The following is a 56,433-nucleotide window of genomic DNA, read 5'->3' as shown; positions in this document are numbered from 1 at the left end:
CAATAGGGAAAAGGCGGCGCGCCATGGGCGCGCGCGCCGCTGCGTCAGGTCTCGATGAACTCGCGCACGAAGGGCGTCGCCGGACGGGCACGGATGTCCTGCGGGCGGCCGACCTGCTCGATCCGGCCCATGGACATCACCACCACCAGATCGGCCAGTTCCATCGCCTCGTCCTGGTCGTGGGTGACGAAGACCGTGGTCAGGCCGGTGCTGTCGTGGATCTCGCGCAGGCCCTGGCGCAATTCCTTGCGCACGCGGGCATCCAGCGCGCCGAAGGGCTCATCGAGCAGCAGCATGCGCGGCTCGATGGCCAGCGCACGGGCCAGGGCGACGCGCTGGCGCTGCCCCCCCGAAAGCTGGCTGGGAAAGCGCTTTGCGATCTGCGGCAACTGGATCAGCTCCAGCAGCCTGGTCACGCGCCGCTCGATCTCGGCCTGGGGCGGACGGGTGCGGCGCGGACGGGCGCGCAGGCCATAGGCGATGTTCTCGAACACGGTCATGTGCCGGAATAGCGCATAGCTCTGGAAGACGAAGCCGGCGCGGCGTTCCTGCACGGAAAGCCCGGTCGCGTCCTGACCGTCAAAAAGCACCCGGCCAGAGGTGGGGAACTCCAGCCCGCCCAGGATGCGCAAGAGCGTGGTCTTGCCCGAGCCGGACGGCCCCAGCAAAGCCACCAGCGCCCCCGAGGGGATGGCCAGGCTGACCGGGTGCAGCGCGGTGGTCGAACCGAAGCTTTTGGCGATTTCGTCGATTTCGATATGCATGATGAACCTCGACTGTTCAGTGCCGGCGACCGGCGGCAAGCTGGTCGGCATGGCGCCATTCCAGCAGGGTCTTGAGCGCAAGCGTCAGCAGCCCCAAAGCTGCCAGCACCGCGGCCAGGCTGAAGGCGGCGACCGAGAGATATTCGTTGTAGAGCATCTCGATGGTGATCGGCATGGTGGCTGTCTGGCCGCGGATCTTGCCCGAGACCACGGCCACGGCGCCGAACTCGCCCATGGCGCGGGCGTTGCACAGCAGCACGCCGTAAAGCAGCGCCCATTTGATATTGGGCAGCGTCACGGTCAGGAAGGCGCGCCAGCCCGAGGCGCCCAGCGTCAGCGCCGCCTCTTCCTCGGCCCGGCCCTGCTCGATCATCACCGGGATCAGCTCGCGCGCGACGAAGGGGAAGGTGACGAAGATCGAGGCCAGCACGATCCCCGGCAGGGCGAAGATGATCGGGAAGCCGCTGGCGACCAGCCAGCCGCCGATCAGGCTGTTGGTGCCGAACAAGAGCACCAGCGCCAGCCCCGCCACCACCGGCGAGATGGAGAACGGCAGGTCGATCAGCGTGATCAGGAAGGCCTTGCCGCGAAAGTCGAACTTGGTGATCGTCCAGGCGGCGGCGATGCCGAAGACGGCATTCACCGGCACCGAGATCGCCGCGACGATCAGCGTCAGCCGGATGGCCGAGGTCGCCTCGGGCCGGGTCAGCGAGGTCACGGCCTGGGCCGCGCCGCGCGCAAGGGCCTCGGCAAAGACCACGGCCAGCGGCGCCACGACCAGGATGGCCAGCCCGCCCAACGCGGCGGCGATCAGGAGGATGCGGGTCAGCCGGCTTTCCTCGGTCGCCGGGCGCCATTTCGCGGGCCGGCCCGCGGCGGCGGGGGTGGGGTGCAGCGCGTCGTCAAACATGTCCGATCCTCCGCCGGCTCCAGATCTGGATCAGGTTGATCGCCAGGAGCATGCTGAAGGAAATCAGCAGCATGGCGATGCCGATGGCCGCCGCGCCGTCATAGTCGAACTCTTCAAGCTTGATGACGATCAGGAGCGGCGCGATCTCGGTCTTCATGGGCAGGTTGCCGGCGATGAAGATGACCGAGCCGTATTCGCCGACCGCACGCGCCAGCGACAGCGCAAAGCCGGTCAGGGCGGCCGGCAGCAGCATGGGCAGGATCACCCGGCGCAGGGTATGGAACCGCCCGGCGCCCAGCGTGGCCGAGGCTTCCTCGACCTCCTGCTCGATCTCGGCGATCACCGGCTGCACGGTGCGGGTGACGAAGGGCAGGCCAACGAAGATCAGCGCGATCAGGATGCCCCATTGGGTATAGGCGATCTTGCCGCCCAGATCCCGCGCGATGCCGCCGAAGATGCCGTTCGGCGCGTAAAGCGCGGTCAGCGCGATGCCCGCCACCGCCGTCGGCAGAGCGAAGGGCAGGTCGACCAGCGCATCGACCAGCCTGCGGCCGGGAAAGTCATAGCGCGCCAGCACCCAGGCCAGCAGCGTGCCGAAGACCAGGTTGAACAGCGCGGCCAGGAAGGCCAGCCGGAAGGACAGATACAGCGCCGCCCAGACCCTGGGCGTATTGATCGTGGCCCAGACCGCCTCGGGGCCGTAGCTGATGCCGCGGGCCAGCAGCGCGCCGACCGGCAGGATGACGATCAGCGACAGCATGGCCAGCGTGATGCCCATGCCGAGGCCAAAGCCCGGCATGGGGGATTTTTGCAAGCGAAACGCCAGCGCCATCGGTCATTGTCCCGAATAGATCTGGTCGAAGGTGCCGCCGTCGCCAAAGTGCTCGGGTTGGGCCTGTTTCCAGCCGCCGAAATCGGCGATGGTCACCAGATCCAACTCGGGAAAGCGCGCCACGTCCTCGGGATTGGCGGCACTGTCGTCCCAGGCCCGATAATAGTGCTTGTAGGCCAGCGCCTGCCCCTCGGGGGAATAGAGGAAGGCCAGATAGGCATCGGCCAGCGCCTTTTGCTCGTCGTCGGCGATGTTCTTGTCCACGATGGCCACCGGCGGCTCGGCCAGGATCGAGACCGAGGGCACGACGATGTCGAACCGATCCTCGCCCAGTTCGTTCAGCGCCAGATAGGCCTCGTTCTCCCAGGCCAGCAGCACGTCGCCGATCTCGCGCTGGGTGAAGGTGGTGGTCGAGCCGCGCGCACCGCTGTCCAGCACCGGGATATGCTGGAACAGCTCACCCACGAAGGTCTTGGGATCCTGGCCGTTCTTCTGCGCCCAGGCCCAGGCGGCCAGATAGTTCCAGCGCGCCCCGCCGCTGGTCTTGGGGTTCGGCGTGATGACCTCGACGCCTTCCTTGACCAGGTCGCCCCAGTCCTGGATGCCCTTGGGATTGCCCTCGCGCACCAGGAAGACGATGGTCGAGGTATAGGGCGAGCTGTTATGCGGCAGGCGCGACTGCCAGTCCTCGGGCAACAGGCCGCGGGATGCGATCTGGTCGATATCCGAGGCCAGCGCCAGCGTCACCACCTGCGCCTTGAGCCCGTCGATCACCGAACGCGCCTGCGCGCCCGAACCGCCATGCGAGGTCTCGATGGTCGGCGAGGCATGTCCCTCGGCCTGCCATTTGGCGGCGAAGGCGGCATTGACCTCGCGGTAAAGCTCGCGCGTCGGGTCGTAGCTGACGTTCAGCAGGGTATTGTCGGCATGGACCTGGCCGGCCAGGCCCAACCCGGCCACGGTCACCATCATCGCCACCGCACGACGCATCGGGAGGCCCAGGCAGCGGTCCCAGAATCCGGGATTCAGCGGATAGCCGGTCATGCGCTTGGTGCCGTCCTCGACCGTCATGCGGCCGTCGCCATGGCGACGGATCAAACGGCCATGGGCCAGCTGGCTGTCGGTCACGCGAATGGTGCGGATCATGTTGCCTTGTCCTCCTAGATTCTGCCTTGAGGGGATCTTCCCCATATCCGTAATTACGACAGAGTTTATCGTTTATTTCAAGAGAAAGACGTGTTCATCTATCGTTTTTTATATTATTATTTATCAATGACTTAATTAATTCATACCGGCCAGTTTAGCTTACCGGGAGTGCCGCAAGGGCTTCGCCGATCGGGTTCGACGCTCGTTTCGCGGGATTCGGGAGACAGCATCGCCGGACGCTTGCCGACGGGGGGCGCAATAGCACATCCGTGCTAGAAGCCGTCGTTTCCGCCCGGCGCTAGACTGGGCGCATGAACGAGCAGACGCCCTTCTTCCGCCGCGAGGTCGAGGCGGCCCGCCGATCCGACTGGCTGGGCCGCCCGATGCTGGTGAACGGGCCCTCGGCCGGGGCGGTGGCGCTGTTTTCGGCCGCCTTCGTCATCGCGGCGCTCTGCTTCGTCACCTTCGGGGACTATACCCGGCGGGTGCGCGTCTCGGGCGTGATCCTGCCGGCGGGCGGGCTGACCCGGCTGGTCGCACCGCAGCCCGGCTGGGTCAGCGAGCTGGCCGTGAACGAGGGCGACCGCGTGCGGCGCGGACAGATGCTTTATGCGCTGGACATCGACACCGCGACCGCGCGCGGCAACACGCAGGACGCGGTGACGGACATCCTGGAACGCAAGCGGGCCGAATTGCATCGCGCACTGGCGGCGCAGCGGGAATTCGACCATGCCGCCCGCCAGCGGTTGCAGGACCAGTTGGCCAGCCTTGGCCGCGAGCTGCCGCAGCTGCGCGCCCAGATCGAGACGGCCGAGGAATTCACCCGGCAGCTTGAGGATTTCGCCGAGCGCCAGCGCCGCAACCTCGACCGCGGCATGGGACTGGCCAGCGACTACGAATCCCGCCTGCAAGCCTTGCAGGCGCAGCGCGCCGAACTGGCCCGGCTGCGACGCGAAGAGGTGCAGCTGGCCGGCCAGCGCGACGCCCTGACTGGCGAGCTTGCCGGCTTCGCCCCCGAGGCCGAGGCGCGGCTGGCCGCGCTGCAAGCCCAGCTTCTGGATGTCGAGCAGCAGCTTTCCGAGGCCGAGGCCCGTCGCGCCCTGCGCATCACCGCGCCGCGCGACGGCATGGTGACGGCGATCATCACCCGCGCCGGGCAGACCGTGGCAGAGGGCACGCCGCTGCTGACCATCGTGCCGGACGACCAGCCGCTGGTAGCGCAGTTGGTGGCCCCCGGCGGCTCGGTCGGGTTCCTGCGCGAAGGGGCGGATGTGCTGCTGCGCTATCCGGCCTTCCCCTATCAGAAATTCGGACAATATCCGGGGCGGATCAGCGTGATCTCGCGCGCGAACCTGCGCGGCGACGAGGTCGCGGACCTGGCCCCCGCCGCCGATCCCGACAAGGGGCCCAGCCTGTTTCGCATCACCGTCGCGCCCGACCGGCCCTTCGTCATGGCCTATGGCAAGCCCGAACCCCTGCAGGCCGGCATGCAGGTCGAGGCGCATCTGCTGCTGGACAGCCGCCCGATCTGGCAATGGATCCTCGAGCCGCTGTTCGGCCTGAAGGGCGCCTTTGCCCAGGCCGCGCCGGAGCGCCCGCATGAACCATGAGCTGCTGTCCCGCCTGTCGTCGCGCATCACCAGCCGCACCCCGGTGATCCTGCAGGGCGAGGCGGCGGAATGCGGCCTTGCCTGCATGGCGATGATCGCCGGCCATCACGGCCATCGGCTGGACCTGCCGGCGATCCGCCGCCGCATCGCGCTGGCGATGGGCGGCGCGACGCTGAAGGACCTGGTGCAGCTGGGCGGTCGGCTGGGGCTGGCGACGCGGGCGCTGCGGCTGGGCATGGACGACCTGCGCCGGCTGCGCCTGCCCTGCATCCTGCATTGGAACCACCGGCATTTCGTGGTGCTGACCCGGGTGACGGGGCGCCACGCCCATATCCACGACCCCGCCATCGGCCAGCGCCGGCTGCCGCTGGACGAGGTCTCGGCCGCCTTCACCGGCATCGCACTGGAGGCCTGGCCGACGGGCGAGTTCCGGCGCTGCGACGAACGCGCCCGCATCCGCCTGACCGACCTGGTGCTGCGCACCGCCGGCATCGGCCGGGCGGCGGTGCGGGTGCTGGCGATCTCGGCGCTGATCGAGATGGTGACCATCGCGCTGCCCATCGGCTTCCAGCTGGTGCTGGACGAGGTGATCGTGGCGGCCGACCGCGACCTCTTGACGCTGATCGCCATCGCGCTTGCCATGCTGCTGGCCTTGCAGGTCGGCGCCAACCTGGCGCGGACATGGATCGCCATGCTGGTCGGCTCCAGCCTGATCCTGCAATGGCGGGTGGCGCTGTTCGACCGGCTGATGCGCCTGCCGCTGGGCTTTTTCGAGAAACGCCATGTCGGCGACATCGTCTCGCGGTTCTCCTCGGTGGACAGCGTGCAGCAGGTGCTGACCACCAACGCCATCCAGTCGCTGCTGGACGGGGTCATGTCGGTGCTGCTGGTGGCGATGATGTGGCTTTACGGCGGCTGGCTGGCCGCCGTCGCGCTGGCCGGCACGCTGGCCTATGCGCTGTTCCGGCTGGCCTCGTATCGCGCCTTCCGCCGCATGTGCGAGGAGGGGATCATCCACGCGGCCCAGGAAAGCACGCATTTCATGGAATCCGTGCGCGGCATCGCCAGCGTCAAGGTGCTGGGCCTGGAACCGCGCCGCCGCGGCACCTGGATCAATCATCTGGTCGAGCGCATCAACGCCGAATTGCGCGTGCAGCGGCTGGAGACCTGGTATCAGGCCACCGGGGGGCTGCTGTTCGGGCTGGACCGGGTGCTGATCATCTGGCTGGGCGTGCGGGCGGTGATCGAGGGCGGGCTGTCGGTCGGCATGTTCGTGGCCTTCCTGGCCTACAAGGACCAGTTCGCCACCCGCATCGTCGCGCTGATCGACACCGGGCTGCAATTCCGCATGCTGTCGCTGCATGGCGAGCGGATCTCGGACATCGCGCTGGCCGAGCCGGAAGAGCCGGACGAAAAGCACGCCCTGCCCACGCCCCCCATCGCAGGTGGCGGCGCGGCGGCGCTGGAGGTGCGCGGCCTCGGCTATCGCTATGCCGAGACCGAGCCGATGCTGCTGCGCGAGCTGAACCTGACGGTGGCGCCGGGGGAATGCCTGGGCATCGCCGGACCCTCGGGCGTGGGCAAGACGACGCTGCTGAAACTGCTCTCGGGGCTGGCCGCGCCCTTGCAGGGGCAGATCCTGATCGACGGCGTGCCGGTGGGCAGCATGGGGCTGGCAGCCTATCGCGCCCGCATCGGCTGCGTGCTGCAGGACGACCGGCTGTTTGCCGGCTCGATCCGCGACAACATTACCGCCTTCGACAGCGCCGTGCCGCAGGACTGGCTGCACGAATGCGCCCGGATGGCGGCAATCCACGACGACATCATGGCGCTGCCCATGGGCTATGAAACGCTGGTCGGGGACATGGGCAGCACGCTGTCGGGCGGGCAGAAGCAGCGGGTGGTGCTGGCGCGCGCGCTGTGCCGGCGGCCGGCGGTGCTGTTCCTGGACGAGGCGACCAGCCATCTCGACAGCGCCAACGAACAGGCGATCAATGCCGCGGTCCGGCGCCTGCCTATGACGCGGATCATCGTGGCGCATCGCGACACGACGCTGGCGACGGCCGACCGGGTGCTGCGGCTGGACGGCTCGGGCGGGCTGGTCGCGGTGCCGCACGGCCCGCGCCTGCCGCTGCGCAGCGCCGATGCGCCGGTTTCGGCCGAAGGCTGAACGACTAGTGCATCTGTGCTAATGGCCAGGCCGGGGGTCGCCTGCCAGTCTGATCCTTGGGCCGAAGGCTGCACGACACCGCCGCCTTCGTCCGGCGAACCGCCGGGAAAGTCCCGGCCAGACCAGCCAAAGCGAGAGAGGAGACCCCAATGAGCCTTCGCAAGACCATCGCCGACCGCATGTCCCGGCAGGACGGCCAGCCCGATGCGCCCCCGGCCGACCTGGAGTTCCTGACCGATGACGAAATGGCCCTCGTCTCGGGCGGACAGGTCTGCTTCGGCCGCTCCGAGTTCCTGCGCGGCGACGGCCATTCCAAGACCACGACCACGGGCGAGTGCAAGTAACGGCCCGAGCAGCGCCCGGCCGGCATGAACGTCACCAAGGAGGATCGTCGATGGAAAGCCGCGAAGCGAAATCTCTGGACCTGATCGTCAAGGTGGCCGAGCGCTGCAACATTGCCTGCACCTATTGCTATTTCTTTTTCGGCGGCGATGAGAGTCACAAGTTCCATCCGCCCTATGTCAACGAGGAAACCGCCGCCGAAATCGAAGCCTTCCTGGATCGCATCACCGCCGACGGCGCGGTCGAGAACCTGATGATCTATTTCCACGGCGGCGAGCCGATGATGGCGCCCAAGCCGGTGATCGCCCGCATCGCCCGCGCCGCCCGCCGCCTGTCCGAAAGCGGCCGGGTGGCCGATCTGGGCCTGTCGATGCAGACCAACGGCATGCTGGTCAACGACGCCTGGATCCGCTTTTGCGCGGATCTGGGGATCGGCGTCGGCGTCAGCCTGGACGGCGACGAGGCGGCGAACGACCGCTTTCGCATCGACAAGAAGGGGCGCGGCACCTATCGCCGCGCGGTGCAGGGCTTTCGCCGCCTCGCGGGCGAGAACGGGGCCGGCATCGACCTGCATCCCGGCCTGCTGAGCGTGATCGACCCCGAGGGCGACGGCGCCCGGCGCCTGGAGCATTTCTCGGGCGAGATCGGCGCGCAGCGGATGAACTTCCTGCATCCCGACGGCGGCCACGACCAGGGCATCGCGCCGGCGCAGGTGGCGGGGGTCGAGAATTTCATGCTCGGCGTGTTCCGCGCCTGGGTGCGGCGGCGCGACAGCGGGCTGCGCGTGCGCTTCATCAAGGATCTGCTCGACACCCTGCTCAGCGACGAGGGGGCGCGGACCTGCCCGGATTCGGCGCGCAGGCTGTCGCGCATCCTGACGATTTCCTCGAACGGGATGCTGGGCGCCGAGGATACCGCGCGCACGCTGGACGCGCGTTTCCGCGATATCGGCCATGTGCGCGATTTCGACAGCGTGGCGCAGATCTTCGCGACGCCGGCGCTGGTCGAGATGCAGCAGGCCGCCGCCACGCCGCCCGCCGCCTGCGCCGCCTGCCCATGGTGGGGCACCTGCCGGGGCGGCACCTTCACCAACCGCTATTCGGCGCAGAACGGCTTCGACAATCCCAGCGTCTATTGCGATGCGCTCAAGGCGTTCTTCGAAGAGGTCTCCGCCTGGCTGGTGCGCGGCGGCATCCCGGTCGAGGATATCGAGCGGCGGCTGATCCTGGCCGGCGCGGCCCCCGAGGCGGTCCTGGGCGCCGCGCGGGCAGAACCCGAGCCCCTGCGCGCCTGATCGCGCATGAGCGGCCGCCGCATTGCCCTTGCACCGCAGGGGCGACTAGGCTGGATGGCGTGGACAATGGCGGGGGCAACGCGAATGGGGATGCTGACGGCTGCACGCCTGCGCCGCGCCATATCCGGCACCCGCCGGCCCGACAGCAGCTACGACGCCGAGGCCGGGCAATCGCTGGTCCGGGTGGTGCTGACCGTCGTGGTCGCGGCCTATGCCATGATCGGCAACCTGCTGGAGCTGGTGGACGAAAGCGCCGACCTGGTCTTTCAGATCTACATGCCGGTCTTCATGACCGTTACCTGCCTGCTTTTCGCCGCCATCCGCCTGTGGCCCGGCGTCTATCATTGGCGCCGGATCTTCTGCATGGTGCTGGACTTCGGCACGCTGACGCTGCTGATGACGCTGGGCGGGCCGTTCATGGCACCGATGGCCTCGCTGCTGCTTTGGGTGACGGTGGGCTTCGGCATGCGCTACGGCACGCGCTATCTGGTCGGCGCGACCGTCGCGGCGCTGGTCAGCCTGATGCTGATCGCCGTCTTCAGCCCGTTCTGGCGCGCCCAGCCCTATCTGGTGGCGACCTTCGTGCTGACCTCGCTGATCGTGCCCTTCTATGCCAACCTGCTGCTGGCCGACACGCGCGAGGCCTATCGCTCGGCCGATGCCGCCAACCTGGCCAAGTCGCGCTTTCTGGCCCAGGCCAGCCACGACCTGCGCCAGCCGATCCACGCCATCAGCCTGTTCACCAATTGCCTGCGCGAGGCCGGGCTGGCGCCGTCCGAACGGCAGATGGTCGAGAATATCGAGCATTCGCTGCAAAGCGTCCGGCGCATGTTCCGCTCGCTTCTGGACATCGCGACGCTGGACAGCGGCGGCGTCGTGCCGCGCATGCAGCCGGTGCCCCTGGGCGCGATCCTGCGCGACGTCGTCACCCAGCACCAGGAGGCCGCACGCCGCGCCGGGGTCGAGCTGCGGCTGGTCGAAACCGGGCTGACGGTGGAAAGCGATCCGGGCCTGCTGACGGTGATGCTGCAAAACCTGGTCTCGAACGCGGTGAAATACGCGCCCGGCGCGCGGGTGCTGATCGGCTGCCGCAGGCGCGGGTCCGGGGTCGACGTGCTGGTGATCGACCGCGGCATCGGCGTCGCGCCCGAACACCAGCCGCATCTGTTCGAGGAGTTCTATCGCGTCCAGCCGCCCGGCCGCGATGTCGAGGGCGTGGGGCTGGGCCTTGCCATCGTGCAACGCATGGCGCAGTTGATCGGCGCGGGGGTCGAACTGCGCTCGATCCCCGGACGCGGGACCACGGTGGCGCTGACCGGGCTGCGCGCGACCGAACCGCCGCCCGCGCCGCCCCACCCCGACGGCCACCCCGACGACCGCCCGCGCAGCAGCCCGCCGCAAAGCCTGCTGCAGGGGCTTCACGTGCTGCTGATCGAGGACGATCCGGCCGTGCTTCTGTCCACGCAGATGCTGATGGAACGCTGGGGCTGCACGGTCCACGCCCATGAGCAGCCGCCCCGCGATGTGCCGCCCTGCGACATGATCGTCGCCGATTTCGACCTGAACGGCCCGCTGACCGGCGGCGATGCCATCGCCATCGCGCGCGCCGCCCTTGGCGCGCCGATCCCCGCCATCGTCATCACCGCCCATGACGAGGCCCGCGTGCGCGAGCGGTTGGGCGAGGCCGGCCTGCCGATCCTGCCCAAGCCGATGCGGCCGGCCGAGTTGCGCGCGCTGATGCTGTCGCTGCGGCTGGAGCGCGGCGGCTAAAGCGCGCCCTGCCCTGCCCGCGCCGCTGCGGCCGCGCGGGTCGGCACCTCCAGCACCCGCAGGATGGCCGAGACATGGATGCGCACCGTGAAGGGCGAGATCTCCAGTTCGCGCGCGATCTCCTTGTTCGAGGCGCCGCGGGCGATCAGCCGCAGCACCTCCTTTTGCCGCGGGCTCAGCGCCTCGATGCGGTCGTCGGGCGCAGCGGGCAGCGGGCCGCCGCTGCTCTGGCGGATCACCACCTCGCCCTCGCGGATCAGTCGGATGGCCCGGGCCACCTCCTCGGGGGTGACGGCCTTGCCGATGAAGCCGTCGGCGCCGGCCTGCATGACGCGGGCCACGGTGCGGTCGTCATCGACCATCGAGATCACGATGATCGTCGCGCGCGGATAATCGCGGCGCAGGGCGGCGATGCCGTGCTCGGGGTCGAAGCCGGGAAACAGCAGGTCCAGCAGAAAGGCCGCGGGCGCCCCGCCCGCCTTGGCCAGCGCGTCGACCTCGGCAAAGCTGGCGGCCTCGAACAGGTCGGCCCCCGGCACCAGCCGGGCGACGATGCGCCGCAAGCCGTCCCGAAAGACCGGGTGGTCGTCCGCAAGGATGATGCGCTCTGCCGTCAAATCCTGTCGCCTTTGCCCATGACCGCAGCGGCGGGCCGCAGCCCTGCCCCTTTGCCCAACGCCGATGCCGGGCGGGCGTTCCACCGCGCTTGGGCGCGAAACCGGCCATGGCTCAACGGTTTACGGCCTCTGCGGAGCGATATGCGCAGGCACAGCGGGGCCGGCCCCGCCTGCCCGATCACGGCCTGCGTGACAGCAGCGCCCGCAACTGCGCGGGAAAGAGTTGCAGCAAGAGGGTCTCGGTCACCGCATCCTCGGCCTTCGCAACGAATACGCGCAGGTCGATGGGACTGTCGTCGCGGGCCACCAGTTCCTCGGGTCCGCCGAAGCCAAGGTCGAACATCGCGCGCCAGGACTGGCTGCCCACGATGGGATAGACCGCATCGTTGGAGATCACCCCGCGCGAGGCGGTGATGTTGAGATGCGGCTTGTCGTCGGGGCCCAGCGACCAGGGCGTGAAATCGCAGACGATCTTGACCGTCTCCTGCGGCCGCGGCTGGCCCGGCACGCCACCGGCACCGATGCGGACCGCGGCGAACTGCCCCGTCGTGCCGGTCAGCGGGCCGTCCTTGAGCCATGACAGCGTATAGCTCAGCTCGTATTCGTCGCCGCGCCTGGCCGGGGCGGCGGGCTGCCAGAAGGCCACGATATTGTCGTGGATCTCGTCGTCGGTGCTCAGCTCGACCAGCGTGACCGCGCCGTCGCCCCAGTCCTCGCTTGGTGCGATCCAGGCGCTGGCGCGCTTTTCGTAGAAGACGCCGTCGTCCTGGTATTGCTCGAAATTTCTTTCCCGCTGCATCAGCCCGAACCCCTTGACCGAGGGGGCGGTAAAGGTATTCGCCATCGTATGGGGCGGGTTGTTCAGCGGCCGCCAGATGCGTTCGCCGGTATGGGTCAGGATTTCCAGCCCGTCCGAATCGTGCACCTCGGGCCGCCAGTCGGGCGCGACATGCGGCGTGTTCTTGCCGAACCAGTACATCGAGGTCAGGGGCGCGATGCCCAGCCGCTCGACCGGGTCGCGCATGAAGATCCGGGCGGTGATCTCCTGCACGACCCCCTCGCCGCGGCGCGAGACGATGCGATAGGCGCCCGTCGCGCGCGGGCTGTCCAGCAGCGCATAGGTGGTCATGCCGCTTTCGGTTTCCGGCTCCAGCCAGAAATGGGTGAAAAGCGGGAACTCCTCGGGGCCGTCGGGAATGGCGGTATCGATGGCAAGGCCCCGGGCCGACAGGCCGAACTGCCCGCTGTAACCCGAGGTCCGCCAGTAGGACGCGCCCAGAAAGGCCATCCAGTCGCGCTCGGTCTCGGCATCCATGACGCTGAAGCCGGCAAAACCCTCGGTCTTGCTCAGCCGCCTGGCGGGATTGTCGGAAGGGATGTCGAAAAGATCCAGCGAGAACGGGATCTCGGTCGCCATGCCGCCATCGAGCGCGTAAAGATGCACGGGCTGCTTGAAATAGCGGCCGGGGAAGAAAAAGCGCGCCTGCGAGGACGCCGTCCCATCCCCCCACAGCGCCCGGTCCTTGCGGAAACGGATTTCGTTATGGCGGTCGTAATCCACCTGTTCCAGGATCTCGGCCTCTTCGATTTCGGGGGGTTGGTAGGCCTGCTGCGCAAGTTCGCGCGCCCTTTCCGTCAGAAGCTCGAACGAGAACGCAGCCTGCTCCGCATCGCCGGCGGCGCCCCCGGCCGCCCGCGCGATGCCCGGCAGCAGGAAGAAGGCGCCACCCCCCAGAGCGGTTTGCAGCAGGGTGCGACGAAGGAGTTTTTGCGAATACATGATGCCCCGAGGATAGGTGATTCAGTCGCTTGCCATCGAGACCCAGCCAGAGCCGTATTTCAAGGGACCACGCCTTCGTTGGCCGAGTCTTGCCGATCGCGGCCTTCGGCATGGCAACTTGCGGCATGGAACCGGCCCCCGTTCGGACGCGCCGGCCGCCGGGCCGCCCCCCCCCCCCGGGGGGCGGCCCGGCGCGCGACCGCTATGCGGCACCGCAAGGCTTGCGGACGAACCGTCCGCCGGCGACATGCACCCAGTCCATCCCGACCGAGGCGGCCAGGAAATCGTCGCCGGTCCGGTCCGCCAGTTCCTCCTGCCGGTATTGTGGCAGCACCCAGATCCTCATCAGGAACAGGTAGAGCAGGAAGCCCAGCGGAAAGCCGATGACGAAGGCATAGGCCGACCACCATGCCGCGATGCCGCCCGCCACAAGCCATGCGACCATCCCCGCCGGATTGACGCCGGAAAAATAGCGGTACTGCCCATGAAGGTCGAACAGGGCGGGCACGTTCACCCGGCGGCGGCGGATCGCATGGTAGTCCGCCACCATGATCCCGCCGATCGCCGACAGGAAGGCGCCGTAATAGCCCAGGAACAGGAACAGGTTGTCCAGGATCTGCCAGGGAAAGCACAGCGTCCCGACAACCCCCGCCAGGGCGACGCCGCCGCGGTATGAGATGACGCGCGGCGCAAGGTTGACGAAGGTCAGCGCGGCCGGGATCAGGTTGGCCGAGTTGTTCGTGGACCATTGCGCCAGCACCACCAGAACCAGCAGGGCGAGCAGCGCAAGGCCCTGGGCATCGCCCTGGATGACCTCGACGGGGTTCCAGTTGCCGGTCGCGATGAACGAGATGGCGCCGATCCCCGCGATCATGGCCTGGGTGGCCGGCAGCGCGACGAGCTGCGCCAGGAATATGCTGCGATTGCGCTCCAGGAAGCTGCGCGTGCCGGTGCGGGTATGGACAAAGCGCGTCAGGTTCGGAATGTCGATGGCCATCGTGGACCAGAAGCTCATGTTCGCGATGAACAGCACGATCAGCGAGGCCTGCCCCTCGGCCCGGAAGGTCCAGATGTTCAGCCCCTTGGTTTCGGCGATGCCCTCCAGGGTGAAATACATCCAGACCGAGATGGCGATGATCGCCGGCGCGGCCAGGGCCGCCAGCCGCTCGACCGACCTGATGCCCAGCATGGTATTGGCCACCTGCACGGCGGCAAAGGCTGCATACCACAGGAACCAGTTGGAAAAGCCCAGGAAATATTCGCCGATGCCGTTCAGCGCCAGCGCCCCCAGATAGGTCTGGATGCCGAACCACATGGCCGCGACCACGCCGCGCGAGACGGCGGGCAGATGCGTGCCGTGGATGCCAAAGGGCGCACGCAGGTAGACCGCGAAGGAAATGCCGTGCTCGGTGCCGATATCGGCGGTCAGCAGCATGAAGGCGCCGATGGCGAGATTGGCCAGCAGGATGGTCAACGCCACCGTCCCAAGGCCGAAGCCGCCCTGGATGCCGGTCGCGCCCAGCGAATAGGTGGCGATGATGACGGCGATGCCGACCCAGATCCAGGCATAGCCGAGCGCGCCGATGGGACGCTGGGCGGCGCGGATGGGCAGGATGCTTTCCTCGATCAGCGCGCTGCGCTCGGCGCGCGCGTCCAGGCGTTCTGTCATGGACATGGTTCTTATCCCTGTTGATGGATGAACGGGACCGTCGCGCAAAGCGGGGCTCGCGCGCGGCCTTCTGGATGTGGAAAGGGCCGCTTTGCGCGGCCCCTTTTCTCAATCGTGTTTCTGCATGGCGAGGCGCAGTTTCTCGGTGGCGGCCAGATCGACCGTCTCGGCCTCGGGATCGACCACCACGCCATAGACCTCGCGGGCGCGGGCGACCGAGCAATAGCCGTCCAGCACGTCCTCCAGCACCTTTGCGGCGGGCCGGTTCAGCGGATCGCCATAGCCGCCGCCGTTGGGGCTGTAATAGGTCATCACGTCGTCCGGCCCGACCGCGAGGCCCGAGAACTTGGAATGCATCTCGCGCGTCTCGCCCGGACGGTTGGGATTGGTGATCGTGCAGCGGCCCACCGCGCCGTCCTGGCCGCCGAAGATGCCCCAGGGCGCCTCGGTATGGCGTTCGGATTCATGGGTGATGAAGGCGGAGGTCAGCACCCGCTGCGCCTTGACCACGCCGATGCCGCCGCGGAACTCGCCCGCGCCGGGCGGGGCGTCGTCGCGCAGCTCGTAGCGGTCGCAGATCATCGGGATATGCATGGCCAGGTCTTCCAGCGGGTTGTTGCGGGTGTTGGCCATCAGGTTGTCGATGCTGTCCGGCCCGTCGCTGCGCGGCCGGCCGCCATAGGCGCCCTCGTTCACCTCCAGGAACACCCAGTAGTCGCCCGAGGGCCGCACCCCGGAATAGGCCGCGAAGCTGATCGAGGCCGACGATCCCGCGATCACCTGTTCCGGCATCACCGGCGCAAGCGCGCGGATGATCAGGTCGATCATGCGGTTGCATTGCGTGAACCGCGCCTCGGCCGAGGCGGGCGGGCGCGGGTTGAAGATCGAGCCCAGCGGCGCCGTCACCTTGATCGGCCGGAACGAACCCTCGTTCGAGGGCACCCGGACCTCGGAGGTCGCGGCATCCAGCAGGAGCTTGCGGAAACCCGCATAGGCCGCGACCTTGGTCGAGCCCTCGAAGGGCACGTTATAGGCGGTGGGGGTCTGGTCGGCCGAGCCGGTCAGGTCCACCTCGACCTCGTCGCCGCGCACCCGGACCGTGACCTTGACCTTCAGCCGCCGGTCGCGGTTGCGCCCGTCGTCGTCCAGCCAGCCCTCGGCGACGTAATCGCCGTCCGGGATCTCGCCGATGCGCTGGCGGATCATGCGCTCGGCATAATCCATCAACTGGTTGGCGGCGGCGAAGACGGTCTCCTCGCCGTATTTGTCCAGCAGCTCGGCAAAGCGGCGGGCGCCCAGGCGCGCCGAGGCGATCTGCGCCTCGATATCGGCGACGAGCTGCCCCGCCGCGCGGGAATTGCGGCGGATATAGTTCCACATCGCATTGTTCGGCTCGCCCTTGCGATAAAGCTTGGTGCCGGCGAACAGCATCCCCTCGGCATAGACGTCGGGCACGTCGATGATCAGGCCGGGCGTCGCCGCGCCGATATCGACGTGATGCGCGGTGTTCCCGGCAAAGCCGACAAGGCGGCCGCGGAAGAACACCGGCACGACGATGGCAAGGTCGGGCGTGTGGCTGGCGCCGTGATAGGGGTGGTTGTGGACGACCACGTCGCCCTCGTACCATTCGCCGTCCTCCAGCGTCTCGGCGATGCCGCGCAGGTAGCCGGGGATCGAGCCGATATGCATGGGCGTCGATTCCGACTCGCAAAGCGTGTTGAAATCCACGTCGAACAGGCCCGCGCCAAGATCCTGGCTTTCCCGGATGATCGACGAAAACGACATGCGATAAAGCACATGCCCCATTTCCTCGGCGATGGTCTCCAAACTGCCGCGAATGACCTGAAGGGTGATCGGATCGACGGCGGTGCTCACTTTCGTCATCTTGTTCATGGTCATCCCCTTTCAGGCGCCGATGGGACGGATGCGGGTGTTGCCGTAGTCCAGCGTCTCGGCGACATAGCCGGGCGGGACCAGAGTGGTCGCATTGTGCTGGTGCAGGATCGCCGGGCCGGGCACCTGGTCGCCGGCCATCAGCCGGTCGCGGTCGTAGCGCGGGGTTTCCAGCGTGCGCCCGTCGTCGAAGGTCGTCGGCCGCACGAACATCAGCGCCCGGTCGATGCTCGAACCATCTGTGGGCGCGATCTTCGGGATCTCGATGCGCGGCACCGAGGCCGAGCCGATGGCGCGCAGGGTGATCAGCTCCACCTCGGCATCGCGATAGCTGTAGCCGTAGTCCTGCTGGTGCTGGTCGTGGAAGCTGTCGGTGATGACATGGCGGTTCTCGGCGCCGACCGGCCCCTCGGGCATGGTCGCCCGCAGCTCGAACCCCTGCCCGTGATAGCGGCATTCGGCCAGCACGGTGATCTCCTGCTGCGCGCGCGGGATGCCGTCGCCGTCCAGTTCCGCCTGCACCGCGGCGCGCAGGTTCGCGACGGCGGTGTTGATGCGCTGGAACTCCGCCGGGCCGGCCTTCATCAGCTCGACGATCACCGCTTCGGTGTGCTCGTATTGCAGGTCGGTCTTGAGCAGGCCCACGGCGGCGGTGATCCCCGGCGCGACCGGGACGATCACGTCGCGGGCCGACATGGCCTCGGCCAGCGCCACGCCATGCAAGGGGCCCGCGCCGCCGAAGGGCATGATCGAGAATTCGCGCGGGTCGATGCCGCGCGCGACCGAGTTCGAGCGGATCGCCAGAGCCATGTTGTTGTTGACGATCCTGATGATCCCCAGCGCGGCGTCCTTGACGCTCATGCCCAGGGGCCGGGCAATCCTTTCCTCGACCGCCTTGAAGGACAGGGCCGGGTCCAGCTTCAGATCCCCGCCCAGCGCCATGTCGGGATCCAGCCGGCCCAGCACGATCTGGGCATCGGTCACCGTGGGTTCGGTGCCGCCGCGGCCATAGCAGGCCGGCCCCGGCTCGGACCCGGCCGAGCGCGGGCCGACATGGAAGGCGCCCGCCTCGTCGATATGGGCGACCGAGCCGCCGCCCGCGCCGATGGTCACCAGGTCGATCATCGGCGTCAGCACCGGATGGCCCGAGACATAGGTGTCGCGCGGGTTCATGATCTTGACCGCGCCGCCGGGAATGGTCGAGACGTCGGCCGAGGTGCCGCCGATATCGACGGTGATGATGTTGGGCGTGCCGGCCATCTCGCCCTCGGACGCGCCGCCGATCACCCCGCCCGCCGGGCCGGACATCAGGATGCGGATGGGGCGCCGGGCACAGGCGTCCACGGTCGAGACGCCGCCGTTCGACTGCATGATGCGCAGCTTGGAGGTCACGCCGGCCTCGCGCAGCCGGGCATCCAGATCGCGCAGGTAACGGGCGGTCTTGGGGCCGACATAGGAGTTCATCGCCGCGGTCGAGAAACGCTCGTATTCCCGCATCACGTTCGCCACTTCCGAGGACAGCGTGACATAGGCGTCGGGCATCTCCTCCAGCACGATCTCCTTGGCGCGGCGCTCATGCGCATCGTTCAGGAAGGCGAACATGAAGCCGATCACGACCGAGCCGATGCCACGCTTGCGAAACAGCGCGCAGGCATCGCGCACCGCCTGCTCGTCCAGCGGCTCGGCGATCTCGCCCGTGGGCGGCAGGATACGTTCGCGCACGGCGATGCGATTGCGGCGCTTGACCAGCGGCTGGCTCTGCCAGGGCACGTCGAAATGCAGCGAGAAATTGCAGGGCCGCTTGTGGCGGCCGATATGCAGGATGTCGCGGAAACCGTGGGTGGTGATCATCCCGCATTCCGAGCCGTTGTGCTCGATGGTGATATTCGTTGCCGTGGTGGTGCCGTGGACGATCATCTCGACCTCCGCAGGGTCGATCCCCGCCTTGCGGCAAATGCCCCTGACCCCCTCGACCACGCCGATCGACTGGTTCTTCAGCGTGGTCGGAACCTTGTGATAGAACACCCCTTGGCCGCATTCGAGAACGAGATCGGTGTTCGTCCCGCCCACATCGACGCCTATTCTGGCCATGCCGTCTCTCCTGTTGCTGGCGGCCGCATCCCCGGGCTGCCGCTCGATTGGAAAGCCCCGCCCAAGCGCGTCGGGCAGGGCGATGCTGCCTTACTCGGCGGCGATCCGCTGCGCCGCAAGGCCATCGATATAGGCGACGCATTCGTCGACACTGTGCACATCGCCGAACTTCGCGTCGATGTCGAAGAGGTTCCAGGCCACGGCGCCCGGCACGCGGTCGCCGATGCACTCCCTGACCGCGATGGTGCGGAAACCGTCCGCGATGCCGTCGCAGATGGTCTGGCGCACGCAGGCGCAGGCGGTGACGCCGGTCACCAGGATCGTGTCCACGTTGTTCGCCCGCAGGATGCCGGCCAGCTCGGTGCCGTGAAAGGACGAGGCGCGCTTCTTCAGCAGCGTGTATTCGCCCTCGACCGGGGCGATGCGGCTGTCGATGGCCCAAAGCTCCTTGTCCTTGAGATCCACCACGTCGACCGGGATCTTGTTGTGCCACAGGCCCATATCGGTGAAATCGGCGCTGCGGTCGGTGATCTCGTAGGCGGTGGTAACATGGACCACCGGCAGGCCGGCGGCACGAAAGGCCGTCAGCAGCTTCTGCATGCCGGGGATGATCTCGCCGTCCATCTTCTCCTGATCGCAGGTAAAGGGGTTGCCGGGACGGGTCCAGGCATTCGCCAGATCGACACTGACCAGGGCCGGGCGCTTGCCAAAGCCTACGCGACGCTGAAAACCGCGCTCCTGATAAAGCCGCGTCGCGGTGTCGAAGGCCTCTTGCAGCAGGCGGTCCAGTTCCTTGGTGTTAACTTCGCTCATTCTCGTGCTTCCTCGTATCATTGATGCAGGGGCTTCAGCCGCCCCTGAATGGCCGAGCCGTTGGCAACCATCTGGAAAGTGATGATCTGCCGCTCTGAAAGGCATGTTCCGCTTTTGCTTGACAGCAGTGAATTGGTATAACAGCAATTGTTCATGCAGCATTTGCATCAATCAGGACCGCCCTCTTGACGCGTGACCTTACCGGCATCGAGAATGTCCATTCCTTCGTCACGCTTGCCGAGGAACTGAGCTTTCGCCGAACGGCCGAGCGGCTGAACCTGGACCAATCCGCGCTCAGCCGGCGAATCCAGAAGCTGGAGGCCAGCCTGGGATTCCGCCTGCTGGAGCGCACGACCCGCGCGGTCTCGCTGACCCAGGCCGGCCGCAGCTTCTATGAGGAGAACGCCCATCTGCTGCGCCGATACGAAGCGTCGGTGCGGCTGGCGCGCCGGGTCGCGGATGGAAAGCTGGGCGCGCTGACCATCGGCTACATGGCCTTCGCGGCGACCGAGCTGATGCCTTCGGCGGTCGCGCGCTTTCGGCAGCTTCATCCGCATGTCGACCTGAAGATCCGCTATATCCGCACCCAGGGCCAGAAGATCGCGCTGGCCCATGACGAAATCGACGCGGGCTACATGATCGGCCCCTTCGATCACGCCGACTACCACACGCTGCCGCTGTCGGACGATCCGCTTTACGTCGTGACGCCGCGCGGCCATGCGCTGCAGCAGATCCCGGTCCTGACCCCGGCTGATCTGGCCGGGCAGAACCTGATCCTGGGCGACACGTCGGAATGGGACGAATACCGCTGGCGGCTGGACAGCCTGTTCAGCGCCGAGGGGGTGGCGCTTGACGTCACGCTGGAGGCTTCGAACACGCTCGCGCTGATCGGCCTGGTCGCGGCGGGGCTGGGGGTCACGATATATCCCGAAAGCCTGATCGGTTTCCTGGGCCGCAATGTCGAGGTCCGGCAGATCACGCATCCGGCCTTTCGCAGCTGCACGGTTCTGGCGTGGAAAAGGTCGAACCGATCGCGGCAGATCCGCGATTTCATCGAGGTCGCAAAGATGACGGCCGCCCCGGCAGGGTAGACCGGGCAAGGTTCGGGCATCGCTGGGGCAGCGCCTGACATGGCCGCCGGCATGGGGACGGAACGCGCCGCGGCTCGGCCACCCGGCCGCCGCCGGCCGGGCGTCACCCTCCGGTGGGCGGCCACATGCGCTGCCAGACCCCGTCGCGGCGCAGCAGCGCGTGATGCAGCGCGGCAGAGACATGCACCGCCAGCAGCACGATCAGCAGCATGGCCGCCAGGAAATGCAACCCCTGCGCGGCACCGGCCAGGGCTTCGGATTTCGGCAGCCAGGGGCCGGCGCCCATCGCGTCGAGCAATTCGATGGGAAAGCCGCCCGCCCGCACCCGCACGAAACCGCTCAGCGGCATGATCACCAGCAAGGCGTAAAGCGCCAGATGCGAGGCCGCGGCCAGCCTCTGCTGCCAGCCGGGCACCGAGGCCGGCAAGGGCGGCGGCGGATGCAGCCGGCGATAGACGATCCGCGCCAGGATCACCGGGATCAGCAGCGTGCCGGTATTCTTGTGAAAGATGAACAGCACGTCCTGCAAGCCCCGGTCCAGCCCCTCGCGCGTCATGGTCAGCCCCGCCGGGATCATCAGCAGCACGGCAAGCGCGACGATCCAGTGAAACAGGCGAGCGGGCGTTCGGTAACCGGATGAATGCTCGGTCATCGGCTGGCTCCTTTCCGCCATCCTATCGCAAAACCCCGCCCCGCGCAAAGCAATGGCGCGGACATGACGCTTGACGGGGGCGAGGCTTGGCGTAGCATTTTCCCATGCCCGACCCCGATCATGGCCCGCTTGCGCAGCCCCCTCGTCCGGCGGCTGGAATACCGGCGCAGGTTGCCGCCAGCGCCGCGATGGGCGTCCTGTCGATGCAGGCGCTGCGGCTGGCCGGAATGGGCGGCACGGCGGGAGGATGGCTTGCCGCCAGCGCGCTTTACCTGGCCTGCTGCGCCATGATCCTGGCGCAGATGCGGCGCAGCTATCCGCATGACCGGATCGGCGGTTGCAATGCGGTGACGCTGCTGCGCGCGGCCATCCCCTGCGCCCTGCTGGCGCCGCTTGCGGATGGCGCGGCGGCGGGATGGGCCGTCGCGATGGCCGGGCTGGTGGCGCTGGCGCTCGACGGGGTGGACGGCTGGCTGGCACGGCGGTCGGGCCTCGTCTCGGGCTTCGGGGCGCGTTTCGACATGGAGGTCGACGCGGCCTTCGCCCTGACCCTGGCGCTGCATGCCTGGCTGGGCACCACGCTGGGACCGGAGGTGCTGCTGCTGGGGGTGTTGCGCTACGGCTTCGTCGCCGCCGGCACCGCCCTGCCCTGGCTGCGGGCCGATCTGCCGCAGCGCCTGCGGCGCAAGGCGATCTGCGTGCTGCAACTCGCCACGCTGCTCCTGCTGCAAACGCCGCTGCCCAGCCATGCGCAGGCCGGGTTCCTGGCCTGGCTCGCCACGGCGGCGCTGGCGCTGTCCTTCGCGCTCGACATCCGCTGGCTGTGGCGGCACCGGCCATGACGATGCGCCGGACGCTGCCGCTTCTGGGCTCGGCGCTGGCGATCCAGCTGGCGCTGATGCTGCCCGGCGCCACGATGCGCGCGACACCGGAGTTGCCGGCGCTGCTGCTTGTCCTGATCCTGGGCGGCGGCATGGCGCGGCTGGCGGCAACGGCTGCGCTGGCGCTGCTGGCGGTGCAGAAGATCGCCGATCTGGCCATGATCCCGGCGCTGGGACGGCCCTTCAACATCGCGGCGGACCTGCCGCTTCTGGATGCGGCGGTGCGGCTGCTGGCCGGCAGTTTCGGGACGCTTGCGGCTTTCGGCGCCGTCCTTGCCGCCGGCATCGCCCTGCTGGGCATCGCCGGGGCGCTGTGGTGGGCGACGGGACTGTGGAGCCGCCCGGCCACGGGGCGGCGCGCGCGCATCGCCCTTGCCGCGGCACTGGGGCTGGTCCTGCTGCCGGCCATGTCGCCAAGGCCCGAGAATGCGCGCTATGCCCAGGATCGCGCCGGGCTGGCCGCCGAAACCTTTGCCGCGCTGCGCGACGTCCGGGCGGCGGCCGCGTCGGATCCGATGGCGGGACGGCAGGGCCTGCTGGGCGCCATCGACCGCGACGTGCTGGTGATCTTCGTGGAAAGCTACGGCCGCGCCAGTTTCCAGACGCCCTTCCATGCCCAGGCACACCTGGCCACCCTGCGCCGGGCCGAGGCGGACCTGGCACGAGCCGGCCTTGCCATGCGCTCGGGGTTTCTCGTTTCGCCCACGCAGGGCGGGCAAAGCTGGCTTGCCCATGCCAGCTTCGCCTCGGGCCTGTGGGTCGGCGACCAGGCGCATTATCGGGCAGTGCTGGCCAGCGGGCGGCAGGGGCTGTTCCATCACGCGCAGCGCGCCGGCTTTCGCACCGCCGCCGTCATGCCGGCCATCACCCGGCCCTGGCCCGAGGCCGCGCATATGGGCTTCGACCGCATCCTGGCGGCGGCGGACCTGGGCTATCGCGGGCTGCCCTTCAACTGGGTCACCATGCCCGACCAGTTCACGCTGGCGGCCACCGATCGGCTGCTGCGGCAACAGGGCGGCGCACCGCTTTTCGCGCAGGTCGCGCTGATCTCGTCCCACGCGCCCTGGGTGCCGGTGCCGCGGCTGATCGGCTGGGACGAGGTCGGGGACGGCTCCGCCTTCGCCGCCATGGCCGTCGCGGGGGAAAGCCCGCAAGAGGTCTGGCGCGACCGCGAAAACATCCGCCGCCACTATCGCGACGCCATCGACTATGCCTTGCAGACCGTGGCGGGCTATGCGCTGCGCCACGCGGATGAGGCGCCGCTGATCCTGGTGCTGGGCGATCATCAGGCCGCGCAAGGCATCGCACCCGACGGCGGGCGCGACGTGCCCATGCATGTGATCGGACCCGAGACGCTGGTGCGACGCAGCGCCGAATGGGGGTTCACGCCCGGCCTGATCCCCGGGACGGATAGCGCCGCGATCCCGATGGACCGGATGCGCGACCTGATCCTGCAAGGCTTTGCCGCGCCGGATGGACCAGGGCCGAGGGAACGCCCGGCCGGGCAAGCCCGTTCCTTTCCGGCCCCAGGATGACCCGAACGGAGGTGCCCCGATGACCCATTCCCCGCTGACACGGCGCCGGCTCTTGCAGGGCGGGACGGCAGGGCTGGCGCTTGGCCTGTCCGGCCTGTCGCCGCACGCGGCCCGGGCGCAAGAGGCCGTCGCGCTTCAGCTTTCCTGGCTGCATTCGGTGCAGTTCGCCGGCAGCTACATCGCGCTGCAAAACGGCTGGTGGCGCGAGGCGGGGCTGAATGTCTCGCTGTTGCAGGGCGGCCCGAACGCGCCGGTCGAGCCGCCGGTCGTGGCGGGCACGGCGCTGGTCGGCATCTCGGCCGCCGATTATGCCGCGGCGGCGGTGGCGCAGGGGGCACCGTTCAGGATCATCGGAGTCGCCATGCAGAAGAACCCCTTCGCCATCGCCTCGCTGCCGGGCAATCCGGTGGAAACGCCCGCCGACCTGCCGGGGAAAAGCATCGGCATGGCCATCGCCAACACGCCCGTGCTTCAGGCGCTGTGCCGGCTGAACGGGGTGGATTTCGACGCGATCCGCATCGTGCCGACGCAATACACGGCCCAGCCTCTGGTCGCGGCCGAGGTGGACTGCCTGCTCTGCTGGGAAACCGACCTGCCGGTCGCCATGGCGATCCAGGGCATCGAGGCCCGGACCATGCTGATGGCCGATCACGGCTATGCCCTGCATTCCCAGACCTATATCGCGACCGAGGACAGCCTCGCCCGCCGCCGCGACGCGCTGGTGGCGCTGATGGCCGGCGAGGCGCGGGGGTGGGAGACCTGCCGCGCCGACAGCGATGCGGCGGCCGAGCTGACCGTCGCCATGTTCCCCGATGCCGGGCTGGACCTGCCCACGCAGAAATTGCAGGCGCGCCGGCAATTGCCGCTGATGTTTTCGGACCTGACCGAGCGGCACGGTTTCGGCTGGTGGAGCGACGAGGCCGTCGAGGCCAATATCCGCACCCTGGCCCTGCTGGGCCGCGAGGTGACGCCCGCGCTTTGGGACCGCTCGATCCTGGAGGCGGTCCATGCCTGACGGCGATCGCGCCGGGATCGCCTGCCGGGCGCTGTCGAAATCCTGGCCCGGCGGCGTGCAGGCGGTCGCGGGTTTCGACGCCGATTTCGACGCCGGCCGGACCACCGCGCTGATCGGCCCCTCGGGCTGCGGCAAGTCCACGCTGCTGCGGCTGATCGCGGGGCTGGAACAGCCGGACGACGGGCAGGTGCGGATCGGCGGGCTGGACCCGGCCCGCCAGCGCCGGCAGGGCACGATCTCGGTCGCGTTCCAGGACCCCTCGCTGCTGCCCTGGCTCAGCGCCGCGCAGAACGTGGCGCTGGCGCGCAAGCTCGCCCGCCAGCCCGCCGATCCGGGCAAGGTGGCGCATCTGCTGCGGCTGGTCGGGCTGGAGGGCTTTGCGGCGACGCGCCCGGCGGCGCTGTCGGGCGGCATGCGCCAGCGCGCCGCCATCGCCCGCGCGCTGGTCACCGCGCCGCAGGTCCTGCTGCTGGACGAGCCCTTCGGCGCGGTCGACGAACTGACCCGCCGCCAGCTTGCGCAGGACCTGCCGCCGCTGTGGCAGGCGCAGGGCACGACGGCGCTGCTGGTGACCCATTCGCTGGCCGAGGCGGTGCTGCTGGCCGACCGCATCCTGGTCCTGTCGCCGCGCCCGGCGCGGATCGTCGCCGACATCGCCGTGCCCCTGCCCCATCCGCGCAGGCCCGACCTGACCGACAGCCCCGCCTTTCGCCGCATCGAGGCCCAGGCGCGGGCGGCGCTCTCCGTGCCCGCCGGCGCGACATGACCATGAGGAATGGGCTGGCCGGGCTGATCCTGCTGCTGGCCTTTTGGCAGGCATCGGCGCTTGCCCTGTCGGGCCGCCACCTGATCGCCGGTCCCGCCGAGGTCGCGCAATGGACCGCCGCCCATGCCGGCCTGCTGTCCCGCGCGCTGGCCGTGACCGGCGGCAATGCGGCGGCGGGTTTCGTGCTGGGCAACCTGGCCGCCGTGGCGCTGGCCGGCCTGGCGCTGCTCTGGCCGCGACTGACCGGGCTGGTCTCGGGGCTGGCGCTGGTGGTCTTTTGCCTGCCGCTGGTCGCGACGGGGCCGATCCTGCGGGTGATGATGGGACCGGGCGACGGCCCGCAGATCGCGCTGGCGGCGCTGGCGGTCTATTACACCACGCTGATCCCGCTGCTTGCCGGCCTGCGCGCCGTTCCCGCCGCATGGCTGGACCTGATCCACGTCTATGGCCGGGGCCGGATGGCCGAGTTGCGCCATGTCCGGCTGCGCGCCGCGCTGCCCTATCTGGTCGCGGGATTGCAGATCTCGGCCCCGGCAGCCTTCCTGGGGGCGCTGGTCGGCGAATTCACCGGGGCCGAGCGCGGCATGGGCGTGCTGACCATCCGCTTTACCCGCGCGCTGGACGTGCCCGCGCTCTGGAGCATCGCCGCGCTGGCCGCCGCCGTCCCGGTCGCGGCCTATGCGCTGATCGGCGCCCTGGCCCATCGCTTTCTGGACGAGACGCCGCCCGTCCTGCTGGCCCCGCCCGGCACCGCGCGCCGTTCGCGCCGGGCGGCGCCGGTTTCGGCGCTCGCGGTGATCGCGACCGTCCTTGGCGCGTGGTGGGCAGGGATGCGGCTGGCGGGACTCAGCCCGTTCTTCGCCAAGCGGCCGGGCGACGTGCTGGCGGCGCTGATCTGGGCGCCGGATGCCGCCGAGACCCGGCAGACCCTTGCGGGCGCGCTGGCGCAGACCGGCGCCCATGTGCTGCCGGGCTATGCGGCGGGGCTGGCGGCGGGCGCCGGGCTTGCCGTCCTGCTGGCGCTGCTGCCGGCACTCTCGGCGCTGGTCACGCCGCTGGCCATCGCGTTGCGGGCCATCCCCATCGTGACCACGGCGCCGCTGATCGTGGTGCTGGTCGGGCGCGGCGCGGCGGGCGTGGTGGTGCTGGTCGCGGTCATGGTGTTCTTTCCGACCTTCGTCGCCTGCCAGCACGGGCTGCGGCAGGCGCCGGGCCAGATCCTCGATGTCTTTCGCACCTATGCCGCCGGCCGCTGGCGACAGATGATCCATGTGCGCATCCCGGCGATGCTGCCCGCGCTTTTCGCCTCGGCCCGGATAAGCGTGCCGGCAGCGGTGCTGGCGGTCACGGTGGTCGAATGGCTGGCGACGGGCGGCGGCATCGGCGGGCTGATGGCGCTGTCGGCCTCGGTGTCCGATTACGACATGCTCTGGTCCTCGGTGGTGCTGGTCACGCTGATCTCGTGGCTGGGCCATGCCGCCGTCGGCGCGGCCGAGCGCCGTGTCCTGACCCTCTATGCCCCCGAACAGGTGCGACCATGACCAGACCTTGCGACGCGGCCTTTGCCATTCCGGGCGACATCGCCACGCTGACCGGCGGCTATATCTACGAACGCCGCCTGCTGGAGGGTTTGCGCGACCTGGGCCACGACATGCGGCACCTGCAATTGGTCGCGAGCTTTCCCGACCCGACCCCCGCCGAAATGGCGGCGGCTGTGGCGGCGCTGGTGGCCGAGGATCGCCCGCTGATCGTGGACGGGCTGGTCTTCGGCGCCATCGACACGGCCGGCCTCGCCCGGGTCCGCGCGCCCATCGTGGCGATGATCCATCATCCGCTGGCGATGGAGACCGGCCTTAATCCGGCGCGGCGCGCGCATCTTTACCGGACCGAGCGCGACAACCTGCAACTGGCGCGCCATGTGCTGGTCCCAAGCCCGCATGCCCGCGCCATGCTGACCGAACGCTACGGCGTGTCCGCCGACCGCATCACCATCGCCCGCCCGGGGGTCGAGCCGGCCCGGCTCGCACCCTCGCCCGTCACCCCGCCGCTGATCCTGTCGGTGGGCATCCTGCATCCGCGCAAGGGCCATGACGTGCTGATCGATGCCCTGGCGGGACTGACCGACCTGGACTGGCAGGCGGTGATCGTCGGCAATCCGTGGGACGGGGCCCATGCCGCGGCACTCGCCCGGCAATTGGCCGGCAGCCCGGTCTCGGGGCGGGTGACATTGGCGGGACGGGTCGATGCCGACCGGCTGGAGCGGCTTTATGCCAGCGCCTCGATCTTTGCCCTGGCGACTCGATACGAGGGCCACGGCCTGGTTTTCGACGAGGCGCTGGCGCATGGCCTGCCGATCGTCAGTTGCGCGACGGGCGCGGTTCCCGACACCGTGCCCGCAGCCACGGGGCTGCTGGTGCCGCCCGATGATCCGCATGCCTTCGCGGCCGCGCTGCGCCGGTTGCTGGGCGACGGACCCTTGCATGCGCGGATGCGCGACGCCGCGCGACGGGCCGGCAACGCCCTGCCCGGCTGGCATGAAACCGCAGCCATCGCCAGCCGCGTTCTGGACCGCATCAGCCTGTCATGAGCGCCCCTGCGCCTTGCGGCATGGCGGCAGGCGGCAGGCGGCGCGCATTTTCCCGTCTCATTCCGCTTTGCCCACGCCCTCGGCGGGCAAGGCGACCGGACCGGCGGGGCGATAGGTATTGATGACCACCCCGGTCGTCGACACCTTTGTGTCGGCCAGCGTCAGCGCCGTGGCGGGAAGGCCCGGCTCGAACAGGCGCTTGCCGCCGCCAAGGATCAGCGGAAAGGTCCAGAGGCGGTATTCGTCCACCAGCCCGGCAGCCGTCAGCGCCCGCAGGGCATTGCCGCTGCCCCAGACATGGATCTGGGGACCGTCGCCGGATTTCAGCCGCGCGACGCCTGCCGCATCGACCCGCTCGGACCCTGCCCAGTCCAGACGGTCGAGGCGGCGGGTCATGACGTATTTCACCGCCGCGTCGAATTTCCTGCCGACCGGGTTGTCGGTGTGATGCGGCCAATAGCCGGCAAAGATCTCGTAGGTCTTGCGGCCCAGCAGAAGGGCGAAGGGCCGGTCCAGCAACTCGGCCAGAAGGCCGTTCATCATCTCGTCCCAACGGGGCATCGCCCAGCCGCCATGGACGAAGCCGCCGCTTGGGTCTTCCTCGGGTCCGCCGGGCGCCTGCATGACCCCGTCGAGGCTGACATAGGTGATCGCGATGATCCTTCTCATGGCGTGGTCTCCTTTGATGTCATGGCGCGAATTTCGCGGCGGGTGGGATCGGCCGGGCCAGCACCGCCGCGACATCGACGCCGTTGCGCCGAGGGCTCATCGGGCTGGCGCGCAGGCCCGCCCGCAGGTGCAAGGGCGGCAAGGCTGGTCCAGGTTCTTGTCGGTCGCATGATCGGTCCTTCACTCCCCGGGGTATTCCAGTTGCATGGCGACGACATCGGCGGTGCGCGGTCCGTAACGCCTGCCGATGGCCTCCAGCGTCAGGTCCAGTGCGGCGGCCGGGGGCCGGTCGGCAAAGGCCGGCACCTGCCCCGCGCCTTCGCCGCCGCTTGCCCGGTCGGGCAGGATGGCGATGCCGTTCGCCGTGACCACCGGCGCAGCCGCCACGCCGACCACGGCCGAGCGATAGGTCCGCGACCAGGCATCCGCGCTCAGGGCCAGCGTCACTTCGTCCATGCCGGGCCGCAGGGGCAGCGCCAGTTCCTCGCGCCGCCAGAACTGCGCCCGGTTGGCCAGCACCGTGGTCGCGAAGGGGCGCGTCAGGCGGAAACCGGCGCTGGCATGGGAGGCATCCCATGAGGCCAGCCCCAACTCTCGCGCCACCGCTTCCGCCTTGCCGCGCCCGGCGATGGCTTCGGTCAGGGTCAGCATCATCGGTATCGAGGCGGTGATGCCGGTCGTCGTGGCGACCCCGCGGTCGGCGACCATCCGGCGATCCGGGACATGGCGGATATCGGGATGCCGCTTCAGCATCCCGGGCAGGTAATACCAATGCGTCACCGCCCGCTTGCCATCCAGCAGGCCCGCGGCAGCGGCGACCCGGGCGCCGGCGCAGACCGCGACGACGGTCGCGCCACTGTCCGCTTGCCGCCGCAGCCAGTCGAGCAGTTGCGGGTCTTCCCGGCTCATTGCCGGGACGATGACGTAATCCGGCCCCTGCGGATGGGCGCGGTCGAAATCGGCGATCGTGGCATCCGGCCTGACCCGAAGCGCGGGGTAAAGCCGCACCGGGCCGGGCCCCGTCGCCAGCAGCATCACGTCGGCGACGCCGGCACGACGCAGGATCCCCGCCGGCACCAGGTAATCCGTCACCTCGGTCGCATCGTTGATCGCGACGATGGCGATCAGCGGGCGGGTCCGCTTGGGCGGGCGCAGGGCCTCGATCAGCCCGGCCTGCTCGGCCGCCGGAACCGGGGGCGCGGCGGGATGAACCGGCGCGGGCAGTTGCGCCAGCCACGCCGCGGGGGCTGCGGCCAGCACCAGAAACGCTGCGGCAAGAATGCGCCATGTCATCGCGCGACCTTCCGGCTGCCGGGTCGGGCATGCGCTTGCAAGGGATGCCCGTCGGTTCAGACTAGCCCGCCGCAACGATAGCAGGAATGACGGAAACATGCTAATTCCTGCCAATGCACCAGATCGTCTTCGTCGTCTATCCGGGGTTCGAACTGCTCGACATGGCGGGGCCGGCATCCGTCCTCAACGGCGCGAACCGCGCCTTGGGACAGGCGGGACAGGCACCGTTCTACGAGGTCGCGCTGACCTCGCCGGCCGGGGGCGAGATCGCCAGCAGCAGCGGTGTTTCCGTCCAGACTTCGCGCCTTGCCGGGTTTCGCGGATGCAGGATCGGAACGCTGCTGATCGTGGGCGCCGAAAGCGGACCGCTGCAAGCCGCCATGGCGGACCCCGAATTGCGCCGGGTGCTTCCTGCATTGTCGGCAAAGGCCGGCCGGTTCGGCTCGGTCTGCTCGGGCGGGATCGTGCTGGCAAGCCTCGGGCTGCTGGACGGCTGCCGGGTCGCGACGCATTGGGATGCCTATGAGCCCTTCCGGGCGCATTTCCCGCGCGTGACCGTCGATCCCGAGGCGCTGTATGTCGAGGATGGCCGCCTGTGGACCTCGGCCGGGGTCACCACCGGCATCGACATGGCGCTTGCCATGGTCGGGCGCGACCTGGACACGGCCATCGCGGGCGAGGTGGCGCAGCGGCTGATCCTTTATGCCCGCCGGCCGGGCCATCAGTCGCAGTTCAGCCCGGTGCTGTCGGCGCAGGCCAGGGGCGACAACCCCTTTGCCGATCTGATCGGGTGGATCCAGTCCAATCTCGGCGCCACGCTGGACGTGCCGGCGCTGGCTGGCCGCGCCGGCCTGACCGAGCGCAGCTTTCACCGCAAGTTCGCCGCCGTGACCGGCAAGACTCCCGCCCATTTCGTCGAAACCGTGCGGCTGGACGCGGCGCGCATGTTGCTGTCGCGAGGGCTGTCGATCAAGCAGGTCGCGGCGCAGGTGGGCCTGTCTCCGGCCGCAAGGCTCTCGCGCCTGTTCGAGAAGCGCTTCGGCATCTCGCCCCGGACCTATCGCGAGATGCACCGCATCGAGGGCTAGCGCCGGCCGAGCGCGAGACCGGAAGCACGGCGCGCCGGCAGAACCGCCCTTCGCCGCTCCGATGCCGGGCGTGATCAGGCAGGGGGGGAATTCGGCCGCGGCCACGGCATTTCCCTGATGCGGATCAGCCGATCCTGATGCCCGCCATTCGTCGCCACGACAAGGGCGCGATCTCCGTGGCGAAGCAAAGGAACAAAGCCGCCCCCCGCGTCTGCCGGGCCGTTTCAGCCGCTTGTCAGCGCTTGCCCGGCTTGCCGGGCTTTGCTCCGCTGCGGAAGGGCTTGTCGCCCGCCTTGCCCTGCCAGCCGCCCGCGGGCTTGTGGGACTTGAAGCCGGCGGCACGCTTGGGACGCGCCTCGGCGCCCTCGCCTCGGGCCGGGCGGTCGTCGCGGGGCGCGGCGCCATGCGACTTGAAGCCCGCGGCACGGGGACCGGCTTTCGGCGCGGCCTTCTGCGCCAGCTTCTTCTCGGCGCTCCAGCGTGCCTTGCGCGGGGCCGCCTCGGGTTCGGGCACCCGGTCGACTGCGGCTTCGGGCGCGGGGCGCGGCTTCACCTCGTCGGGGTCCAGCAGCGCCGGGCGCCGGGCCGGCTTGGGCTTCGGCTTGGTCCGGGGCTCCAGCGGCTCGGGACGCGCCGCGACCGGGGCCGGGCCGCGATGCGGCTTTTTCTCACGCACGGGTGCGGCGTCGAAGACCGGCTCGCCCTCGATCCGGCGCATGGTCAGGCCGGGCTCCAATTCGATCCGCTCGCCGAAATTCGGCGCGACGGGTGCCGCGATCTGCACGAAGGTCTGGTCGGTCTTGACCCGGATCGCGCCGATGGCGTCGCGGGTGATGCCGCCCGCCTCGCAGATCTTGGGCAGAAGCCAGCGCGCCTCGGCGCGGCCGGAATGGCCGACCGAAAGCAGGAACCAGACCGCCGGGCCGAACTCGCCCCGCTCGCGCGGCGCCGAAGGCGCGGGGGCCGCGCTTTCCGACAGTTCCTCGGGCGCCGGGCGCCCCTCGCGCCACAGCCGCACGAAGGCCGAGGCGACCCGCTCGGCTCCGAAGCGGTCCAGCAGCGCGGCGGCCAGTCCCGCCTCGTCGCCCGGCGCTTCGGCCAGGGCGGGATGGTCCAGCATGCGTGCGTCGTCGCGGGCCTGCACCTCGTCGGCCGAGGGCGCCTTGCCCCATTCCGCGACCAGCTTGGCGCGCTGGAGCAGCCGCTGCGCCCGCTTGTATTCCGAGGAGGGGACGATCAGCACCGAGGTGCCCTTGGCCCCGGCCCGGCCGGTGCGGCCCGAACGGTGCAAAAGCGTATCGGGATTGGTCGGCAGGTCGGCGTGGATCACCAGTTCCAGCCCCGGCAGGTCGATGCCGCGCGCCGCCACGTCGGTGGCGATGCAGACCCGCGCACGCCCGTCGCGCAGGGCTTGCAGGGCATGGCTGCGCTCCTGCTGGCTGAGTTCGCCCGACAGCGCCACGACCTTGAAGCCGCGATTGCCCATGCGCGCCAGCAGGTGGTTCACGTTGGCGCGGGTCTTGCAGAAGATGATGGCGCGGCTGGCCTCGTAATAGCGCAGCGTGTTGAAGATGGCGTGCTCGCGGTCGCGGGTGGTCACCGACATGGCGCGATATTCGATGTCGCCGTGCTGGCGTGCCTCGCCCATCGCCTGGATGCGCAGGGCGTCGCGTTGGAAGTCGCGGGCCAGCGCCTCGATGGCCGGGGGCACGGTGGCCGAGAACAGCAGCGTGCGGCGTTCGGCCGGTGCCGAGCCCAGGATGAACTCCAGATCCTCGCGAAAGCCCAGGTCCAGCATCTCGTCCGCCTCGTCCAGTACGCAGGCGCGCAAGGCGGTCAGGTCCAGCGAGCCGCGCTCGATATGGTCGCGCAGCCGGCCGGGAGTGCCGACGACGATATGGGCGCCGCGCTCCAGCGCCCGGCGCTCGGTCCGGTAATCCATGCCGCCGACGCAGGTGGCGATGCGCGCGCCCGCCTGTTCGTAGAGCCAGCCCAGTTCGCGCGCCACCTGCAAGGCCAGTTCGCGCGTCGGCGCGATGGCCAGTGCCAGCGGCTGTCCCGCCTCGGGCAGCGCATCGCCATCGAGGATGTCGCCGGCCATGGCCAGGCCGAAGGCCACGGTCTTGCCCGAGCCGGTCTGCGCCGAGACCAGCACGTCGCGGCCCCGTGCTTCGGGCGCGAGCGCCGCTTCCTGCACCGAGGTCAGGCTGGCATAGCCCTTGGCCGCCAGCGCCGCAGCCAGAGGCGCGGCAATATCATGTTCGTTCATCTTCTTCGCCAGAAAGGGGATGCGGGGCATCCGGGTGAAAGGCACCATCCCCTTTGCGGCCGGACCCTCCCATGGTCCGCCGGCCCGGAATGCGGAGCCAAGCCGCCCGCCTATCCTGTCGCGGCCCGTAAGTCAAAGCCAAACTCGGCGCCTCGGCCGATCCCCGGTCCGGCCGGGCCGCGCCTTCAGCGCGCGGGGCGCGTGGGATCATGGCCCAGGCTGCGGCGGATCTCGGCCAGGAACAGTTGCAGCGCCGGCGCCGGGTCGCGGTGGTGATAGACGATAAAAACCTCGGAGACCGGCGGGTTGGGCCGGATCGGCAGGAAGGTCAGCGGCCCCGCCGTCAGCCTGGCGATGCCCGCCGGTACGATGCTGACCCCGAAGCCCGCCACGATCAGGCTGGGGATCGACTGCGCATCCACCACCTGCTGCGAGACCCGCGGCCGATAGCCCGCGGCGACGATGCAGGCCATGACATAGGCCGCGAAATCGGAGCTGTCGGGACGCAGAACGACATGCTGGTCCTCGCGCAGGTCGTCGATCGAAACGCAGGTGCGACCGGCCAGCCGGTGATCGCTGCGCACCAGCGCCACCATTTCCTCGCGCCAGCCGTATTCGTGGGCCAGTTCCTCGTCACGCGGCACCGAGCGGTTGAAGCTGACATCGGTGCGCCGGCTCAGCACCTCGGTGATCTGCGCGGCGGGGGTCTGCTCGTGCACGCGCAGGGTGATTCGCGGATGCAGCCGGGCGAAATGCGCCAAAAGCTCGGACAGGCCCCCGCGCAGGATCGAGCCGGTTGCTCCGATTTCCAGCAATCCGTCCTGGCCCTGCTGGATTTCGCGGATCTCCTGCAGGCTGCGCTCATACTGGTCGAGCATGTTGCGCGCCCGGGGCAGGAACAGCTCGCCCGCCCGCGTCAGCGCCACCTTGCGGCTGGTGCGGCTGATGAGTTCGGCACCCACTTCGCGCTCAAGTGTCTGGATCTGCGTGCTCAACGGCGGCTGCGACATGTTCAGCCGCCGCGCGGCACGGGTGAAGTTCAACTCCTCGGCCAGGACGACGAAACAGCGAAGCTGGCGCATTCTCATAGCGTCACCCTATAGATAACCGTTAAATCAATATTAGACACGGATGCGGCATTCGCCAACACTCATCGGCATGAGGGGTCAGCCGCGACCGCGCGCCAGCGATGCGAAGGAAGACGCATCCGAAAGTGCCGCGCCGCAGCCTGCCCCTTCCGTCACAGGGAGGAACGGAAACACATGCCGAATTGGTCCAGGTCCTTGTTTGGACAGGTTTGCGTGGCGCTGGTGCTGGGGGTCATCGCCGGCTTCTTCGCGCCCGAGTTCGCCGCCAAGATGAAGCCGCTTGGGGACGGGTTCATCAAGCTCATCAAGATGCTGATCCCCGTCATCGTGTTCTGCGTCGTGGTGCATGGCATCGCCGGCGCGGGCGACCTGAAAAAGGTCGGCAAGGTCGGCGTGCGCGCCATCATCTATTTCGAGATCATCACCACCATCGCGCTGGCCCTGGGCATCGCGGTCGCCTATCTGTTCGGGCCGGGCCACGGCATGAACATCGACGTGAGCCAACTCGACGCCTCGGCGCTGTCGGCCTATGTCGAGCGCGCGGACCAGGTCACCAGCGGCGGCACCGTCGACTTCCTGATGAAGCTGATCCCGACCACGATGATCAGCGGTTTCGCACAGGGCGACATCCTGCAGGTGCTGCTGGTCGCGATCCTGTTCGGCTGCGCGCTGTCGCTGGTGGGCGAACGCGGCAAGCCGCTTCTGCACATGATCGAGCTGACGGGCGACGTCACCTTCAAGATCATGTTCTTCATCGTCCGGCTGGCGCCGCTGGGCGTGTTCGGCGCCATCGCCTTCACCGTCGGGCAATACGGCATCGGCTCGCTGGCGCAGCTGGGCTATCTGGTGGGGCTGTTCTATGTCACCATCGCCGTGTTCGTCTTCGTGGTGCTGGGCTTCGTCCTGCGCCTTGCGGGCTTCAGCATCTTCAAGCTGCTGCGCTATCTGCGCACCGAGGTCGGCATCGTCGCCGGCACGGCCAGCAGCGACGCCGTGCTGCCGCAGACCATGCGCAAGCTGGAACACCTGGGCATCAAGGACTCGACCGTGGGGCTGGTTGTGCCGACGGGCTATTCCTTCAACCTCGACGCCTTCTCGATCTACCTGACGCTGGCGGCGGTCTTCATCGCCCAGGCCACCAACACGCCGCTGTCGACCACCGACCTGCTGGCCATCCTGGGCGTGGCGCTGGTGACCTCGAAGGGCGCGCATGGCGTGCCGGGCTCGGCCATCGTGATCCTGGCCGCGACGCTGGCCGCGATCCCGGCGATCCCCGCCATCGGGCTGGTCCTGGTGCTGTCGGTCGACTGGTTCATGGGCATCGCCCGGGCGCTGGGGAACTATCTGGGCAATTGCGTCGCCACCGTGGTCGTCGCCTCCTGGGTGGGCGACATCGACCGCGACCGCGCCCGCCGCGTCCTGGAAGGCGAGGACATGCCGACGCTGGACGTGCTGGACGAGGATACGCCGATGTCCGAGCCCGAGGCCCAGCACGGTTGACGAAGTCCCTCGCGGAGTGACCGGGACCAGCGCGACGGACCCGGTCGCCCCGCCGAGAAGACGGCCTGCGCCTTCCCTCCCGATGGCGCAGGCCTTTTCATGTCAGGGGGTGCCTGCGGCGAAACCCTCGTCCGTCAGGATGTCGATCAGCGCCTGCACCGCCCGCGTGCGATAGCGCCGCGGATTGGTCAGCAGCGAAAACGGCCGCTCCGCCCCCGGCAGCGGCAGGGTACGGATCCAGCCCGCAGCGGCCGGCCGCGCCACCGCCCGTTGCGACAGCGCCGCGAGGCATTGGCTGGCGGCGACCGCGTTCAGAACCGCCTCGTTCGAGGGCAGCTCCAGCGACAAGGGCAGCGCGGCAATGGAAAGCCCCCGCCCGGCAAGCCAGGTCTCGAATTCCGAGCGCGTGCCCGAGCCCGGCTCGCGCAGGATCCAGTTCTGCGCCTCCAGCCCGGCCTGGGGCATCGCCTCGACCCCGGCCCAGGGGTGATCGGTCGCCATGACCAGCACCAGCCGGTCGCGGGCCACCACCTGCCGGTGCAGCCCGCCATGCGCCACCGCACCCTCGACCAACCCCAGGTCGGCACCGCCGTCCTGCATGGCATCCGCGGCATGGGTGGTGTTGCTGACCGTCAGGCGCAGTTCGATCCCCGGATGCATCTCGCGCAGCGCCACCAGCCGCGGCGGCAGCCAATAGCTGGCGACGGTCTGGCTGGCATGGACCCGCAGCCGGCCCCGCGGCTCGCGCGACAGATCCTCCAGCACCATCTCGGCGGTCTCGACCCGGTCCAGCACGGCGCGCGCCTCGGCCATGAAGGCCTCGCCCGTCTCGGTCAGCACGATCCGCCGCCCCACCCGGTCGAAAAAGCGCACGCCATGCCGTGCCTCCAAAGCCGAGACGGCGGCGCTGACCGCCGATTGCGTCAGGTTCAGCGCCTCGGCCGCGCGGGTGACATGCTGCCGCTCGGCCACGGCAAGGAAGATGCGGAGCTGTTCCAGCGTCATGCCAGACTCATAAGTAAAATAGAACGATATGGCAAATATAATGCGATGGATTGAACGTCGATTCAGGACCATGTTCCGCCCCAAAGGCAAAGGAGCGCGGCCATGTCCTCGACCGACCAGGACCAGCAAACATCTTCCGCGATCGGGGCCTGGCTGGGCGCCACCCTGCCGGGGCTGGGGCTGACCTTCGGCATCGCGATCCTTGCCATGGCGGCGCAGAGGCTTTCGGGCATACCGGCGCTCAGCCCGCTGGTGGTGGCGATGGTGCTGGGCATGGCGCTGCGCAACCTTGTCGGCACACCCGCGGCGGCGCGGCCGGGCATCGGCTTTTCGCTGCGTCGGGTGCTGCGTTTCGCCATCGTGCTGCTGGGCTTTCAGCTGACGCTGGAGCAATTGCGCGCCGTGGGCCTGCCGGGGGTGGCGGTGATCGCGGTGGTGCTGGCCGCGACCTTCGTCTTTACCAGATGGGCCGGCCGGGCATTGGGGGTCGAGGCGCGGCTTGCCGAGCTGATCGCGGCCGGCACCTCGGTCTGCGGCGCCTCGGCGGTGATCGCCACGAACACGGTCACGCGCGGGACGGACGAGGACGTGGCCTATGCCATCGCCTGCGTGACGGTCTTCGGCTCGCTCTCGATGCTGGCCATGCCGGTGCTGGGCGAGATGCTGGGGATGGGGCCTTCGCATTACGGCATCTGGGTCGGCGCGACCGTGCACGAGGTGGCGCAGGTCGTCGGCGCCGGCTTCCAGCATGGCGCCGAGGCGGGACAGGCCGCGACCGTCGCCAAGCTGAGCCGGGTGATGCTGCTGGCACCGCTGATCCTGATGCTGGGCACGCTGGCGCGGCGGGGCGGCAAGGCCGCGCATGGCTCGGCGCCGACGCCCTGGTTCGTGCTGGGCTTCATCGCCGTGGTGCTGCTGAACAGCGCCCTGCCCCTGCCCGAGGCGCTGCATGCCGAGATCGTCGCCCTGACCGCCTTTCTCCTGACGGTGGCGCTGGCCGCGATGGGGCTGGAGACCGACATCCGCAAGCTCTGCGCCAAGGGCGTCCGGCCGCTGGCGCTTGGCGCGCTGGCCTGGCTGTTCATCTCGGCCCTGGGGCTGGGGCTGGTGGCGCTGATCTGACCGGCGGGCATTGAGCGTCCCTGTCGCGATGCCTAGATTGGGCGCGATCCGCCAAAGGACCGCGCCCATGGCCCTTGCGCCCGCCGACACTCGCCCGATGACCCGGCGCGAAACCGAGGTCCGCCGCTTCGTGCGCGCCCGCTACGGGCCGCGCGGCACGCTGGCGCTGCATCGCCACGCGCTTGGGCTGGACCTGCTGCGCGCGCCCATCAACGTGATGCTGTCGCCGCTGTTCCTGCTGGTGCGGCTGGGCGCGCCGCTTCTGCGCCGGATCGGGCTGGTCCGGGCGGGCGACTGGCTGTCGCGCCGGCAGATCTTTCTGAAATCCGACGTGGCGCAGCGGATCGAGGCGGATCTGGCCGGCTTCGTCGACGATCTGGCCGCAAGGGGGCTGGCCCCCGAGGCCGCGCCCCGCAGCGTCGCCCGCGCCGTGTCGGACTATGCCGAAACCCGCAATGCGGTGTCCGAGATCACCACCTCGCTTCTGGTGCTGGCCTCGGGACTCTTGCTGTTCCACCGGGCCACGCCGGGCGTGATCTCGCTGGCCGGGCCGATCGCGCATCTGCGGGCACAGGCGCAGGCCGTCGAGAATTTCGCGCTGGGAAGCTGGGCCGGACGCATGTGGTATGGCGCCTTCCCGCGCGAGCTTTCCAGCATCGAGGTGGTGCTGACCGGCGTGGTTCTGGCCATGCTCGCCTCGGTCCTGACGACCTTTGCCGGGCTGGTCGCCGATCCGGTCCAGCTTTGGACCGGCATCCACAAGCGCCGGGTGATGCGGCTGTTGCGGCGGCTGGACCGCGCCGAGGACGGGCCGGGGCTGGAGCGCGAGCACGTCGTGGCCCGGCTGGGCGATCTGTCCGATGCCGCGCTGAGCCTGTGGCGCAGCTTCAGGGGCTAGGCCGGATCACGCCCTCGTCGATGCCGGCCAGATCGCGCCGGCCGGTCAGGGCCATGGCGACCTCGAGCTCGGCGCGCAGGATGGTCAGCATATCCGCATATCCGCGACCCCCGCCGCGCCGGATGCCGCCGTCGCACAGCACCGGGATGCGCACGGCGACCTGACGGGCGACGACCGGCCGCGTGCCGCGCGTAGCCGCACGGCGCCACGACATCGGCGGGGATCCCGGCCTGGCCGGCCCCCACTGCAAAAGGGGGACGGCCCGAAAGCCGCCCCCGAAGGCCGCGACGACGCGGTGATCAGAACGCGTGCTTCAGCGTCAGCACGAAGTTCCGGCCCGGCTCGATATTGGCGAATTGCGAGACATGCGAGTCGGTATAGATCTGGCGGTCGAAGACGTTGTTGACGTTGAGTTGCAGCGCCGTGGCCTCGGTCAGCCTGTAGGCCGCCATCAGGTCGGTGCGCCAGCTCGACGGCAGGGCAGCATCGGCATCGCCGTTCTGCGAATAGCTGGCCATGCGCTTGCCGGTATAGGTCACGCCGCCGCCCACCGTCAGTTGCGGGCTGTAGTCGTAGGTCGTCCACAGCGAAAAGCTGTTGCGCGGAACCTTCGCGACCTGCTTGCCGGTGGCGGGGTTCGGATAGGGCTCGCCGCCGCCGCGCGGGGTGCTCCAGCCGCCGTCCTTCAGCTTGACGTCCTGATGGACATAACCGCCCCAGATGCCCCAGCGCTCGGTGACCTGGCCGGCAAAGCCCAGCTCGATGCCCCTGGCGGTGGTGTTGCCGATATTCGCGGTCTCGCCCAGGGCGTTGGTGACGCGGGCATTGTCCTTTTCGGTCCTGAACAGCGCCGCGCTCAGCTCGAGCTGGTCGTTCAGCACCAGCCATTTCGTGCCGATCTCGTAGTTCACGCTGCGCTCGGGGTCGAGGCTGTCCAGATCGTCCGAGGCATTGCTGCCACCAGTGCCCGCGCCCTCGCCCGCCGGGTTCGAGGAGGTGCTGGCCGAGGCATAGATCGAACCGTTCTGCACCGGCTTGTAGACCACGCCCAGCATCCCGTTCAGGAAATCGGAATCGTTGCCGTGGCTTTCGCGCGGGGTGGTGTCGGTCGCATGGATAATGCTGTCGACGCTGTAATCGTCCCAGCGCAGCCCCACCGTCGCCTCCCATTGCGGGGTGAAGGTGATGGTATCCAGCGCATAGACGCCACGCGACCTGGTGGTGCTGTAGCCGCTCTCGCCGCCGCGCTCGATGCTGCCGCCCCAGGGCGCGCCGGGGTTCGGATTCTCATAGGGCGAGGTCGGCATCGGGTCGGGATTGGTCACCGTCAGCCGGCGGGTGGTGGCACGCGAATTGGCGATGTCCACGCCGACCGCGAAGCTGTGCTCGACGCCCCAGGCCCGTGCCTCGCCCGAAAGCTGGGCGTTGAACGAGACCGTCTCGTTCACCCGATCCGAAGCCTTGGAACTGCGCGACACCAGGCCGTCGCTGCCCGAGGTCGGCGAGGTCACGACATAGGTGTTGGTGTCGCGTGCCTTGCGCAGCGCCGTGGTCAGCCGCAGGCTGTCCGAGAAGGCATGCTCGAACCTCACATAGCCCGAGGCGGATTCGATGTCGCGGAAATCGCGCGCGTGCAGGCCGTAGAAGGTGTCGGGATCGACATCGACCGGCAGGAACGGGTCGATGCGGGTGCCCGAGCCGCGCCGCCATGCGGCCGGCGTGGTGGCATTGGACATCGGCACGCCGTAATCGGGCGTATCCTCGTCCTTGTAGTAATAGAGCCCGGCGGTGATCTTGCTGTCATCGGTCAGGCGATAGCTGAAGCTGGGCGCCACGCCGACCCGCCTGGACTCGACGCCGTCGCGCCCGCCCAGGTCGTCGGCGCGCTGCGCCATCAGGTTCAGGCGAAGGCCGATCGCGCCGAATTCGCGGTTCGAATCCAGCGTGCCGCGGACATAGTTGCCGGTGCCGTAGGACAGCGCCACCTCGTCAAAGGCGCCCGGCTGCGGGATCTTGCTGTTCAGGCTGATGGTGCCGCCGGTCGAGCCGGCACCGGAATAGACCCCGCCCGGGCCCTTGCTGATCTCGATGGATTCCAGGTTGAAGGCCTCGTATTGCGTGCGCGAGGCGTTGCGCATGCCGTCGACCAGCATGTCCTGGCTGGCCTCGAAGCCGCGGATATAGGGGCGCACGCCCTGCGGCACGCCGCCTTCGCCTGCGCCCAGGGTGACGCCCGGCGTGGTGCGCAGCACGTCTGCGACCGAGGTCTGGCCGCGCTCTTCGATCTGGCGCCCGGTGACGACGGTCACCGTCCTTGGCGTGTCGAGCAACGGCGCGGTGGCCTTGTCCGAGGTGCTTTCGGTGACCTTGTAGCTGGTCTCGGCCTCGTTGCCCTGCTGGCGGCGGATGACCACCGTGTCCAGGGTTACGGTATCCTGCGCCTGGGCGGGGCCGGCTACGCCGGCCGAGATGGCCAGCACGGGAAGCAGGCCCAGGGTCGGCAGCAATTGCGCGGCCGACGCCGAGGCAGGCGGTTTGGGATGGGTTTTGTTCATGGGTTGATCCCGGCACGAAAGATGAATCGCAACCGCCTCAGGGCGGAAACGACAGGAAGGTGCTGGCTCATCAATGGCTTGCGGTGTCACGAGCCGGAAGGGGAACGAAGTGCCTCGTCCTGGCCGCGCGTAACCCATGCAAGGGGGCCAATTGTCGCAGTTTGTCAAATGACGCTGCGTCATTTCGACTGCGAAACAGGCGAGTGTTGCGGCAATCCAACAGCCTGCCCGGCCGGACGCGGCGCAATACCCCGGCCGGGATATCGCCGGAAGCCGGAAATCCCCCGCGACAGGCAGAATCGATGCGCCCACCAGATATTCCATGGCGGACGCAGTTATCCACTAAATATGGATTGACCCCGGCCATGACCCATGGCTAACTGCAAGGGTCATGGTTGTCCCGGGGCCGACTCGGGGATGAAAAGGGAAGCCGGTGAAAAGCCGGCACTGCCCCCGCAGCTGTAAGCGGAGAGCGACGCCGGATCACCACTGGGGCCACGCGCCCCGGGAAGGCCGGCCAAGCCGAGACCCGCAAGTCAGAAGACCTGCCATGACGCGAAAGGACGAAACCGTGCGGCGGGCGCGGGGCTGGAACAGGGTCCGGATGGCACGCCCATCGGCCCGGCCCCCTCTTGCCGACAGAACAAAAGGAGCCGAGGCATGACCATCACCGTTTATTCCAAGCCCGCCTGCGTGCAATGCACCGCCACGACCCGCGCCCTGGATGCGCGCGGCCTGGACTACCATCTGGTGGATCTGACCGAGGATGACGCGGCGATGGAACTGGTCGCCTCGCTGGGCTATCGCCAGGCTCCCGTCGTCATCGCCGGCGAAGCCCATTGGGCCGGGTTCCGCCCGGACATGATCGGCCGCCTGTCCTGATCCGGGGCCATGGGCGGGCTGGTCTATTTCTCCTCGGGCTCGGGGAACACGGCGCGTTTCGTGACGCGGCTCGGCCTGCCGGCCGGGCGCATCCCGATCTCGCCCAGGGACGAGATGCCCGCCCCCGCCCTGCCCTATGTGCTGATCTGCCCGACCTATGCCGACGGGATGGGTCGGGGCGCGGTGCCCAAGCAGGTGATCCGCTTTCTCAACGATCCTGACCGCCGGGCCCTGCTGCGCGGCGTCATCGCCGCCGGCAACCGGAATTTCGGGGCGACATACGCCTTGGCCGGTCGGGTGATATCTGACAAGTGCAACGTCCCCGTGCTGTATCGATTCGAGCTGGCGGGGACTGATCTGGACATTTCCCGCGTTCAGGCGGGGCTTGCGAAATTCTGGGGGACGGAATGCTTGACGATGGCGTAAAGGCCGAGCTGGACTATCACGCGCTGAATGCGATGCTGAACCTTTACGACGGCGAGGGCCGCATCCGCTTCGACGCGGATCGCAAGGCCGCGCGGCAGTATTTCCTGCAGCATGTCAACCAGAACACCGTCTTCTTCCACTCGCTGGACGAAAAGCTGGGCTATCTGGTCGACGAGGGCTATTACGAGGCCGAGGTGCTGGACCAGTATCCGCGCGCCTTCCTGCACCGGATCTGGGACGCGGCCTATGCGCGGAAATTCCGCTTTCCGACCTTTCTCGGCGCCTTCAAGTATTACACCAGCTATACGCTGAAGACCCGCGACGGGCGGCGCTATCTGGAACGCTACGAGGACCGGGTGGTCATGGTCGCGCTGGCGCTCGCGCGCGGCGACGAGGATCTGGCCATGCGCTTCATGGAGGAAATCCTGTCGGGCCGGTTCCAGCCCGCCACGCCGACCTTCCTGAACGCCGGCAAGAAGTCGCGGGGCGAGCTGATCTCGTGCTTCCTGCTGCGGCTGGAAGACAACATGGAATCCATCGGCCGCGGCATCAATTCGGCGCTGCAGCTTTCCAAGCGCGGCGGCGGCGTCGCCCTGATGCTGACCAACCTGCGCGAGGCCGGCGCGCCGATCAAGGGGATCGAGAACCAGTCCTCGGGCGTCATCCCGGTGATGAAACTGCTGGAGGACAGCTTTTCCTATGCCAACCAGCTTGGCGCGCGGCAAGGCGCGGGGGCGGTCTATCTGAACGCGCATCACCCCGACATCCTGCGCTTCCTGGACACCAAGCGCGAGAACGCCGACGAAAAGATCCGCATCAAGACGCTGTCGCTGGGCGTGGTGATCCCGGACGTGACCTTCGAACTCGCCAAGCGCAACGAGGACATGTACCTGTTCTCGCCCCATGACGTGGAAAAGGTCTATGGCCTGCCCTTCTCGGAAATCTCGGTCACCGAGAAATATGCCGAGATGGTGGACGACAAGCGCATCCGCAAGAAAAAGATCAACGCCCGCGCCTTCTTCCAGACGCTGGCCGAGATCCAGTTCGAAAGCGGCTATCCCTACATCATGTTCGAGGACACGGTGAACCGCGCCAACCCGGTCGCCGGCCGCATCAGCATGTCGAACCTGTGCAGCGAGATCCTGCAGGTGAACGAGGCCAGTGAGTTCGACGAGGATCTGGGCTATCGCCACCTCGGCACGGATATTTCCTGCAACCTCGGCTCGCTGAACATCGCCGCGACCATGGACGGGCCGGATTTCGGCGCGACCGTCGAGGCGGCGATCCGGGCGCTGACCGCGGTGTCGGAGATGTCGGCCATCGAGGCCGTGCCCTCGATCCGGCGCGGCAATGACGAGGCCCATGCCGTGGGGCTGGGCCAGATGAACCTGCACGGATTCCTGGCGCGCGAGCGCATCCATTACGGCAGCCCCGAGGGCGTCGAGTTCACCTCGGTCTATTTCGCCGCCGTGGCCTATCACGCCATCCGCGCCTCGAACCTGCTGGCGCAGGAAAAGGGCCGGACCTTCAAGGATTTCGACAAGTCGAAATATGCCGACGGCTCGTTCTTCGACAAATACGTCGCGCAGGACTGGCTGCCCACGCTGCCCGATGTCGCGCGGGTGTTCGAGGGCGTCAGCCTGCCCACCCGCGAGGATTGGGCGGCACTGCGGGAATCGGTGATGCGGCACGGGCTTTACAACCGCAACCTGCAGGCGGTGCCGCCCACCGGCTCGATCAGCTATATCAACAACTCGACCAGCTCGATCCATCCGATCGTGGCCAAGATCGAGATCCGCAAGGAAGGCAAGATCGGCCGGGTCTATTACCCCGCCGCCTTCATGTCCAACGAGAACCTGGACTATTACCGCGACGCATACGAGATCGGACCCGAGGCGATCATCGACACCTATGCCGCCGCGACCGAGCATGTCGACCAGGGGTTGTCGCTGACGCTGTTCTTCCCGGCCGAGGCCACGACGCGCGACATCAACCGCGCCCAGATCTACGCCTGGAAGAAGGGCATCAAGACGATCTATTACATCCGGCTGCGCCAGACCGCGCTGGAAGGCACCGAGGTGCAGGGCTGCGTTTCCTGCACGCTTTGATCGTGGGGGCCTTGGGCCCCCACACCCCGAGGGTATTTGAGAAACGATGAAAGGGGTTCTTCGGATGAAGGATCATGCCATGCGGACGCCCGTGCGCGCGATCAACTGGAACCGGCTGGAGGACGAGAAGGACCTGGAGGTCTGGAACCGGCTGACCGTCAACTTCTGGCTGCCCGAAAAGGTGCCGCTGTCGAACGACGTGCAAAGCTGGGCCACGCTGCGCCCCGAAGAGCGCGAGCTGACCATCCGCGTCTTTACCGGGCTGACGCTCTTGGACACCATCCAGAACACCGTGGGCGCGCCCGCGATGATGCCCGATGCGCTGACCCCGCATGAGGAGGCGGTCTTGTCGAACATCGCCTTCATGGAGGCGGTGCATGCGCGCAGCTATTCCTCGATCTTCTCGACGCTGTGCCTGACGCCCGAGGTGGACGCGGCCTTTCGCTGGGCCGAGGAGAACCCGCATCTGCAACAGAAGGCGCGGCTGGTGCTGGAGGAATACAAGGCCGGCTCGGACCCGCTGAAGCGCAAGATCGCCAGCGTGTTCCTGGAAAGCTTCATGTTCTATTCCGGCTTCTACCTGCCGATGTATTGGTCGAGCCGCGCCAAGCTGACCAATACCGCCGACCTGATCCGCCTGATCATCCGCGACGAGGCGGTGCATGGCTATTACATCGGCTACAAATACCAGCGCGGGCTGGAGCGGCTGGGCGAGGCCGAGCGCGCGGCGCTGAAGGACTTTGCCTTTTCGCTGATCTTCGATCTCTACGACATCGAGGCGAAATACACCGCCGAGCTATACGATGGCATCGGGCTGACCGAGGACGTGAAGTCCTTCCTGCATTACAACGCCAACAAGGCCCTGCAGAACCTGGGCTACGAGGCGCTGTTCCCGCCGCAGGCCTGCGAGGTCAACCCGGCGATCCTGGCCGCCCTGTCCCCCGACAGCGAGAACCACGACTTCTTCAGCGGCTCGGGGTCGAGCTATGTCATCGGCAAGGCGGTCGCGACCGAGGACGAGGACTGGGATTTCTAGGCTTGCGCCTTGCGCGCCAGCCGCTGCGCGATGGCCGAGCAGACCAGCAATTGCGTCATGTGATAGATCATCACCGGCAGCACGATCGCACCCACCGCCGCGGCCGGAAAGATCGCCGTGGCGATGGGCAACCCACTGGCGAGGCTCTTGGTCGAGCCGCAGAAGAACAGCACGGCCTGGTCCTGGGGCGGCAGGTGGAACAGCCGCCCGGCGCCGACCATGCCGCCCATGACCAGGGCCAGCAGCAGCGCGGTGACCAGGAAGCACAGCACCAGTCCCGGCACCGGGATCGCCGACCAGATGCCCGCGACGGTGCCGGCGCCGAAGGCGGAATAGACGATCAGCAGGATCGAGCCCCGGTCCACCACCATGGTCAAGAGCCTGTGGCGCTGGACGAAGCCGCCGATCCAGCGCCGCAGCAACTGCCCGGCGACGAAGGGCAGCAGGATCTGCACGGCGATCTTCTCGATGGCGTCGAGGCTGGCGCCGCCGCCCTCCTGATGCAGCAGATGCGTGACCAGCAGCGGCGTCAGCACCACGCCCACCAGGTTCGACAGCGAAGCCGCGCAGATCGCCGCCGGCACGTTGCCGCCCGCGATCGAGGTGAAGGCGATCGAGCTTTGCACCGTCGAGGGCAGCACGGCCAGGAACAGCAGCCCCAGCGTCAGTTCGGGCCCCAGCACGCCGCCGAACAGCGCGGCCAGCCCGATGCCCAGGACCGGGAACAGCGCATAGGTGGCGCCGAAGGTCAGGCCCTGAAGCCGCAGGTTCAAAAGCCCCGCCCGGACCGAGGCCGGGTCCAGCTTGGCACCGTAGAGAAAGAACAGCAGCGTCACCGCCCAGAAGGTCGCGCCGCGCAGGATCTCGGCCGCCATGCCGCGGGCGGGCAGCAGCAGCCCCAGCAGCACCATGCCGATCAGCAGCAGCATGTAGGTGTCGATGCCGATCCGTTTCAATGCCTGCATGGTCTTCCCCGTCGTGCCTTCGCCCCTGTCTGATATACATCGGCGCCGGGCACAAGCCGGGGGCGCCACGGCGCCATCAGGCTTGCCCTGTTGGCGAAAAACGGTCACAGCGGGGTCATGTCCGATGCAACCGTTCCGACCATGCGCCCCGCTTTTGCCCCCTGGCTGTCCCGCAGCAACGACGTGACCTCGGTCTTTCTGGCGGCGGGGCAGGTGCCCGATCTGGTCAACCTTGCCGGGGGCCTGCCCGAACCCTCGGTCTGGCCGGTCGAGGAACTGGCCGGGCTGGCCGCCGAGGCGATCCGCAACCACCCGGACGAGACGCTGGGCTATGGCCCGATCCCCGGCCTGCCGGCGCTGCGCGACCTGATCGCCGCGCGCTTCTCTGCCGGCGCGCTGCGGCTGTCGCGCGAGAACGTGCTGATCACCACCGGCGGCATGCAGGCGCTGGAACTGATGGGCAAGGTGCTGTTGCAGCCGGGCGGGCTGGTCGCGGCGCAAAGCCCGGCCTATCTGGGCGCGCTGGACGCCTGGATGCCGCATGCGCCGCGCTATCGCGCCATGCGGATCGACGCGAACGATTTCGACCCCCACGCCGCGCTGGCCGGGGCGCAATTCGCCTATACGGTGCCGAATTTCTCGAACCCCAGCGGCCGGCTGGTGGCCCTGCCCGAGCGGCAGGCGCTGGTCGCCGCCGCCCATGCCACCGGCACCTGGCTGATCGAGGACGACCCATACGGCGCGCTTTACTATGAAGGCGAGCCCCTGCCCCGGCTGCTCGATCTGTCGGCGGCCGAGCGGCCCGGCCCCTATGACGGGCCGGTGGTCTATATGGGCTCGCTCTCCAAGGAACTGGCGCCGGGGCTGCGCATCGGCTGGGTGATCGCCGCGCCCCAGATGATCGCGGCGCTGGCCACCGCCAAGCAGGGCTCGGACATGTGTTCCAGCGGGCTGTCGCAGATGCTGGCGCTGCGGGCGCTGCAGGCGGGCATGACCGACCGCATCCGCCCCGAGGTGCTGTCGATCTATCGCGCCCGGCGCGACGCGCTTTGCGCCGCGATGCGACAGCACCTGTCCGCGGATCTGGACTGGCAGGTGCCGGTCGGCGGCATGTTCGTCTGGGCCACGGCGCGCGATCCGCGGCTGGACACCGACCGGCTGCTGCATCATGCGATGGCGCAGGGGGTCTGCATTTCGCCCTCCAGCGTCTTCGACCCCGAGGGGCTGGACCGTCGTTCGCTGCGGATCAACTTTACCCTGAACCCGCCCGAGCGGCTGGAGGAGGGCTGCCGCCGCCTGGCCCGCGCCATCCGCGCCGCGCTGGCCGAGGTCGGTTGAACCGGCCCGTCTTTTGGCCTGTCACACCGGCCAGACCAGCAGGATCAGCGGCACGCCGGTCAGCACGACCAGCGCCGACAGCGGCGCGCCCAGCCGGGCGTAGTCGCCGAAGCGATAGCCGCCCGGCCCCATGACCAGCGTGTTGCACTGGTGCCCGATGGGGGTCAGGAAATCGCAGCCGGCACCGACCGCCACCGCCATCAGGAAGGCATCGGGCCGATAGCCGAGCTGGCTGGCGAAAGTCGCCGCGATCGGCGCCATGACCAGCACCGTCGCGGCATTGTTCAGGAACGGCGTGACCGCCATGGCCGCGACCAGGATCAGCGTCAGCGCCCCCCAGACCGGCAGGCCCATCGCCGCCTGCGACAGCCAGGCACCCAACAGGTCGGTCACGCCGGTCTTTTGCAGCGCCTCGCTGACCGGGATCAGCGCGCCCAGCATGATCAGGATAGGCCATTCGATGGCCTCATAAGCCTCTTCGGCACTGATCGCGCCGGTCAGGATCATCAGCACGGCGGCGGCGAAAAAGGCGATGGCGACCGGCACCAGCCCCGCCGCCGTCGCCGCCATGGCCACCGCCAGGATCAGCACCGGCAGCAATTGCTTGCGCACCCCGCCCAGCCGGATGTCGCGCTCGGCCAGCGGCAAGAGGCCCAGCACCCGCATCCGCTCGGGCAAAAGCTCGATCGGCCCCTGCACCAGCAGCACGTCGCCCGCCGCCAGTACCGTCTGGCTGAGCCGCTGCGTCATGCGATGGCCGGCACGCGAGATGGCGATCAGGTTCACGCCGTGCTGGTCGAACAGCGCGATCCGCCCCACGCTTTGCCCCACCAGCAGCGAGGCGGGCGCGATCACCGCCTCGATGACGCCGATCTTGTCGGCGGGCAGTCCCTCTTCGGCCGCCGCATCCTGCCGGGTCAGCTCCATTCCCAGCTTGGTCACCGCGCGCTCCAGCGCATTCGGCTCGCCGCGTAAAAGCAGCGTGTCGCCCGTCTCGATCACCGTGTCGGGCAGCGTCACGGCACGGCGCGCGCCGCCCCGGATGAGGCCGGTGACGGCCACCTCGCCGTCGACGGCGCCCAGATAATCGCCCACCGTCATGCCGACGATGCCGGCGCCCTCGGGCACGGTGGCCTCGGTGTGATAGTCGCTGATGTTCACCGCCTCGCTCAACGACGCGGTGGCGCGGCGGTCCCTGGGCAGCAGGCGATGGGCGAATTGCAGGAAGACCAGCCCGACCAGCGACAGGCCGATGCCGACCGGGGCATAGTCGAACATGGTGAAGGGCTCGCCCGTCATCTGCTCGCGCACCCGCGAGACGATGATGTTGGGCGAGGTGCCGACCAGCGTGATCAGCCCGCCCAAGAGCGAGCCGAAGGCCATCGGCATCAGATAGACCGAGGGCGAATGCCTCGAACGCCGCGCCATCTTCAGCGCCGCCGGCATCAGCATGGCCAGCGCGCCGATGTTCTTGACCAGCGCCGACAGGAAGGTGACCGAGCCGACCAGCACCAGAAGCTGCCAGCGCAGCCTGCGCAACCGCAGGAGCACGCGGCGCATCACCGCCTCGATCACGCCCGAGCGCGAGATGCCGGCGCTGACCACCAGCGCACTGCCGACGATGATGACGATATCGTCGCTGAAGCCGCGAAACGCCTCGTCCGGCTTGACCGTGCCCGCCACCAGCGAGGCGAGCAGCGCGATCATCGCCACCACGTCGTAGCGCAGCCGCCCCCAGACGAACATCGCCATCATCGCGCAAAGGATCAGCACGGCCAGGATCTGCGGCATGGCCATCGGTTTGTCCGCCCTCCCTTTCGCGCACGGATGCCTGGACCCAATGCGGCGGCCGCGGGGCAGGTTCCGCCGCCCGCCGGCCCCCGCCGGACAGAATGTCGCGTCCGGTGCCAAGGATGGCGCTTGACAGCCGGCGCCCCGCTGCGGCAATGCGGGGCCGCTACGGTTCCGGCGCGATCTGCCGGATGAAAAGGGAACACCGGCGCGCCCATCGCCGCGATGCGGACGGGCAAGGCCGGGGCTGCCCCCGCAACTGTAGGCGGTGAGCGAAGGCCGAAGGCGCCACTGGGAAGATCCCCGGGAAGGCCGGCCCAAGCGATGATCCGCCAGCCAGGAGACCTGCCGCAGCGATCACCCATTTCCGGCGCGGGGCGCGTCTGGAAAGCGGCCTTCCGCAGAGGTGACAGTCGCCATCCCGCGGCCGGGCTGCCCTTGGCCTTTCCGCAGGACAGTTCTGCAAATCGCGGGCCGGATCCCGCGCTGGAAAGGCTTTGGAATGTTGTTCAGAACCCCGGCTTCCCTGCTGGCCGCCACCGCCCTGCTCCTGCCCGCCGCCGCAACGGGGCAGGAAGGCCAGGCCCCCGTCATGCTTGACCCGGTGGTCCTGTCGGGCGGGCTGTCGCCCGTCGCCGAAAGCGCCTATGGCCGGGCCTACAGCATCCTGACCGCCGAGGATTTGCGGCAGCGCGGCTTCGTCACCGTCCAGGACGCGCTGCGCGACCTGCCCGGGCTTGCCGTGACCTCGACCGGCGAGACCCTGACCAAGGTCCGCATCCGCGGGGGCGAAGCCAATCATGTGCTGGTGCTGATCGACGGGGTCGAGGCCAACTCTCCCGGCAACGGAGACTATGTCTTCAGCGGTCTTCTGACCGAGGATGTCGAGCGCATCGAGGTGCTGCGCGGCCCGCAATCGACCATCTACGGCGCCAATGCCGCCGCCGGGGTGATCGCGATCACCACCCGCCGCGCCTCTGTCCCGGGGCTGAGCTATGGCGGCGGGATCGAGATCGGCGGGCTGGGCACCCGCGCCGCCAGCGCCCATCTCCGCGCCATGGGCGAGCGCGGCCAGATCAGCTTCTCGGCGGCGACACGCCGCACCGATGGCGAGGACGCCTCGCGCACGCCCGGCGGCGATACCGAGTTCAACAACCGCGAGACGCTGACCCTCGGTGGCTCCTACGACATCGCCGAGGCCGTGACCGCCGGCTTCACCCTGCGCCGGACCTGGCAGGAATACGGCTACGACCGGGCGATCGACCCGGTGGATTCCCCCGACGACCATGTGATCGACACACCGCACACCGCCGACCGCAACGAAACCTATGGCTCGCTCTGGATCGAGGCCGAGGCGCTGGGGGGCAGGCTGCTGAACCGCTTCGCCGTCTCGGGCTCCAACCAGGCCACGGACCATTTCAACGACAGCGTGCCGGATTACGACGACGCCTCGCGGCTGCGGGATTTCAGGTATACCGGCACATGGGCGCTGGACGGCGGCAATGCCCGCAATTCCGCGCAAAAGCTCAATTTCGCGGTGCAGAAGAAGCGCGAGATCTATGAGAGCTCCTATGCACCGGGCGGCCGGTATGAGCGCGACACCAGATCGCTCGCGCTGGAATATCAGGGCCAGTTCGACAACGGGATCGGCATCCAGGCCGGCCTGCGGCGCGATTTCAACGACGATTTCCGCAACGCGACCACCTGGAACATCGCTGGCGCATGGCAATTGCCCGATCGCGACCTGCGCCTGCGCGCGGCCGCCGGCAAGGCCATCGTCAATCCCACCATGTTCGAGCTTTATGGCTATGCGCCGGGCAGCTATAGCGGCAACCCGGACCTGACGCCGGAAACCAGCCGCAGCTATGAAATCGGCGCCGACTGGAGTTTCGCAGCGGGACGGGCTGCGCTGGGGGCGACCCTGTTCACCAGCAAGGTCGAGGACATGATCGTCGGGGCCGGCACCACCTCGCAAAACATCGCCGGCACCAGCACGCGCAAGGGGTTCGAGGCCGATCTGCACTATGAAGCCACCGATTGGCTGCGGCTGGGCGCGACCTATACCTATACCGACGCCCGCACGGAAGACGACGATCCCATCCCGCGCCAGCCGCGCCACCAGCTTGGGCTGCGCGCCACGGGCGATTTTGCCGGGGGTCGCGGCTCGGCCACGGCCGATCTGCGCTATGTCGCGGGCAATTACGACGAGGAATGGTTCAGAAGCTGGACCCCGCCCACCACCGAACTGCCCGATTTCGTGACGGTGAACCTGGCCGCGCAATACGACCTGACCGAAAACCTGCGCCTGACCGGCCGCGTGGTGAACCTGTTCGACCGGGATTATTCCGAGGCCTGGGGCTATTACGGCCAGGGCCGCACCTTCTATGCCGGCCTGACGGCGCAATGGTAGGACGGCTTTGCCTTGCCGCCTGCCTTCTGGCCGGCCTGATCCTGCCCGCCGCGGCCGAGCCGCCGCGCCGGGTGCTGTCCGTGAACCTGTGCACCGACCAGCTGGCGATGCTGCTGGCTGCGCCGGGGCAGATCGTCTCGGTCTCGTATCTGGCGCAGGATCCCACCGCCTCGGCCATGGCGGATCAGGCCGCGCGCCTGCCCGCCAATCGCGGCCGGGCGGAGGAGATCTTCCTGATGCGGCCCGACCTGGTGCTGGCCGGCGCCTGGAGTTCGCCCGAGACGATCCGGCTGCTGCAACGCCTAGACATCCCGGTCGAGGTGTTCCCGGTCGAAACCGACATCGCCGGCATCCGCGCCAATATCCGCCGCATGGGCGATGTCCTGGGCCGGCAGGCCCGGGCAAAGGCGCTGCTGGCGCGTTTCGACGCCGATCTGGCCCGGCTGGCCGACGCGCCCCCGGGGCCGCGGCCGCGGGCCGCGCTCTACATGGTAAACGGCTACAGTTCCGGCCGCGACAGCCTGGCCGGGCAGATCGTCGCGCTGGCGGGCTTCGACAATGTCGCCGACGATCTCGGCCTGCCGGCGGGCGGGGTGGTGCCGCTGGAGGCGCTGCTGCTCTCGGGTCCCGACCTGCTGGTCGAGGGCCGCCGCTATCCCGGCAGTTCGCGCGCGCAGGAGGTGCTGGACCACCCCGCGCTCAAGGCGCTGAGCCGGGGCCGGCCCGCCGAGGTCATGTCCGATCCCGACTGGGTCTGCGGCACCCCCCACATCCTGCGCGCCATAGCCCAGTTGCGCGACGCGCGCCTTGCCTTGCAGGCCCGGCCATGACCGCGCCGCGCTATCCGCTGCTGATCGCCGCGCTGTCGCTGCTGGTAGCGGCGCTGTTCCTGGCCTCGCTGCTGACCGGACCGGCAGGAATCGGCCCGGGCGAAAGCCTCGCCGCGCTGTTTCGCGGCGACGACCTGCTGGCGCTGGTGATGCGCGAATTGCGCCTGCCGCGCGCCATCCTGGGCCTTCTCGTCGGTGCGGCGCTGGGGATGGCAGGCGCGGTGCTGCAAGGCTTCCTGCGCAACCCGCTGGCCGAGCCGGGGCTGATCGGCACCAGCGCCTCGGCGGCACTGGGGGCGGTGCTGGCGATCCAGACCGGGCTTTCGGCCGCGTTCCCGCTGGCTTTGCCCCTGGCGGCGCTGACCGGCGCGGCGCTGTCGGTGCTGCTGGTGCTGATGCTGGCCGGGCCGCGCGGCGGCGCACTGGCGCTGATCCTGGCCGGCATCGCCATTTCCGCGCTGGCGGGCGCGGCCACCTCCCTGGTGCTGAACCTTTCGCCCAACCCCTTTGCCATCAACGAGATCGTGTTCTGGATGATGGGTTCGCTGGCGGATCGCTCGATGCTGCATGTCTGGATCGCGGCGCCCTTCATGCTGCTGGGCTTTGCGCTGCTCTGGCCCACGCGCCGCGCGCTCGAGGCGCTGACGCTGGGCGAGGATGCGGCGGCCTCCAGCGGCGTGCATCTGGGCCGGCTGCGGCTGATGCTGGTCGCGGGCATCGCCGCGCTGATCGGCGGCGCCACGGCGGTGGCCGGCACGGTGGGCTTCGTCGGGCTGGTGGTGCCGCATGTGCTGCGCCGCGCGGTCGGCGCCAGCCCGGCGCGGCTGGTCCCGGCCGCGGCGCTGGGGGGCGCGGCGGTCGTGCTGGCCGCCGACATCGCCGTGCGGCGGATCGCGCCGGGCCATGACCTCAAGCTTGGTGTGCTGACGGCGCTGGTGGGCGCGCCTTTCTTCCTGCACCTGATCCTCAGGACCCGGCGCGAGGGGCTGTGACCATGCTTGAGCTTCGCGCCCTCTCGTTCCACCGCGCCGGGCAGCCGGTGCTGGACGGTATCGACCTGCGGCTGGGGGCGGGCGAGTTCGTCGGCCTGCTCGGCCCGAACGGCGCCGGCAAGACCACGCTTCTGCGTGCGGCGCTGGGACTGCTGCCGGCGCGCGGTCACAGCTCGCTGGCCGCGCTGCCGGTGCGCGAGCGCGCCCGCGCCGCCGCCTATATGCCGCAGGGCCGCGAGATCGCCTGGCCGATGCCGGTCGAGGCGCTGGTGGCGCTTGGCCGCATCGCCCATCCGCATTCCGCCAGCGCTGCCGACCGCGCCGCCATCGAGCGCGCCATCGCGGCCTTGCACCTGGACCCGCTGCGCCACCGCCGCGCGACAGAGCTGTCGGGGGGCGAACAGGCGCGAACGCTGATCGCCCGGGCGCTGGCACAGGAAACGCCGCTCTTGATCGCGGACGAGCCCATCGCCGGGCTGGACCCGGCGGCGCAGATCGACGTGATGCGGCTGTTCCGCCGGCTGGCCGGTCAGGGCCATGCGGTGCTGGCCTCGCTGCATGACCTGGGGCTGGCGGCGCGGCATTGCACGCGGCTCGTCATGCTGCACCAGGGCCGGATCGCCGCCGATGGTCCGCCCGAGGCGGTGCTGACCGCCCAGAACCTCGCCCGCGTCTTCGGCATCACCGCCCATGTGGCGCCGGGGCCCGGCGGCATCCTGTTCCAGCCGCTCGACACCATCGGGGGCGGCGCCCCGTGACGGGCATGCCGCGCCACTGAGCCGGGGCCGATGGGCGCATTCGCCGCTTTCCCGGCCATGCCGGATGGGGGTTGGCGGGGGCATGCGCTCAGGGCGCGGGTCCGGGCGGCTTGGTCCCACACTTGCCCTGCGCCATGCCCGGCCGGGTGCCGGTCGCGGATCAGCCGGCCACCCCCATCGTGGCCTTCACGGCCTGTTTCCAGCGGCCATAGCGTGCCTCGCGCTCGCCCTCGGCCATGGCGGGCTCGAAGCGGCGCTCCAAGGCCCAATCGCGGGCGAAATCCCCGGGCGGCGGGCACAGGCCCGCCTGCAACCCCGCCAGGTAGCCCGCGCCAAGCGCCGTCGTCTCGGTCACCCGAGGCCGGTCCACCGGCGCGCCAAGGATGTCGGCCAGGAACTGCATCGTCCAGCCGCTCGCCGCCATGCCGCCATCCACCCGCAGCACCCCCGCAGCCGCGCCGGGCCAGTCCGCCCGCATCGCCTCCCACAGGTCGCGGGTCTGGAAACCCACGCTCTCCAGCGCCGCCCGCGCCAGTTCCGCAGGCCCCGAGTTCCGCGTCAGCCCGAACACCGCCCCCCGGCAATCCGGCCGCCAATAGGGCGCCCCCAGCCCGGTGAAGGCCGGCACCAGGACCAGCTCCTGCCCCGGATCCGCCGCCTCGGCCAGACCCTGCGTCTCGGCCGCCGAGCGGATCAGCCCTAGCCCGTCGCGCAGCCATTGCACCACCGCGCCGGCGATTAAGATCGAGCCCTCCAGCGCATAGGTCGTCCGCCCCTCCAGCCGATAGGCGATGGTGCTCAGCAGCCGGTTCTTCGACGCCACCATCTCCTCCCCGGTGTTCAGCAGCGCAAAGCAGCCGGTGCCATAGGTCGATTTCATCATGCCGGGCTGGAAACAGGCCTGGCCCACCGTCGCCGCCTGCTGGTCGCCGGCGACGCCCAGGATCGGGATCTCGCGCCCGAACAGGTCCGCCCGCGCCATGCCGAAATCGGCGGCGCAGTCGCGCACCTCGGGCAGAAGCGGCATGGGGATGTCGAAAAGCGCGCAGATCTCCGCGTCCCAGCGGTTCTCGGCGATGTTGTAAAGCAGGGTGCGGGCGGCGTTGGTGGCGTCGGTGGCATGGACGCGGCCGCCGGTCAGGTTCCAGATCAGCCAGCTGTCGACGGTGCCGAAGGCCAGCT

47 protein-coding genes and 2 riboswitches are annotated in these 56,433 nt (G+C 69.0%); of the genes, 25 read left to right on the top strand and 22 right to left on the bottom strand.

The window, feature by feature from the left end; translation table 11 throughout:
- Positions 1-44: 44 nt before the first annotated feature.
- Genes QPR87_RS14805 through QPR87_RS14790 form a run of 4 tightly spaced genes read right to left on the bottom strand, consistent with a single transcriptional unit; the run spans position 45 to position 3,496 of the window.
- The gene (locus QPR87_RS14805; protein ID WP_011750567.1) at positions 45-764 is read right to left on the bottom strand and encodes a sulfate/molybdate ABC transporter ATP-binding protein; all 720 of its coding nucleotides are present in this window, start codon (positions 762-764) and stop codon (positions 45-47) included.
- A gap of 16 nt (positions 765-780) precedes the next feature.
- Entirely contained in the window at positions 781-1,674 is an 894-nt protein-coding gene (cysW, locus tag QPR87_RS14800; protein ID WP_104492828.1) for a sulfate ABC transporter permease subunit CysW, read from the bottom strand.
- The gene (gene cysT, locus QPR87_RS14795) at positions 1,667-2,506 is read right to left on the bottom strand and encodes a sulfate ABC transporter permease subunit CysT (protein WP_011750569.1); all 840 of its coding nucleotides are present in this window, start codon (positions 2,504-2,506) and stop codon (positions 1,667-1,669) included. The genes cysW and cysT overlap by 8 nt, the downstream gene beginning before the upstream one ends.
- A gap of 3 nt (positions 2,507-2,509) precedes the next feature.
- Entirely contained in the window at positions 2,510-3,496 is a 987-nt protein-coding gene (locus QPR87_RS14790) for a sulfate ABC transporter substrate-binding protein (RefSeq protein WP_502921615.1), read from the bottom strand.
- A gap of 467 nt (positions 3,497-3,963) precedes the next feature.
- Between QPR87_RS14790 and QPR87_RS14785 the strand changes: the two genes are divergently transcribed.
- The 5 genes from QPR87_RS14785 (at position 3,964) to QPR87_RS14765 (ending at position 10,838) form a co-directional block, all read left to right on the top strand.
- On the top strand, positions 3,964-5,262 hold the full coding sequence (locus QPR87_RS14785; protein ID WP_285050038.1) for an HlyD family secretion protein: 1,299 nt from the start codon (positions 3,964-3,966) through the stop codon (positions 5,260-5,262).
- On the top strand, positions 5,252-7,432 hold the full coding sequence (locus QPR87_RS14780) for a peptidase domain-containing ABC transporter (RefSeq protein WP_285050036.1): 2,181 nt from the start codon (positions 5,252-5,254) through the stop codon (positions 7,430-7,432). Before QPR87_RS14785 ends, QPR87_RS14780 begins: the two co-directional genes overlap by 11 nt.
- A gap of 149 nt (positions 7,433-7,581) precedes the next feature.
- Positions 7,582-7,776, top strand: a complete 195-nt coding sequence (locus QPR87_RS14775; RefSeq protein ID WP_041530468.1) for a hypothetical protein — start codon at positions 7,582-7,584, stop codon at positions 7,774-7,776.
- A 50-nt stretch (positions 7,777-7,826) separates the two neighbouring features.
- The gene (locus tag QPR87_RS14770; protein ID WP_285050034.1) at positions 7,827-9,068 is read left to right on the top strand and encodes a radical SAM protein; all 1,242 of its coding nucleotides are present in this window, start codon (positions 7,827-7,829) and stop codon (positions 9,066-9,068) included.
- Positions 9,069-9,152: 84 nt separating this feature from the next.
- Positions 9,153-10,838: an ATP-binding response regulator gene (locus QPR87_RS14765; RefSeq protein WP_285050032.1), complete on the top strand. Its 1,686-nt coding sequence runs from the start codon at positions 9,153-9,155 to the stop codon at positions 10,836-10,838.
- Here QPR87_RS14765 and QPR87_RS14760 read toward each other — a convergent pair.
- From QPR87_RS14760 to QPR87_RS14735, 6 genes are all read right to left on the bottom strand, one after another.
- The gene (locus tag QPR87_RS14760; protein WP_104492823.1) at positions 10,835-11,455 is read right to left on the bottom strand and encodes a LuxR C-terminal-related transcriptional regulator; all 621 of its coding nucleotides are present in this window, start codon (positions 11,453-11,455) and stop codon (positions 10,835-10,837) included. The two genes, QPR87_RS14765 and QPR87_RS14760, sit on opposite strands and share 4 nt — an antisense overlap.
- Before the next feature lie 178 nt (positions 11,456-11,633).
- The gene (locus tag QPR87_RS14755; protein ID WP_011750576.1) at positions 11,634-13,235 is read right to left on the bottom strand and encodes an OpgD/OpgG family glucan biosynthesis protein; all 1,602 of its coding nucleotides are present in this window, start codon (positions 13,233-13,235) and stop codon (positions 11,634-11,636) included.
- 202 nt (positions 13,236-13,437) lie between these two features.
- Positions 13,438-14,910 (bottom strand): NCS1 family transporter, encoded by a 1,473-nt coding sequence (locus QPR87_RS14750; protein WP_285050026.1) that lies wholly within the window; start codon positions 14,908-14,910, stop codon positions 13,438-13,440.
- Between the two features lie 102 nt (positions 14,911-15,012).
- A complete protein-coding gene (locus QPR87_RS14745; protein ID WP_285050024.1) occupies positions 15,013-16,797 on the bottom strand; it encodes a hydantoinase B/oxoprolinase family protein in 1,785 nt (594 codons plus the stop codon).
- A gap of 12 nt (positions 16,798-16,809) precedes the next feature.
- The gene (locus QPR87_RS14740; RefSeq protein ID WP_285050022.1) at positions 16,810-18,888 is read right to left on the bottom strand and encodes a hydantoinase/oxoprolinase family protein; all 2,079 of its coding nucleotides are present in this window, start codon (positions 18,886-18,888) and stop codon (positions 16,810-16,812) included.
- A gap of 90 nt (positions 18,889-18,978) precedes the next feature.
- Positions 18,979-19,701 (bottom strand): isochorismatase family protein, encoded by a 723-nt coding sequence (locus QPR87_RS14735; RefSeq protein ID WP_285050020.1) that lies wholly within the window; start codon positions 19,699-19,701, stop codon positions 18,979-18,981.
- Positions 19,702-19,886: 185 nt separating this feature from the next.
- On the opposite strand from QPR87_RS14735, the gene QPR87_RS14730 reads away from it, so the two are divergent.
- Entirely contained in the window at positions 19,887-20,792 is a 906-nt protein-coding gene (locus tag QPR87_RS14730) for a LysR family transcriptional regulator (RefSeq protein ID WP_285050018.1), read from the top strand.
- Between the two features lie 103 nt (positions 20,793-20,895).
- Here the strand turns inward: QPR87_RS14730 and QPR87_RS14725 are convergent, their stop codons facing one another.
- Entirely contained in the window at positions 20,896-21,444 is a 549-nt protein-coding gene (locus QPR87_RS14725) for a cytochrome b (RefSeq protein WP_285050016.1), read from the bottom strand.
- Positions 21,445-21,548: 104 nt separating this feature from the next.
- Between QPR87_RS14725 and QPR87_RS14720 the strand changes: the two genes are divergently transcribed.
- Genes QPR87_RS14720 through QPR87_RS14695 form a run of 6 tightly spaced genes read left to right on the top strand, consistent with a single transcriptional unit; the run spans position 21,549 to position 28,228 of the window.
- A complete protein-coding gene (locus QPR87_RS14720; RefSeq protein ID WP_285050014.1) occupies positions 21,549-22,286 on the top strand; it encodes a CDP-alcohol phosphatidyltransferase family protein in 738 nt (245 codons plus the stop codon).
- Positions 22,283-23,860: a sulfatase-like hydrolase/transferase gene (locus tag QPR87_RS14715; protein WP_285050012.1), complete on the top strand. Its 1,578-nt coding sequence runs from the start codon at positions 22,283-22,285 to the stop codon at positions 23,858-23,860. The genes QPR87_RS14720 and QPR87_RS14715 overlap by 4 nt, the downstream gene beginning before the upstream one ends.
- A 19-nt stretch (positions 23,861-23,879) precedes the next feature.
- On the top strand, positions 23,880-24,875 hold the full coding sequence (locus tag QPR87_RS14710; protein ID WP_285050011.1) for an ABC transporter substrate-binding protein: 996 nt from the start codon (positions 23,880-23,882) through the stop codon (positions 24,873-24,875).
- On the top strand, positions 24,868-25,641 hold the full coding sequence (locus QPR87_RS14705; RefSeq protein ID WP_285050009.1) for an ABC transporter ATP-binding protein: 774 nt from the start codon (positions 24,868-24,870) through the stop codon (positions 25,639-25,641). The genes QPR87_RS14710 and QPR87_RS14705 overlap by 8 nt, the downstream gene beginning before the upstream one ends.
- Positions 25,638-27,182 (top strand): ABC transporter permease, encoded by a 1,545-nt coding sequence (locus tag QPR87_RS14700; protein WP_285050007.1) that lies wholly within the window; start codon positions 25,638-25,640, stop codon positions 27,180-27,182. The genes QPR87_RS14705 and QPR87_RS14700 overlap by 4 nt, the downstream gene beginning before the upstream one ends.
- A complete protein-coding gene (locus QPR87_RS14695) occupies positions 27,179-28,228 on the top strand; it encodes a glycosyltransferase family 4 protein (RefSeq protein ID WP_285050006.1) in 1,050 nt (349 codons plus the stop codon). The genes QPR87_RS14700 and QPR87_RS14695 overlap by 4 nt, the downstream gene beginning before the upstream one ends.
- 57 nt (positions 28,229-28,285) lie before the next feature.
- On the opposite strand, the gene QPR87_RS14690 is transcribed toward QPR87_RS14695, so the two are convergent.
- Genes QPR87_RS14690 through QPR87_RS14680 form a run of 3 tightly spaced genes read right to left on the bottom strand, consistent with a single transcriptional unit; the run spans position 28,286 to position 30,190 of the window.
- On the bottom strand, positions 28,286-28,897 hold the full coding sequence (locus tag QPR87_RS14690) for a dihydrofolate reductase family protein (protein ID WP_285050005.1): 612 nt from the start codon (positions 28,895-28,897) through the stop codon (positions 28,286-28,288).
- A gap of 19 nt (positions 28,898-28,916) precedes the next feature.
- A complete protein-coding gene (locus QPR87_RS14685; RefSeq protein ID WP_260155415.1) occupies positions 28,917-29,039 on the bottom strand; it encodes a hypothetical protein in 123 nt (40 codons plus the stop codon).
- A 38-nt stretch (positions 29,040-29,077) separates the two neighbouring features.
- Positions 29,078-30,190, bottom strand: coding sequence for a DJ-1/PfpI family protein (locus tag QPR87_RS14680; RefSeq protein WP_285050002.1), 1,113 nt, complete (start codon positions 30,188-30,190; stop codon positions 29,078-29,080).
- A 113-nt stretch (positions 30,191-30,303) separates the two neighbouring features.
- Between QPR87_RS14680 and QPR87_RS14675 the strand changes: the two genes are divergently transcribed.
- On the top strand, positions 30,304-31,278 hold the full coding sequence (locus QPR87_RS14675; protein ID WP_285050001.1) for a GlxA family transcriptional regulator: 975 nt from the start codon (positions 30,304-30,306) through the stop codon (positions 31,276-31,278).
- Positions 31,279-31,513: 235 nt separating this feature from the next.
- Here the strand turns inward: QPR87_RS14675 and QPR87_RS14670 are convergent, their stop codons facing one another.
- Together QPR87_RS14670 and QPR87_RS14665 are read right to left on the bottom strand one after the other, a co-directional pair.
- Complete coding sequence (locus tag QPR87_RS14670) at positions 31,514-33,547, bottom strand: DEAD/DEAH box helicase (RefSeq protein ID WP_285050000.1); 2,034 nt, start codon at positions 33,545-33,547, stop codon at positions 31,514-31,516.
- Between the two features lie 185 nt (positions 33,548-33,732).
- Positions 33,733-34,629, bottom strand: coding sequence for a LysR family transcriptional regulator (locus QPR87_RS14665; protein WP_081465085.1), 897 nt, complete (start codon positions 34,627-34,629; stop codon positions 33,733-33,735).
- Between the two features lie 180 nt (positions 34,630-34,809).
- Here QPR87_RS14665 and QPR87_RS14660 point away from each other — a divergent pair, with 180 nt between their 5' ends.
- Complete coding sequence (locus QPR87_RS14660) at positions 34,810-36,135, top strand: C4-dicarboxylate transporter DctA (RefSeq protein ID WP_269147198.1); 1,326 nt, start codon at positions 34,810-34,812, stop codon at positions 36,133-36,135.
- A gap of 102 nt (positions 36,136-36,237) precedes the next feature.
- Here QPR87_RS14660 and QPR87_RS14655 read toward each other — a convergent pair whose 3' ends face one another.
- The gene (locus QPR87_RS14655; protein ID WP_285049997.1) at positions 36,238-37,140 is read right to left on the bottom strand and encodes a LysR family transcriptional regulator; all 903 of its coding nucleotides are present in this window, start codon (positions 37,138-37,140) and stop codon (positions 36,238-36,240) included.
- Positions 37,141-37,242: 102 nt separating this feature from the next.
- Here QPR87_RS14655 and QPR87_RS14650 point away from each other — a divergent pair, with 102 nt between their 5' ends.
- Positions 37,243-38,262: a YeiH family protein gene (locus tag QPR87_RS14650; RefSeq protein ID WP_230999997.1), complete on the top strand. Its 1,020-nt coding sequence runs from the start codon at positions 37,243-37,245 to the stop codon at positions 38,260-38,262.
- Between the two features lie 67 nt (positions 38,263-38,329).
- Positions 38,330-39,160, top strand: a complete 831-nt coding sequence (locus QPR87_RS14645; protein ID WP_011750597.1) for a DUF6635 family protein — start codon at positions 38,330-38,332, stop codon at positions 39,158-39,160.
- Here the strand turns inward: QPR87_RS14645 and QPR87_RS14640 are convergent.
- Both QPR87_RS14640 and QPR87_RS14635 read right to left on the bottom strand, forming a co-directional pair.
- Complete coding sequence (locus tag QPR87_RS14640) at positions 39,150-39,374, bottom strand: hypothetical protein (RefSeq protein WP_011750598.1); 225 nt, start codon at positions 39,372-39,374, stop codon at positions 39,150-39,152. The genes QPR87_RS14645 and QPR87_RS14640 overlap by 11 nt on opposite strands.
- A gap of 85 nt (positions 39,375-39,459) precedes the next feature.
- Entirely contained in the window at positions 39,460-41,715 is a 2,256-nt protein-coding gene (locus QPR87_RS14635) for a TonB-dependent receptor (protein ID WP_285049996.1), read from the bottom strand.
- Positions 41,716-42,090: 375 nt separating this feature from the next.
- Positions 42,091-42,282: riboswitch (cobalamin riboswitch) on the top strand.
- 93 nt (positions 42,283-42,375) lie between these two features.
- Here QPR87_RS14635 and nrdH point away from each other — a divergent pair.
- The 4 genes from nrdH (at position 42,376) to nrdF (ending at position 46,167) form a co-directional block, all read left to right on the top strand.
- Positions 42,376-42,597: a glutaredoxin-like protein NrdH gene (nrdH, locus tag QPR87_RS14630; protein ID WP_011750601.1), complete on the top strand. Its 222-nt coding sequence runs from the start codon at positions 42,376-42,378 to the stop codon at positions 42,595-42,597.
- A 9-nt stretch (positions 42,598-42,606) separates the two neighbouring features.
- On the top strand, positions 42,607-43,023 hold the full coding sequence (gene nrdI / locus QPR87_RS14625; RefSeq protein WP_104492807.1) for a class Ib ribonucleoside-diphosphate reductase assembly flavoprotein NrdI: 417 nt from the start codon (positions 42,607-42,609) through the stop codon (positions 43,021-43,023).
- Positions 43,005-45,131: a class 1b ribonucleoside-diphosphate reductase subunit alpha gene (gene nrdE, locus QPR87_RS14620; protein ID WP_011750603.1), complete on the top strand. Its 2,127-nt coding sequence runs from the start codon at positions 43,005-43,007 to the stop codon at positions 45,129-45,131. The genes nrdI and nrdE overlap by 19 nt, the downstream gene beginning before the upstream one ends.
- A 64-nt stretch (positions 45,132-45,195) precedes the next feature.
- Positions 45,196-46,167, top strand: coding sequence for a class 1b ribonucleoside-diphosphate reductase subunit beta (gene nrdF, locus QPR87_RS14615; RefSeq protein WP_041530473.1), 972 nt, complete (start codon positions 45,196-45,198; stop codon positions 46,165-46,167).
- On the opposite strand, the gene QPR87_RS14610 is transcribed toward nrdF, so the two are convergent.
- Positions 46,164-47,132, bottom strand: a complete 969-nt coding sequence (locus QPR87_RS14610; RefSeq protein WP_011750605.1) for a bile acid:sodium symporter family protein — start codon at positions 47,130-47,132, stop codon at positions 46,164-46,166. The two genes, nrdF and QPR87_RS14610, sit on opposite strands and share 4 nt — an antisense overlap.
- Before the next feature lie 117 nt (positions 47,133-47,249).
- Between QPR87_RS14610 and QPR87_RS14605 the strand changes: the two genes are divergently transcribed.
- Entirely contained in the window at positions 47,250-48,470 is a 1,221-nt protein-coding gene (locus tag QPR87_RS14605; RefSeq protein WP_285049995.1) for an aminotransferase-like domain-containing protein, read from the top strand.
- A 21-nt stretch (positions 48,471-48,491) separates the two neighbouring features.
- Here QPR87_RS14605 and QPR87_RS14600 read toward each other — a convergent pair whose 3' ends face one another.
- Positions 48,492-50,267 carry an SLC13 family permease gene (locus QPR87_RS14600; RefSeq protein WP_104492803.1) on the bottom strand — a complete coding sequence of 592 codons (1,776 nt, stop codon included), beginning with the start codon at positions 50,265-50,267 and terminating at the stop codon, positions 48,492-48,494.
- A 146-nt stretch (positions 50,268-50,413) separates the two neighbouring features.
- Positions 50,414-50,628: riboswitch (cobalamin riboswitch) on the top strand.
- A gap of 135 nt (positions 50,629-50,763) precedes the next feature.
- On the opposite strand from QPR87_RS14600, the gene QPR87_RS14595 reads away from it, so the two are divergent.
- From QPR87_RS14595 to QPR87_RS14580, 4 genes are read left to right on the top strand one after another with little or no spacing between them, the layout of a single operon-like run.
- Positions 50,764-52,671, top strand: a complete 1,908-nt coding sequence (locus tag QPR87_RS14595) for a TonB-dependent receptor plug domain-containing protein (protein WP_285049993.1) — start codon at positions 50,764-50,766, stop codon at positions 52,669-52,671.
- Positions 52,665-53,501, top strand: a complete 837-nt coding sequence (locus QPR87_RS14590; protein ID WP_285049992.1) for an ABC transporter substrate-binding protein — start codon at positions 52,665-52,667, stop codon at positions 53,499-53,501. The genes QPR87_RS14595 and QPR87_RS14590 overlap by 7 nt, the downstream gene beginning before the upstream one ends.
- Positions 53,498-54,493, top strand: coding sequence for a FecCD family ABC transporter permease (locus tag QPR87_RS14585; RefSeq protein ID WP_285049991.1), 996 nt, complete (start codon positions 53,498-53,500; stop codon positions 54,491-54,493). Before QPR87_RS14590 ends, QPR87_RS14585 begins: the two co-directional genes overlap by 4 nt.
- Before the next feature lie 2 nt (positions 54,494-54,495).
- Entirely contained in the window at positions 54,496-55,251 is a 756-nt protein-coding gene (locus QPR87_RS14580) for an ABC transporter ATP-binding protein (protein ID WP_285049990.1), read from the top strand.
- Between the two features lie 160 nt (positions 55,252-55,411).
- Here QPR87_RS14580 and QPR87_RS14575 read toward each other — a convergent pair.
- A partial coding sequence (locus QPR87_RS14575; protein ID WP_285049989.1) for an FGGY family carbohydrate kinase occupies positions 55,412-56,433 on the bottom strand: 1,022 nt, incomplete at its 5' end.

The sequence above is a fragment of the Paracoccus sp. SSJ genome (assembly GCF_030234105.1).
In the GTDB taxonomy this organism is placed as follows: domain Bacteria; phylum Pseudomonadota; class Alphaproteobacteria; order Rhodobacterales; family Rhodobacteraceae; genus Paracoccus; species Paracoccus denitrificans.
The sequence above is the reverse complement of the archived record's forward strand: the minus strand, read 5'-3'. Positions and strand labels throughout refer to the sequence as shown.

Excerpts from the sequence above, each read along its gene's own strand:
- QPR87_RS14805 (WP_011750567.1), bottom strand. The coding sequence starts at position 764 with ATGCATATCGAAATCGACGAAATCGCCAAAAGCTTCGGTTCGACCACC.
- QPR87_RS14695 (WP_285050006.1), top strand. The coding sequence starts at position 27,179 with ATGACCAGACCTTGCGACGCGGCCTTTGCCATTCCGGGCGACATCGCC.
- QPR87_RS14725 (WP_285050016.1), bottom strand. The coding sequence starts at position 21,444 with ATGACCGAGCATTCATCCGGTTACCGAACGCCCGCTCGCCTGTTTCAC.
- QPR87_RS14645 (WP_011750597.1), top strand. The coding sequence starts at position 38,330 with ATGGCCCTTGCGCCCGCCGACACTCGCCCGATGACCCGGCGCGAAACC.
- QPR87_RS14675 (WP_285050001.1), top strand. The coding sequence starts at position 30,304 with ATGCACCAGATCGTCTTCGTCGTCTATCCGGGGTTCGAACTGCTCGAC.
- QPR87_RS14665 (WP_081465085.1), bottom strand. The coding sequence starts at position 34,629 with ATGCGCCAGCTTCGCTGTTTCGTCGTCCTGGCCGAGGAGTTGAACTTC.
- nrdE (WP_011750603.1), top strand. The coding sequence starts at position 43,005 with ATGCTTGACGATGGCGTAAAGGCCGAGCTGGACTATCACGCGCTGAAT.
- QPR87_RS14700 (WP_285050007.1), top strand. The coding sequence starts at position 25,638 with ATGACCATGAGGAATGGGCTGGCCGGGCTGATCCTGCTGCTGGCCTTT.
- QPR87_RS14660 (WP_269147198.1), top strand. The coding sequence starts at position 34,810 with ATGCCGAATTGGTCCAGGTCCTTGTTTGGACAGGTTTGCGTGGCGCTG.
- cysW (WP_104492828.1), bottom strand. The coding sequence starts at position 1,674 with ATGTTTGACGACGCGCTGCACCCCACCCCCGCCGCCGCGGGCCGGCCC.
- QPR87_RS14580 (WP_285049990.1), top strand. The coding sequence starts at position 54,496 with ATGCTTGAGCTTCGCGCCCTCTCGTTCCACCGCGCCGGGCAGCCGGTG.
- QPR87_RS14690 (WP_285050005.1), bottom strand. The coding sequence starts at position 28,897 with ATGAGAAGGATCATCGCGATCACCTATGTCAGCCTCGACGGGGTCATG.
- QPR87_RS14605 (WP_285049995.1), top strand. The coding sequence starts at position 47,250 with ATGTCCGATGCAACCGTTCCGACCATGCGCCCCGCTTTTGCCCCCTGG.
- QPR87_RS14595 (WP_285049993.1), top strand. The coding sequence starts at position 50,764 with ATGTTGTTCAGAACCCCGGCTTCCCTGCTGGCCGCCACCGCCCTGCTC.
- QPR87_RS14715 (WP_285050012.1), top strand. The coding sequence starts at position 22,283 with ATGACGATGCGCCGGACGCTGCCGCTTCTGGGCTCGGCGCTGGCGATC.
- QPR87_RS14790 (WP_502921615.1), bottom strand. The coding sequence starts at position 3,496 with ATGCGTCGTGCGGTGGCGATGATGGTGACCGTGGCCGGGTTGGGCCTG.
- QPR87_RS14740 (WP_285050022.1), bottom strand. The coding sequence starts at position 18,888 with ATGGCCAGAATAGGCGTCGATGTGGGCGGGACGAACACCGATCTCGTT.
- QPR87_RS14705 (WP_285050009.1), top strand. The coding sequence starts at position 24,868 with ATGCCTGACGGCGATCGCGCCGGGATCGCCTGCCGGGCGCTGTCGAAA.
- QPR87_RS14755 (WP_011750576.1), bottom strand. The coding sequence starts at position 13,235 with ATGTATTCGCAAAAACTCCTTCGTCGCACCCTGCTGCAAACCGCTCTG.
- nrdI (WP_104492807.1), top strand. The coding sequence starts at position 42,607 with ATGGGCGGGCTGGTCTATTTCTCCTCGGGCTCGGGGAACACGGCGCGT.
- QPR87_RS14750 (WP_285050026.1), bottom strand. The coding sequence starts at position 14,910 with ATGTCCATGACAGAACGCCTGGACGCGCGCGCCGAGCGCAGCGCGCTG.
- QPR87_RS14780 (WP_285050036.1), top strand. The coding sequence starts at position 5,252 with ATGAACCATGAGCTGCTGTCCCGCCTGTCGTCGCGCATCACCAGCCGC.
- QPR87_RS14745 (WP_285050024.1), bottom strand. The coding sequence starts at position 16,797 with ATGAACAAGATGACGAAAGTGAGCACCGCCGTCGATCCGATCACCCTT.
- QPR87_RS14735 (WP_285050020.1), bottom strand. The coding sequence starts at position 19,701 with ATGAGCGAAGTTAACACCAAGGAACTGGACCGCCTGCTGCAAGAGGCC.
- QPR87_RS14765 (WP_285050032.1), top strand. The coding sequence starts at position 9,153 with ATGGGGATGCTGACGGCTGCACGCCTGCGCCGCGCCATATCCGGCACC.
- QPR87_RS14610 (WP_011750605.1), bottom strand. The coding sequence starts at position 47,132 with ATGCAGGCATTGAAACGGATCGGCATCGACACCTACATGCTGCTGCTG.
- QPR87_RS14670 (WP_285050000.1), bottom strand. The coding sequence starts at position 33,547 with ATGAACGAACATGATATTGCCGCGCCTCTGGCTGCGGCGCTGGCGGCC.
- QPR87_RS14655 (WP_285049997.1), bottom strand. The coding sequence starts at position 37,140 with ATGACGCTGGAACAGCTCCGCATCTTCCTTGCCGTGGCCGAGCGGCAG.
- cysT (WP_011750569.1), bottom strand. The coding sequence starts at position 2,506 with ATGGCGCTGGCGTTTCGCTTGCAAAAATCCCCCATGCCGGGCTTTGGC.
- QPR87_RS14635 (WP_285049996.1), bottom strand. The coding sequence starts at position 41,715 with ATGAACAAAACCCATCCCAAACCGCCTGCCTCGGCGTCGGCCGCGCAA.
- QPR87_RS14710 (WP_285050011.1), top strand. The coding sequence starts at position 23,880 with ATGACCCATTCCCCGCTGACACGGCGCCGGCTCTTGCAGGGCGGGACG.
- nrdH (WP_011750601.1), top strand. The coding sequence starts at position 42,376 with ATGACCATCACCGTTTATTCCAAGCCCGCCTGCGTGCAATGCACCGCC.
- QPR87_RS14640 (WP_011750598.1), bottom strand. The coding sequence starts at position 39,374 with ATGTCGTGGCGCCGTGCGGCTACGCGCGGCACGCGGCCGGTCGTCGCC.
- QPR87_RS14650 (WP_230999997.1), top strand. The coding sequence starts at position 37,243 with ATGTCCTCGACCGACCAGGACCAGCAAACATCTTCCGCGATCGGGGCC.
- QPR87_RS14720 (WP_285050014.1), top strand. The coding sequence starts at position 21,549 with ATGCCCGACCCCGATCATGGCCCGCTTGCGCAGCCCCCTCGTCCGGCG.
- QPR87_RS14770 (WP_285050034.1), top strand. The coding sequence starts at position 7,827 with ATGGAAAGCCGCGAAGCGAAATCTCTGGACCTGATCGTCAAGGTGGCC.
- QPR87_RS14775 (WP_041530468.1), top strand. The coding sequence starts at position 7,582 with ATGAGCCTTCGCAAGACCATCGCCGACCGCATGTCCCGGCAGGACGGC.
- QPR87_RS14680 (WP_285050002.1), bottom strand. The coding sequence starts at position 30,190 with ATGACATGGCGCATTCTTGCCGCAGCGTTTCTGGTGCTGGCCGCAGCC.
- QPR87_RS14785 (WP_285050038.1), top strand. The coding sequence starts at position 3,964 with ATGAACGAGCAGACGCCCTTCTTCCGCCGCGAGGTCGAGGCGGCCCGC.
- QPR87_RS14585 (WP_285049991.1), top strand. The coding sequence starts at position 53,498 with ATGACCGCGCCGCGCTATCCGCTGCTGATCGCCGCGCTGTCGCTGCTG.
- nrdF (WP_041530473.1), top strand. The coding sequence starts at position 45,196 with ATGAAGGATCATGCCATGCGGACGCCCGTGCGCGCGATCAACTGGAAC.
- QPR87_RS14590 (WP_285049992.1), top strand. The coding sequence starts at position 52,665 with ATGGTAGGACGGCTTTGCCTTGCCGCCTGCCTTCTGGCCGGCCTGATC.
- QPR87_RS14600 (WP_104492803.1), bottom strand. The coding sequence starts at position 50,267 with ATGGCCATGCCGCAGATCCTGGCCGTGCTGATCCTTTGCGCGATGATG.